The sequence below is a fragment of the Acinetobacter sp. AM genome, assembly GCF_003105055.1.
Classification (GTDB): domain Bacteria; phylum Pseudomonadota; class Gammaproteobacteria; order Pseudomonadales; family Moraxellaceae; genus Acinetobacter; species Acinetobacter tibetensis.
Window position 1 is genome coordinate 1 of sequence record NZ_QETG01000025.1, and the last position, 57,671, is coordinate 57,671.

The 57,671-nt window shown below is 39.2% G+C and carries 50 protein-coding genes, 1 pseudogene and 1 CRISPR repeat array (1 of these 52 running past the window's edge); of the genes and pseudogenes, 25 read left to right on the forward strand and 26 right to left on the reverse strand.

Features of this window, described 5'->3' with window-relative positions; genetic code table 11:
- Positions 1-451, forward strand: a pseudogene (locus DCO44_RS12965) (hypothetical protein); the annotation flags it as partial.
- A 35-nt stretch (positions 452-486) separates the two neighbouring features.
- Here DCO44_RS12965 and DCO44_RS12970 read toward each other — a convergent pair.
- Together DCO44_RS12970 and DCO44_RS12975 are read right to left on the reverse strand one after the other, a co-directional pair.
- Complete coding sequence (locus DCO44_RS12970) at positions 487-1,278, reverse strand: pseudouridine synthase (RefSeq protein ID WP_116762557.1); 792 nt, start codon at positions 1,276-1,278, stop codon at positions 487-489.
- A 691-nt stretch (positions 1,279-1,969) separates the two neighbouring features.
- Positions 1,970-3,106, reverse strand: a complete 1,137-nt coding sequence (locus DCO44_RS12975) for a catalase family protein (protein ID WP_116762559.1) — start codon at positions 3,104-3,106, stop codon at positions 1,970-1,972.
- 748 nt (positions 3,107-3,854) lie between these two features.
- On the opposite strand from DCO44_RS12975, the gene DCO44_RS12980 reads away from it, so the two are divergent.
- Both DCO44_RS12980 and DCO44_RS12985 read left to right on the forward strand, forming a co-directional pair.
- A complete protein-coding gene (locus tag DCO44_RS12980; protein WP_116762561.1) occupies positions 3,855-4,325 on the forward strand; it encodes a hemerythrin domain-containing protein in 471 nt (156 codons plus the stop codon).
- Between the two features lie 377 nt (positions 4,326-4,702).
- Positions 4,703-5,266 (forward strand): M23 family metallopeptidase, encoded by a 564-nt coding sequence (locus DCO44_RS12985; RefSeq protein WP_116762563.1) that lies wholly within the window; start codon positions 4,703-4,705, stop codon positions 5,264-5,266.
- Positions 5,267-5,459: 193 nt separating this feature from the next.
- Here DCO44_RS12985 and DCO44_RS12990 read toward each other — a convergent pair whose 3' ends face one another.
- Both DCO44_RS12990 and DCO44_RS12995 read right to left on the reverse strand, forming a co-directional pair.
- Complete coding sequence (locus tag DCO44_RS12990) at positions 5,460-6,659, reverse strand: YbfB/YjiJ family MFS transporter (RefSeq protein WP_213066320.1); 1,200 nt, start codon at positions 6,657-6,659, stop codon at positions 5,460-5,462.
- A 95-nt stretch (positions 6,660-6,754) separates the two neighbouring features.
- Positions 6,755-7,369: a flavin reductase family protein gene (locus tag DCO44_RS12995; protein WP_116762566.1), complete on the reverse strand. Its 615-nt coding sequence runs from the start codon at positions 7,367-7,369 to the stop codon at positions 6,755-6,757.
- Positions 7,370-7,526: 157 nt separating this feature from the next.
- On the opposite strand from DCO44_RS12995, the gene DCO44_RS13000 reads away from it, so the two are divergent.
- The 4 genes from DCO44_RS13000 (at position 7,527) to DCO44_RS13015 (ending at position 13,265) form a co-directional block, all read left to right on the forward strand.
- Positions 7,527-8,915, forward strand: a complete 1,389-nt coding sequence (locus DCO44_RS13000; RefSeq protein WP_116762568.1) for an L-cystine transporter — start codon at positions 7,527-7,529, stop codon at positions 8,913-8,915.
- 156 nt (positions 8,916-9,071) lie between these two features.
- A complete protein-coding gene (locus DCO44_RS13005) occupies positions 9,072-9,896 on the forward strand; it encodes a PhzF family phenazine biosynthesis protein (RefSeq protein WP_116762570.1) in 825 nt (274 codons plus the stop codon).
- 129 nt (positions 9,897-10,025) lie between these two features.
- Entirely contained in the window at positions 10,026-12,791 is a 2,766-nt protein-coding gene (locus DCO44_RS13010) for a M16 family metallopeptidase (protein ID WP_116762572.1), read from the forward strand.
- Positions 12,792-12,953: 162 nt separating this feature from the next.
- Positions 12,954-13,265, forward strand: a complete 312-nt coding sequence (locus tag DCO44_RS13015) for a hypothetical protein (RefSeq protein ID WP_116762574.1) — start codon at positions 12,954-12,956, stop codon at positions 13,263-13,265.
- A gap of 52 nt (positions 13,266-13,317) precedes the next feature.
- Here DCO44_RS13015 and DCO44_RS13020 read toward each other — a convergent pair whose 3' ends face one another.
- The gene (locus tag DCO44_RS13020) at positions 13,318-13,707 is read right to left on the reverse strand and encodes a DUF3144 domain-containing protein (protein ID WP_116762576.1); all 390 of its coding nucleotides are present in this window, start codon (positions 13,705-13,707) and stop codon (positions 13,318-13,320) included.
- A gap of 109 nt (positions 13,708-13,816) precedes the next feature.
- Between DCO44_RS13020 and DCO44_RS13025 the strand changes: the two genes are divergently transcribed.
- Positions 13,817-14,449, forward strand: a complete 633-nt coding sequence (locus DCO44_RS13025; protein ID WP_116762578.1) for a hypothetical protein — start codon at positions 13,817-13,819, stop codon at positions 14,447-14,449.
- A 7-nt stretch (positions 14,450-14,456) separates the two neighbouring features.
- Here the strand turns inward: DCO44_RS13025 and DCO44_RS13030 are convergent, their stop codons facing one another.
- Together DCO44_RS13030 and DCO44_RS13035 are read right to left on the reverse strand one after the other, a co-directional pair.
- A complete protein-coding gene (locus DCO44_RS13030) occupies positions 14,457-15,917 on the reverse strand; it encodes a CHAD domain-containing protein (RefSeq protein WP_116762580.1) in 1,461 nt (486 codons plus the stop codon).
- 177 nt (positions 15,918-16,094) lie between these two features.
- Complete coding sequence (locus DCO44_RS13035) at positions 16,095-17,558, reverse strand: inorganic triphosphatase (RefSeq protein WP_116762581.1); 1,464 nt, start codon at positions 17,556-17,558, stop codon at positions 16,095-16,097.
- 383 nt (positions 17,559-17,941) lie between these two features.
- On the opposite strand from DCO44_RS13035, the gene DCO44_RS13040 reads away from it, so the two are divergent.
- Entirely contained in the window at positions 17,942-18,325 is a 384-nt protein-coding gene (locus DCO44_RS13040) for a DUF962 domain-containing protein (protein WP_116762583.1), read from the forward strand.
- Positions 18,326-18,833: 508 nt separating this feature from the next.
- Here the strand turns inward: DCO44_RS13040 and gloB are convergent.
- Together gloB and DCO44_RS13050 are read right to left on the reverse strand one after the other, a co-directional pair.
- Positions 18,834-19,565 carry a hydroxyacylglutathione hydrolase gene (gene gloB / locus DCO44_RS13045; RefSeq protein WP_116762585.1) on the reverse strand — a complete coding sequence of 244 codons (732 nt, stop codon included), beginning with the start codon at positions 19,563-19,565 and terminating at the stop codon, positions 18,834-18,836.
- 142 nt (positions 19,566-19,707) lie between these two features.
- The gene (locus tag DCO44_RS13050; protein WP_116762587.1) at positions 19,708-21,138 is read right to left on the reverse strand and encodes a pyridoxal phosphate-dependent aminotransferase; all 1,431 of its coding nucleotides are present in this window, start codon (positions 21,136-21,138) and stop codon (positions 19,708-19,710) included.
- Between the two features lie 229 nt (positions 21,139-21,367).
- On the opposite strand from DCO44_RS13050, the gene msrB reads away from it, so the two are divergent.
- From msrB to DCO44_RS13075, 5 genes are all read left to right on the forward strand, one after another.
- Positions 21,368-21,787, forward strand: a complete 420-nt coding sequence (gene msrB, locus DCO44_RS13055) for a peptide-methionine (R)-S-oxide reductase MsrB (protein ID WP_116762589.1) — start codon at positions 21,368-21,370, stop codon at positions 21,785-21,787.
- Entirely contained in the window at positions 21,784-22,266 is a 483-nt protein-coding gene (locus DCO44_RS13060) for a glutathione peroxidase (protein WP_116762591.1), read from the forward strand. The genes msrB and DCO44_RS13060 overlap by 4 nt, the downstream gene beginning before the upstream one ends.
- A 5-nt stretch (positions 22,267-22,271) precedes the next feature.
- The gene (locus DCO44_RS13065) at positions 22,272-23,156 is read left to right on the forward strand and encodes an AraC family transcriptional regulator (protein ID WP_228157557.1); all 885 of its coding nucleotides are present in this window, start codon (positions 22,272-22,274) and stop codon (positions 23,154-23,156) included.
- Between the two features lie 41 nt (positions 23,157-23,197).
- Positions 23,198-23,812: a LysE family translocator gene (locus tag DCO44_RS13070; protein WP_116762593.1), complete on the forward strand. Its 615-nt coding sequence runs from the start codon at positions 23,198-23,200 to the stop codon at positions 23,810-23,812.
- 457 nt (positions 23,813-24,269) lie between these two features.
- The gene (locus DCO44_RS13075; protein ID WP_116762595.1) at positions 24,270-24,524 is read left to right on the forward strand and encodes a TonB-dependent receptor; all 255 of its coding nucleotides are present in this window, start codon (positions 24,270-24,272) and stop codon (positions 24,522-24,524) included.
- Positions 24,525-24,551: 27 nt separating this feature from the next.
- Here DCO44_RS13075 and dapC read toward each other — a convergent pair whose 3' ends face one another.
- From dapC to DCO44_RS13100, 5 genes are all read right to left on the reverse strand, one after another.
- Positions 24,552-25,721 carry a succinyldiaminopimelate transaminase gene (gene dapC / locus DCO44_RS13080; protein ID WP_116762598.1) on the reverse strand — a complete coding sequence of 390 codons (1,170 nt, stop codon included), beginning with the start codon at positions 25,719-25,721 and terminating at the stop codon, positions 24,552-24,554.
- Between the two features lie 25 nt (positions 25,722-25,746).
- Positions 25,747-28,413: a [protein-PII] uridylyltransferase gene (glnD, locus tag DCO44_RS13085; protein WP_116762600.1), complete on the reverse strand. Its 2,667-nt coding sequence runs from the start codon at positions 28,411-28,413 to the stop codon at positions 25,747-25,749.
- Positions 28,414-28,439: 26 nt separating this feature from the next.
- The gene (gene purT / locus DCO44_RS13090; protein WP_171304983.1) at positions 28,440-29,654 is read right to left on the reverse strand and encodes a formate-dependent phosphoribosylglycinamide formyltransferase; all 1,215 of its coding nucleotides are present in this window, start codon (positions 29,652-29,654) and stop codon (positions 28,440-28,442) included.
- Between the two features lie 239 nt (positions 29,655-29,893).
- On the reverse strand, positions 29,894-30,241 hold the full coding sequence (ygaH, locus tag DCO44_RS13095; protein WP_116762604.1) for an L-valine transporter subunit YgaH: 348 nt from the start codon (positions 30,239-30,241) through the stop codon (positions 29,894-29,896).
- Positions 30,231-30,989, reverse strand: coding sequence for an AzlC family ABC transporter permease (locus DCO44_RS13100; RefSeq protein WP_116762606.1), 759 nt, complete (start codon positions 30,987-30,989; stop codon positions 30,231-30,233). Before DCO44_RS13100 ends, ygaH begins: the two co-directional genes overlap by 11 nt.
- Positions 30,990-31,090: 101 nt before the next feature.
- Between DCO44_RS13100 and DCO44_RS13105 the strand changes: the two genes are divergently transcribed.
- Both DCO44_RS13105 and DCO44_RS16655 read left to right on the forward strand, forming a co-directional pair.
- Positions 31,091-31,576: a hypothetical protein gene (locus DCO44_RS13105; protein WP_116762608.1), complete on the forward strand. Its 486-nt coding sequence runs from the start codon at positions 31,091-31,093 to the stop codon at positions 31,574-31,576.
- A 177-nt stretch (positions 31,577-31,753) separates the two neighbouring features.
- On the forward strand, positions 31,754-31,927 hold the full coding sequence (locus DCO44_RS16655) for a hypothetical protein (protein WP_165815719.1): 174 nt from the start codon (positions 31,754-31,756) through the stop codon (positions 31,925-31,927).
- 90 nt (positions 31,928-32,017) lie between these two features.
- On the opposite strand, the gene DCO44_RS13115 is transcribed toward DCO44_RS16655, so the two are convergent.
- Complete coding sequence (locus DCO44_RS13115; RefSeq protein ID WP_116762612.1) at positions 32,018-32,719, reverse strand: Crp/Fnr family transcriptional regulator; 702 nt, start codon at positions 32,717-32,719, stop codon at positions 32,018-32,020.
- A gap of 94 nt (positions 32,720-32,813) precedes the next feature.
- Between DCO44_RS13115 and DCO44_RS13120 the strand changes: the two genes are divergently transcribed.
- Complete coding sequence (locus tag DCO44_RS13120; RefSeq protein WP_116762614.1) at positions 32,814-33,353, forward strand: DUF962 domain-containing protein; 540 nt, start codon at positions 32,814-32,816, stop codon at positions 33,351-33,353.
- Positions 33,354-33,555: 202 nt separating this feature from the next.
- On the opposite strand, the gene DCO44_RS13125 is transcribed toward DCO44_RS13120, so the two are convergent.
- The 9 genes from DCO44_RS13125 to DCO44_RS13165 all read right to left on the reverse strand — a co-directional run bounded on the left by DCO44_RS13125 (position 33,556) and on the right by DCO44_RS13165 (position 42,979).
- A complete protein-coding gene (locus tag DCO44_RS13125) occupies positions 33,556-34,167 on the reverse strand; it encodes a superoxide dismutase (protein WP_116762615.1) in 612 nt (203 codons plus the stop codon).
- A gap of 307 nt (positions 34,168-34,474) precedes the next feature.
- Complete coding sequence (gene ychF / locus DCO44_RS13130) at positions 34,475-35,566, reverse strand: redox-regulated ATPase YchF (protein ID WP_116762617.1); 1,092 nt, start codon at positions 35,564-35,566, stop codon at positions 34,475-34,477.
- Positions 35,567-35,679: 113 nt separating this feature from the next.
- Positions 35,680-36,339 (reverse strand): methionine ABC transporter permease, encoded by a 660-nt coding sequence (locus DCO44_RS13135; RefSeq protein WP_116762619.1) that lies wholly within the window; start codon positions 36,337-36,339, stop codon positions 35,680-35,682.
- Entirely contained in the window at positions 36,320-37,390 is a 1,071-nt protein-coding gene (locus tag DCO44_RS13140; RefSeq protein ID WP_116762621.1) for a methionine ABC transporter ATP-binding protein, read from the reverse strand. Before DCO44_RS13140 ends, DCO44_RS13135 begins: the two co-directional genes overlap by 20 nt.
- An 11-nt stretch (positions 37,391-37,401) precedes the next feature.
- Positions 37,402-38,244: a MetQ/NlpA family ABC transporter substrate-binding protein gene (locus tag DCO44_RS13145; protein ID WP_116762623.1), complete on the reverse strand. Its 843-nt coding sequence runs from the start codon at positions 38,242-38,244 to the stop codon at positions 37,402-37,404.
- Between the two features lie 9 nt (positions 38,245-38,253).
- The gene (locus tag DCO44_RS13150) at positions 38,254-39,096 is read right to left on the reverse strand and encodes a MetQ/NlpA family ABC transporter substrate-binding protein (protein WP_044739484.1); all 843 of its coding nucleotides are present in this window, start codon (positions 39,094-39,096) and stop codon (positions 38,254-38,256) included.
- 31 nt (positions 39,097-39,127) lie between these two features.
- Positions 39,128-40,543: an LLM class flavin-dependent oxidoreductase gene (locus DCO44_RS13155; RefSeq protein ID WP_116762625.1), complete on the reverse strand. Its 1,416-nt coding sequence runs from the start codon at positions 40,541-40,543 to the stop codon at positions 39,128-39,130.
- On the reverse strand, positions 40,543-41,766 hold the full coding sequence (locus tag DCO44_RS13160) for an SfnB family sulfur acquisition oxidoreductase (RefSeq protein WP_116762627.1): 1,224 nt from the start codon (positions 41,764-41,766) through the stop codon (positions 40,543-40,545). The genes DCO44_RS13155 and DCO44_RS13160 overlap by 1 nt, the downstream gene beginning before the upstream one ends.
- A gap of 10 nt (positions 41,767-41,776) precedes the next feature.
- Complete coding sequence (locus DCO44_RS13165; RefSeq protein ID WP_116762629.1) at positions 41,777-42,979, reverse strand: SfnB family sulfur acquisition oxidoreductase; 1,203 nt, start codon at positions 42,977-42,979, stop codon at positions 41,777-41,779.
- A 371-nt stretch (positions 42,980-43,350) separates the two neighbouring features.
- On the opposite strand from DCO44_RS13165, the gene DCO44_RS13170 reads away from it, so the two are divergent.
- Both DCO44_RS13170 and DCO44_RS13175 read left to right on the forward strand, forming a co-directional pair.
- Complete coding sequence (locus DCO44_RS13170; protein WP_116762631.1) at positions 43,351-44,121, forward strand: glutathione S-transferase family protein; 771 nt, start codon at positions 43,351-43,353, stop codon at positions 44,119-44,121.
- Positions 44,122-44,379: 258 nt separating this feature from the next.
- Positions 44,380-44,850: an Lrp/AsnC family transcriptional regulator gene (locus tag DCO44_RS13175; RefSeq protein ID WP_116762633.1), complete on the forward strand. Its 471-nt coding sequence runs from the start codon at positions 44,380-44,382 to the stop codon at positions 44,848-44,850.
- 107 nt (positions 44,851-44,957) lie between these two features.
- Here DCO44_RS13175 and DCO44_RS13180 read toward each other — a convergent pair whose 3' ends face one another.
- Together DCO44_RS13180 and DCO44_RS13185 are read right to left on the reverse strand one after the other, a co-directional pair.
- Positions 44,958-45,707: a YebC/PmpR family DNA-binding transcriptional regulator gene (locus DCO44_RS13180; RefSeq protein WP_016167535.1), complete on the reverse strand. Its 750-nt coding sequence runs from the start codon at positions 45,705-45,707 to the stop codon at positions 44,958-44,960.
- Positions 45,708-45,823: 116 nt separating this feature from the next.
- A complete protein-coding gene (locus DCO44_RS13185; protein ID WP_116762635.1) occupies positions 45,824-46,384 on the reverse strand; it encodes a 1-acyl-sn-glycerol-3-phosphate acyltransferase in 561 nt (186 codons plus the stop codon).
- Positions 46,385-47,042: 658 nt separating this feature from the next.
- On the opposite strand from DCO44_RS13185, the gene cas1f reads away from it, so the two are divergent.
- The 6 genes from cas1f to cas6f are packed head-to-tail and all read left to right on the forward strand — an operon-like array spanning position 47,043 to position 55,198.
- Positions 47,043-48,002 carry a type I-F CRISPR-associated endonuclease Cas1f gene (gene cas1f, locus DCO44_RS13190; RefSeq protein WP_116762637.1) on the forward strand — a complete coding sequence of 320 codons (960 nt, stop codon included), beginning with the start codon at positions 47,043-47,045 and terminating at the stop codon, positions 48,000-48,002.
- Entirely contained in the window at positions 47,999-51,388 is a 3,390-nt protein-coding gene (cas3f, locus tag DCO44_RS13195; RefSeq protein WP_116762639.1) for a type I-F CRISPR-associated helicase Cas3f, read from the forward strand. Before cas1f ends, cas3f begins: the two co-directional genes overlap by 4 nt.
- An 18-nt stretch (positions 51,389-51,406) precedes the next feature.
- A complete protein-coding gene (gene csy1, locus DCO44_RS13200) occupies positions 51,407-52,675 on the forward strand; it encodes a type I-F CRISPR-associated protein Csy1 (RefSeq protein ID WP_116762640.1) in 1,269 nt (422 codons plus the stop codon).
- On the forward strand, positions 52,675-53,562 hold the full coding sequence (gene csy2, locus DCO44_RS13205; RefSeq protein WP_116762642.1) for a type I-F CRISPR-associated protein Csy2: 888 nt from the start codon (positions 52,675-52,677) through the stop codon (positions 53,560-53,562). The genes csy1 and csy2 overlap by 1 nt, the downstream gene beginning before the upstream one ends.
- Positions 53,563-53,588: 26 nt before the next feature.
- Positions 53,589-54,602, forward strand: a complete 1,014-nt coding sequence (csy3, locus tag DCO44_RS13210) for a type I-F CRISPR-associated protein Csy3 (protein ID WP_116762644.1) — start codon at positions 53,589-53,591, stop codon at positions 54,600-54,602.
- A 2-nt stretch (positions 54,603-54,604) separates the two neighbouring features.
- Positions 54,605-55,198, forward strand: coding sequence for a type I-F CRISPR-associated endoribonuclease Cas6/Csy4 (cas6f, locus tag DCO44_RS13215; protein ID WP_116762646.1), 594 nt, complete (start codon positions 54,605-54,607; stop codon positions 55,196-55,198).
- A gap of 131 nt (positions 55,199-55,329) precedes the next feature.
- A CRISPR array of direct repeats spans positions 55,330-57,671; the repeat unit is 28 nt; unit sequence GTTCACTGCCATGTAGGCAGCTTAGAAA; it runs 1,050 nt beyond the window's last position.

The window sequence follows — 57,671 nt, forward strand, 5'->3', positions numbered from 1 at the left end:
TAAGGGAAAAAATAAAGATTCTATTGAAAATATGAATATGATTGAAAACCTTGCAAATTTAGAAAAACATCGATTAGCAAAAATTAGGAATCATTTAGAGCACAGGTCATTTAGAATTATTGATGATTTTGGGTATGAGTTAAGTACAAAATTCGATTCTTATCCAGAAATAAAGTACCAAGAATTATTAAAGAGAAAGGAGTATTTAGAATACCATAACCTTCAAAACTCAGAGCAGTATTTAGAGGTTTTGGATCAAATAAATGAGAAAGAGATTAAATCTAAATATATATTCGAAATGCCTATTTCAGAATTTGAGCTTTCTTTAATGAATTTGGCGAGAAATGTTAGAAATTCACTAATGTATTTATCCTTGGCGGTACATTATGAAGAGAGGAAAAAGCCAATTGATAGTGAGTTAGTTATAACGAAAGTGGTACCAATCAAATAAAAGCCCACTTACGTGGGCTTTAAAGCAATCAACTTTTAACGACCACTACGTCCGCGACCACGTGGTGCTTTGGTATTTGGGCGTGTTGTACCATTGGTTTTACGCTTTGGTTTCTCACTTTCATCCATTTGCCAGATACGTTTAGTACCTGAAGTCTTTTTCACTGAACCATCTTTGTTCTTACGAACCATAGGTTTACCACCAGTACCGCCCGGTTTTTTCACATAAGAGCGTGAACGGTAAGGTTCTTCAGCAGGAATGTTTTGAAAGTCAGGGTATAAAAGTGGCTCAATTTCTTTAGTTTCACCTGGTTGTAAACCCATTTGAACCAAATCAATTGCACCAATTTTAGTACGAATTAAACGTAAAGTTGGAAAACCTACAGCAGCAGTCATACGACGGACTTGACGGTTACGACCTTCGCAAATTGAAATTTCGGCCCAAGATGTAGGAACAGATGCACGGAAACGTACAGGAGGATCACGATCCCATAACCACTCAGGTTGTTCAACCTTAGATGCTTTGGCAGGTAAGGTCATGCCATCTTTTAATTCAACACCTTTGCGAAGTTGCTCTAATGCTTCTTCGGTTACATCGCCATCAAGCTGTACTAAATAAGTTTTGTACTTTTTGTTTGCAGGGTTGGTAATGTATTGATTTAAACCACCGTGGTCAGTTAAAAAAACTAAGCCTTCAGAGTCCATATCAAGACGACCAGCTAAACGCAAAGTCGAATCGTCTATAAAATCAGACATCGTCATGTGTGCTTCGTCTTTACGAAACTGCGACAGCACATCATAAGGCTTGTTAAGAATGACTATTTTCACTTTAACCTACTAGAAAATTTAAAAAATTTGTTTGGACTTGTTTGAATTACCCGTTTGGTTACCCGTATAAGTGGGAGTAGGTCGGGAAGGGTAAAGAAAAAGCCCACGATATTGGGGCTACTATATCAGATTTCGGCTTGTGCTCCTCAATTTTATTCTTTACATATGATGTGTAACTCTCTTTGCTTTGAACCCTGCAAGTATTCATTGAATATCTGATTTCATGCGCTCGTCAGTAGATTAAGGTATGGATCTAATTCAGCACGATGTTTATGTCTGAGCTTGAATAAACTCATCGCATGCTGAAATATCGCTCTCAAGAGTATTCAATGAGTGAGATTTATCTCCTTTCAAATATGAACGGATAGGGAGACAGACATCTGCAAAAGTCAAACCACTTGCTACCTATACAGCCAGTAATCGCGGAAAACACAGTGCAATACACATCAAAGACCGGGTTGATGATTTCTTCCATCATTGCAATGGCAATGTGTGCTGGGTAGGTGATTACGTTGCACTGATCAACATGCGGTGGATGCTTAGTTGCATACATCCTTAATACAGTTTCTGATACGGTAACTGAATATGTTGTGGAAGAAGTTCCGTGCCCATACGGACATCTTCTTTAGACACAGATATTCACTGACCATTGAGTTAAAGCATAGGGCTCCTTCATTTATTTTCATTACTATCAGGGTTCGAATCTTTCAGTCGAATTCATTTCATGTCGGACGCGACTAATCTGGTCATAGATGACTTTGCGCATTCGGTTTATAGCGCCAAGTGGTTTGTGTTCGGCTAAAGCATGCCATGGCGTAAAGGAGAGGTTTTCACAAAATTTATTTTGCTCAGGGGTATCAAATACTTGCTGAGGAATACGAATCGTTGCCACCTTGTAAAAAGGGGCTTGGTCTTCTTTCCATTCAGTCATAGAGTCTTCGACGGACATTGAGCTGGATGTTCGAGGTTGGACTAAAAACTCCATGCATGCATCACTTTCTTGCAAACTCGTACGGAGCGCATCTCTTAAGAAGTTCTGCTGAGGTTTAGCTGGAATAGGGCTGACAACGGTCGAACACGCTCGTGCAGAATATTTTACCGCTTGACGATTGGTACCTAATCCCAATTGATAGGGCACCATAGACCAGTATCTAGTTTGCAATGGATTTGAAATTTTATTTCTAGTGTTTAAGGCAATCCAAGTCCCTTTAACTCCTAATGCAAAAGGGATATGCAGTTTTTTTAGAAATTTATCACTATTGATATCTTGCATGAATGACAGATAACGAGCGGGATCATTGGCAAAAAAGACAGGATGATTGATCATGATGAAATCTTGCGTGGAAGTGGCCTCATCTGAAAGATTTTTCCCTTGCACGGCTAAAAGTTTGATTGCCATGCCACGTGCATCTTTTTTAATATCTGCTTGTTTAGCATTACTCGATCCATTGGAAAAACGAATCCATGCTTGATAGGTTTTGCCTGGAATAAAAGCACCTTGAATCAGGTTTTGAGGCAATGTTTCATTTATTTTGAATTCTGCACGTACGCAACCATGCGCTTTAGGGTGTGCATCACGTAGTGCGATATCTGCGGCATATTGTTTTCGGATTGACAGTTCAATGATGTCTGCAATTTGCTTGGCCGTGGCTGCCTCATTTGGATAAAGACTTTCACTTAAACTGGGATCTATATTGGGGTAAATAAGTGCTTTAGGGGTATTTAGTACTACAGGCGGGGTGTTTGCAGACGCAATAGTGGTAACACTTATGAATAATACAGTGGGAAAAAGTAAACCTAAGAGCTGAGGTCTTTTGAAAATAGGCATTGATTGCCTCCTTGCTTAAAGTTGTTATTTTTAATTCTTGGATTTTTAGCCAGATGATGGAAAATGATCTAGATTTATTCAATATATAGGATAATAAAAATATCTGTGGTTTTTATTTATCGCTTCTTTTTTAGAAAACTGAATGATGGTTTTTAAAAAAATGATGAAGATTTGAAAGTGTTCGGTGATGACATTACGTACCTGAATATGTAGCGATAATAAATGTGTGAGCTAATCAGAAAAAAGTAAATTGCTGAGTCAATTGTAAATTTTTCATTAAAAAATCTGAATGTTATGCGCTTTAAAATTGGATAATATCCATTCTATTGGGTAGTGAAGATTATTTTATTCAGCTAAGGCTGTAGCTCTAAAGTTATGGGGAAGTTTTTTGATTTAGTTTGTACAACTAGCATTTTATACGCTGTAGTTTTAGGGATTGATCATGCAGCTCTTCTTTGAGAAGGGTGCGAAATCTTCTTATGCAATCGCTTTAAATACAGGGTGAGCGGCTTATTCTTTTTAAATTTTTTGTCTGCAACAAAGTCTTAACATTTAGCAGATTGAGCTGTGGTTGCAGCTAGGATTATTGGATTCTTTTCCATTAACAATGAATGGCAGTAAAAACACAATTTGAAAAAAATGGTAATGCATTACGCTTAAAAATAAAACAGTTTGTGAACAGAGCATATTTTGTGAAATGTTCATAGTAGGTGCATATCCATAAAATGAGTTTTGAGGATTAACCCCAATGACAAATACAACAATTTTTGAAGCATTAAGACAAAGTCACGACAAGCAAAGAATGTTATCTGAACAATTAATTCAGACTTCGGGAGACACTGAAGAAAGACATGAATTATTCAATGAATTAAAAAATGAATTATTTGCACATTCAGTCGCAGAAGATAGATATCTTTATATTCCACTGATGATGACCGATTCAGGTCTTAATATCACCCGTCATGCATTAGCAGAACATCACGAGATGGATGAGTTGTTAGAGCAATTGAGCGAAACTGAGTTTAGCCATCCGAGTTGGTTGGTAATTGCAAAAAAATTATCTGAAAAAGTCCACCATCATTTAAAAGAAGAGGAACATGGCTTTTTTCAACAAGCAGGAAAAATTTTAGCTGAACAGCAAAAAACTCAATTGGCTGAGCAGTATTTGAAAGAATATAATAAATATCTGAGCAAGGAAAAAGATAGTCTAACCAGTTGATGTGGGAGTGGATGTATATAAATTGGCTCTACATGAAAATTGTTTAAAAAAAAGGATCTTTTAACAAATATTTTAAATATATCTTTAACCAAAGTATTGTAAATAGTTCTCAGTTTTGGCAGTATTAGCACAAGATTTAAAGCTGATAGTTCCCTGACTTGTTTTAAATTTTTAAAAGCCTACATGACTCATTTGTAGGCTTTTTTTTGCTTAAAAATTATATTGCATAAATTGAGGTTGCAGTTTTATCTAATGAAGAAATTGCTTTGTTTTCTGTTTTGAAGTGGTGGGGGATTTTGCAAGATACCAAAACACTATTGGGAATTGTAGGGCTCATCGTTAGAATTGAGTCAATTTAAAAAGCTCACATTATTAGAATGAAACCTCAATACCGAAGCATTAAAATTATAGCTGTATTATTACCTCTTAGTTGCATGTTGCTGGCATGTCAACCGCCTGTTTCAGGTGAGTCTACAGGTTGGAAATATCCTGTCTTGCAGTTTCAATTGGCTCGTCAAAATCTCTCGACACAATTACCTATGCCTGTTAAAGGCATTACCTCGAAGCAAATAAATGATACATGGGGTGCTGCAAGAGGTCAGAATCGTAAACATGAAGGCATCGATATCTTTGCGAAACGAGGCACTGAAGTACTGAGTACAACGCAAGGAATCGTTGCTAAGGTGGGTTTAGATAGCTTAGGTGGCAAAGTTGTGTGGGTGATTGGCCCAGATTTAAGTCGACATTATTATGCGCATTTAGAGTCTTATGCTCCACATTTAGAAGAGGGTGATTGGGTGGAGCAAGGCTCAGTACTGGGTTATGTGGGAAATACGGGCAATGCGAAAAATACACCACCACATTTACATTATGGTATTTATTTTACTGGGCAAGGAGCTGTGAATCCTTATCCATTTTTAAGCCATAAGCAGGGTTTATAAAGGCATATTCTTCGTGTGTCAGGTCAGCAAGATGATTGTTCAGATCGGATTACATGAAAGACAAGAACAGGTTTTAGGGCATGTTGAAAAAAACAACATTGCCCTATTTTTGATGATTATCCAATTTCTTGAGAATATCCAATTCTTCTCAATACGACCAATTTTGAAGGCCTAGAATAAAATATCTGCCCACCTAATCTGTTATTTGTTTACTGTTTTGGCTGGTTTTTGCATGCGGGCGAGTAAACCAAAACAGTTGCAAAGTGCCGAGCAATAGTACCGCAGAGGCAATGCTAAATTGTTGATGATAAGACACACCAAAATGCTGCAAAGTGCTAAAACTAATCCCACCGAGCAACTGAATAGTGGCAAAGCTGAGCGTTGCCATACTCCATAATTTTTTATATGCCAGACCGTACAGTTGCAAAATGGTATAGGAGGTTAGGAAAACTACGGCAGGGTTAAGTAAACCTGTGAGGAATGAAGATATAAAGGTAAAAATAGGCGAAAAACTCAGTACTGCAATTAAAACAGCAAAGATGTAGATGCTATATAACACTTTCAGTGCGGCAAAATTCCCAAGTCTACGCGCCAAGGCGTATGCACTATACGCCCCTAAAGCACTACCCAGACCATATAGAATCCAATTGAAATTAATCCAGAACAAATTCAAAACCAATACATGGCTCAAGTAGTCAATCCAGAATAAAGAATGGGGAATATAGGCAAAGGCACTACAGGCATATGCAATCAACAAGCTGTAGTAAATGAAACCGACTTGATCTGATTGGGACTGTGTTGCTGGAATAGCTTGTAGTTGGGCTTGAAATGGACGTACCAGAAACCAGAGCAATGCACTCATGCCAAAGGCGAAGGCACACAAGATTAGCCACGCAGTAGAAATCTCAATTCTGTCGAGATAAGGCATAAATAACGTGGCACATAAAACGCCTAAACCGATACCACTAAAACCAATAAAGTTAATTTTAAAGCGATGCTGCAAATCGCTACATTGCGCGACCACACTTGGAGACAGAATCATCAGTAAGCCACCACTGATACCTGAAATAAAGCGCCACGTTAAATACCAAATTTCTGAAAAACTGGAAAAGGCGCAAGCAAACAGACTGATTGAACCCAGAAAAGCAGCGCTAATGATATAGATGGGCATTTTGGGATTTTGTGGGATTTTCATTGCCCAGTAGGCACCGACTAAATAGCCCAAAAGGTTGGCACTGCCTAAAATACTGGCAAAGTTATGACTCCATTCATAGGCTTCGCGTGTTGAAGGCAGTAAAGCGGTATAGGAAAAGCGCAAAATGCCGATGCCCAAGCACATACTCAAACAAAGAAATGCGCTGAGTTTGATGGTATTTGAGAACGTCCTGTTCATATAATTTGACTAATTGTTTAAAAAATATACTTGAACTATAAGGTGAAAAATCTAGAAAAACAATCACTGACGTTTCACCTTTAGTCGAGCATCATTCAAGGTTCGGGAAGATTAAAGTCTTCACTTTTGTTGGCATCAACAGCATCCCCAATGGTGTAGTAATGACCACCCGCAACATGATGTACACTTTTCCAAGCTGGATCAGCTTCATGGTAATACCAATGTCCATCGCGGAACACGCGATCATCTGCATAGGCAGCAATGACTTTACCAATAAATAAATCATGTGCTTGCTGATTGTGTGGTTCGGGTATAAGTTCACAAATAAGCCAAGCAGCACAGCCTTCCACCACAGGTAAGTCAAAACCGTCAAAGTGAAAGAGTGGAGTATGACAATGCTCAAGTTTAGCTGGATCATCAAACTGGCTGATTGAACCTAAGGCTTGTACCAACTCAATTTGCTTTAAGGTGGGAACTTGTAGTGCAAAATAACCTGAACCTTCAATTAATTTTCGGGTTTTGGTGCTTTTATCCAGTACGACAGATACTTTGGCTGGAACTAACTCTAGAGCACATGCCCAAGCAGCCGTCATGACATTTGCTTCTTGCTCATGTTGTGCAGACACTAAGACGGTTGGGCCATGATTGAGTAAACGATACGCCTTTGCCAGTTCGACAGGTTGAATGTGTGGATTTAACAGCTCAGCCATATTTAGATTCAATAAGATTATTTTCTCGGACATATCATAACTCTGATCGTTGCAGGAGTAGTCTAAATTTGAACACTTGGTGAGTCTGTACAGGTAAAGCCAAAAGTCGAATTGAATTTTGATTTATAATAGGGGTTACATTATTTAGGGAAAAAACATGAATATGCCCTTAATCATCAATGTCATCCTCTTTGTGGCATTGCTGTTCTTATTAAGTCGGACACGTCATACCAATTGGAGCCTTGCCAAAAAGGTGCTTGCTGGTCTCTGCTTGGGGGTGGTGTTCGGTTTGCTCTTGCACGTGGTGTATGGCACAGGTTCAACGGTGCTGCAAGAGTCGGTGCAATGGTTTAACTTGGTCGGTAAAGGCTACGTCAAACTACTGCAAATGGTGGTCATGCCTCTGGTCTTCGTTTCCATTTTAGGCGCAGTGATTAAGTTGCATGATGCAGGTTCACTCGGCAAAATCAGTTTTATTAGTATCGGTACCTTATTGGCCACAACAGCGATTGCGGCTTTTGTCGGTGTGGTGGTGACCAATGCTTTTGGACTCACCGCGGCAGGTTTGGTTCAGGGGGCACAAGAAACTGAACGTCTGAATGCTATTCAGACTGACTATGTGGGGCAAGTGACAGGTTTACAAGTTCCAGATCTGTTTCTATCTTTTATTCCGACCAATCCTTTTGCTGAACTCACTGGCGCTCACCCGACTTCAATTATTAGTGTGGTGATTTTTGCCGTATTCCTTGGTATGGCTGGCTTAAACTTAATTAAGTCAGATGCAGAGAAAGGGCAAAAACTGCTTGCTGCGATTGAAATTATGCAAGCATGGGTGATGAAATTAGTCCGCTTAATTATGACCCTTACGCCGTATGGTGTATTTGCCTTAATGACCAATATTGTGGCGAATTCAAAATTGGCAGACATTCTAAATTTGGGTGGCTTCCTTGTCGCATCTTATATAGGTCTGGGCATTATGTTTGCTGTGCATGCACTCATTTTGTTGTTTACAGGTGTCAATCCAGTTCAATTCTTTAAAAAGGTTTGGCCTGTACTGACTTTTGCATTTACCAGTCGTTCTAGTGCAGCCAGTATTCCACTCAATATTGAGGCACAAACGCGCCGTCTGGGCGTACCTGAGTCGATTGCCAGTTTCTCAGCCTCTTTTGGCACAACCATTGGTCAAAACGGTTGTGCAGGTTTATATCCTGCCATGTTGGCGGTGATGGTAGCACCAACGGTTGGGATTAACCCATTAGATCCAATCTGGATTCTGACTTTAGTTTGTGTCGTAACGCTCAGTTCTGTTGGTGTTGCAGGTGTGGGTGGTGGTGCAACCTTTGCTGCCTTAATTGTGTTGCCGATGTTGGGCTTACCCGTGACTTTAGTGGCGCTACTGATTTCGATTGAACCTTTGATTGATATGGGACGTACAGCATTGAATGTGAATGGTTCTATGACTGCCGGGATGGTCACCAGTCAAGTCTTGGGGCAAACTGATCAAACTATTTTTAAACAAGAAAATGTTGATTTAACCGAGAATTAATTTCGCTGTTACATCATAAATAGGAAAGTCAGTATTTTGGATATTGGCTTTCTTTTTTTGTGTCATGCAACAACTGTATCCATAAATCAAATAAATTTGTATCTGTTATTGTTTGACTGTAACGGCATAATCATAATGAAACAATGGAGATAAATCATGAAAATGTATCAAGTCGATGCTTTTAGCAATGCATTATTTAAGGGGAATCCTGCGGCAGTAATTGTGACTGAACAATGGTTAGATGAAGCACTGATGCAAAATATTGCTTTGGAAAATAACCTGTCTGAAACTGCATTTGTAAGAAAGATTGATGCCGAGCATTTTGAAATTCGTTGGTTTACACCTACAGCAGAAGTTGATTTTTGTGGGCATGCAACTTTAGCCAGTAGCTTTGTACTATTTAAAGATTTTACTCCAGCCAAAACCATTCATTTTCATGTGAAAAAATTGGGTGTTTTTGTTGTGAGTCAGGCGGAAGATGGCAAAATCTGTATGAATTTCCCAATCCGCCGTGCAGAAAAAGTAGAAGATTATCCTGAACTTTTAACTCAGGCACTCAGCAAGCCATTTAAAAATGTTTATCTGAATCAACAAGCTTACATTGTAGAGTATGAAAACGTACAAGATGTTTTGGATGAGCAGCCAAACTTAGAATTGTTAAAGCAATTGGGTTCTTTACGTACTGCTATTACGGCACATAGTTCAAGTGTAGATGTTGCCATTACTGCTTCAAATGCAGAGTATGATTGTGTGTCACGTTATTTTGCCCCTGCAATAGGCATCAATGAAGACCCTGTCACAGGTTCTATTCACACTGCCATAGCGCCATTGTGGGCAGAACGATTAAACAAAACAGAGTTGATTGCATATCAAGCCTCTACGCGAGGTGGCGAATTGTATTGCAAAATTGTTGATCAGGAACGCATTGAAATTTCAGGTTATGGCAAACTCTATATGCAGGCAGAGTTGTTCTTAGATTAATCATATTTGAACAAAGCAACACTCAAAACTGAGGGTTGCTTTGCAAAACTTCACTATAAATACCATTTTCGATTCCGTAAGATAGTCAGCCTATAAGATATTTATATAACTGAATATATTGGAATTAACATGTTAATGCGGTTGAAAAAACTTACTTTCTCTCTGTTTTTTGTTGGTTTAAGTTCGGCTGCTTGGGCACAGCCTGTTTTGGTCAAATCAGATCATCAAATTGAAGAATATAAATTAGATAATGGTTTTCGGGTGATTTTGGCACCCAACGATAAAGAAAATAAAGTCTATATGAACACCATATATCTAACAGGCTCATTGAATGATCCGCAAGGTAAAGGAGGGCTAGCACATTTATTAGAGCACCTTGCCTTTAAGGGAACACAAAATGTCAAAGGTGAAGAATTCCAGCGCAGATTGGATCAATACACTTTAATGACCAATGCCAGTACCGACTATTATTCGACCCGCTATATTAACGTAGTTCGTCCAGAACAAACCGCTTTGAATGAAATCTTGCATTTAGAAGCAGAGCGTATGGATAAATTGGTCCTGCAAGAGAAGTTTGTTCCTTCTGAAATTGCCATTGTGAAACGTGAGCGGGAAGTACGTCTGGATCAACCTTTTGCAGTGTTGATGGATCAGATGTGGAAATCGGCTTATGGAAACCAGTATTTAGGACGTTTACCAATTGGCGATTTAAAAGAATTGCAGTCCATCAAAATGAATGAACTGAATCAGTTCTACCGTACGTGGTATGCACCGAATAATGCTGCCATGGTGATTGCAGGTAAATTTGATAAGGCGCAAGTCCTTAAGCAGATTGATCAACAGTTTAGCTCAATTCCTGCACGGCAGACTCCTGCTCAGGTTCAAGTGCCACAGCTTGATGCAAGTAAAATTAAACAGCGTGAATTTAAAGTGGCGAAGGGCAGTGATTTAGCCAAGTTCAATATTTATCTGAATGGGAAAAATGAACAGATCAAACCCGCTTTAGCTTTGTCACCACTGTTGTATACCATGCAGCCAAGCGGGCATTTATATCAAAGTATGGTAGAAACAGGCACCAGTACCATGGTGCAGGCAACCACATGGCTAGATCGTGATTTTAATTTGGTCTTTATGGGGGCAATGTATGCACCGAATCATAATGCCGAACAAGTCGATCAAGCGCTCGATCAAGGAGTTGAAAAAAACCAAGCTTTTAATGAAACTGAATTAAAGCGCGTGAAAAGTCTCATTCAAAATCAGGCCGACAGTATTCAAAGTAACTCTGCGGCATTGGGTTCACGTCTGGCGGATTATTTCGTAGCAAGTCAGGGACGTTGGGATCAATATTATTTGGATTTAAATAATATTCAGAACCTCAGTTTGAATGAGGTGAATCAGACCTTAAAACAATTTTTAGTCAAAGAGCATCGTATTTCTGGGGATATTGAGCCTACTCCAGAAGATCAGAAAAAAGCCATGCAACAGCAGCAGGCAAAAGCACCAAGTAAAACTTTAGACCATCAGGTTCAAGCACCAGAGCCGCTAAAAGATGTGAGCGTGTATCAACAAGAAGTGGCGCAATACGTTGCAAGCTCTCAGCAATATTTGGAAAAGAATGAGAAGAATATTCAACGTGGTGAATTTAAAAATGGGATGAAATACGCGCTTTATCCTGTTGCGACCCGTGACAATAAAACCTATGCCACCATTAATGTTGAGTTTGGTACAGCCCAAGCTTTAATGAACAAAAGTGAAATTATTGATTTCACCTCTTATTTATTGCTCCGTGCTTCGGATAAATACAGTCTGCAAGACATTGCCGATAAATCCATTGATGCAGGTGGTTCTGCAACAGCATCATCGAATGGTAATGGTATGACCATTCAAATTGTGGCGAAAAAAGAAAAATTTGAAGACTTCTTTAATTATATTGTCGAAGTCATGAAGAACCCGAAGTTTGAGCAGTCACAGTTCGATTTAATCAAGTCGCAAACGTTGTCGAGCTTAAACCGTCCCTACACGGAGCCTGAAACCGTTGCAGCGCTAACCATTGCACGTTTAATTGAAATCTATCCGCAAGGAGATTTGCGCTATCACTTCGAACCTGAATATGCCAAGAAGCAATATCAAGCTTCTAGCAATGCGCAGGTGAAGCAACTGTATCAGCAGTTCTTTGCCATGAATCATGCGCAAATCGCCATTACAGGCGAGTTCAATGCCAAGAAAATGTTGCGTACGGTAAAACAACAGTTTGGGAACTGGAACGGTACTCAAGCTTATGCGCAACTGACGTCTGAATATACGCCGTATAAAGCACAGAAGCAGCATGTGCTATCCGAGCAACGTGAATTTGGCAGTTATCAAAGCTTACTGACTTTCCCACTAGGTGAGGATCATCCAGATGCACCAGCCATGTTGGTGTTTAGTTACATTCTCGGAGATTCTCAACTGTCTTCACGTTTAGCTCAGGAATTGCGTGAGAAAAATGCTTTAGTGTATGGCTTTGGCAGTGAAATTCAGTTAGATGATTGGGTGAACTCAGGTGCACTGAGTATTAGTGCTAATTACACCGCAGGTAAAGCTGAGCAAGTGTCTCAATCAGTGCATAAAGTTTTACAAGAATTGCTAGATCATGGTGTCACAGAACAAGAGTTAGAAGCGGCTAAAGCCGATATTCTAAAAAACCGAGTAACAGCTTTGGAAGATGAACGCAATATTCATCAAATGCTGACTTCGCAATTAGAACGAAACCGCGATTTATTGTTCCGTAAAAAACGTGATCAAGCGATTGCCAACTTGACCAAAGCAGATGTGGACCAAGCCATCAAAAAATACATTCATCTCGATCAATTGGTTGAAGTCATGGCAGACCAATATGGGCAGGCTAAGCCTTAGTTTTTCTGAGTTCTAAGCATCTTGAATGTTTTAATAAAAAGTCACAATTTTGTGGCTTTTTATTTTATAACTTGCAGTTAAATTAAACGGATGGTAAAAAATAAACAAAATTTTATATTACTTCTTAATAACGAAAACATCATTTTGATTGAGTCTATCTATATGAAGAAAATTCTAAAAATTTCTGGTTATTTGCTTTTTGTATTTGCAATCGGTACTTCTTACGCTACAGCAGCGACTGAAACGCGTACCATCCGTACTGAAAATGGGCAATTGGTATCGCTTGGCGATAGCTATATTCAGTTGGTGCAAAATATGCAGCAATCGCCAATGTCGGTGCGGAATTACGAGTGGAAAGAAGGCAGGAAGCAGCTTACTGCATCAGACTATGTGTATTTGGTGGGGAATACCTATTACACCGTCACCATTGTCGATAACGTAATAAAAAAGATCGTTTGGGATCGTAAAGTTTAAGCAATAAAAAAGCCCTGAGTCTAAGCTGAGGGCTTTTTTATTTTGCCATTAATTAATGGTCATGATCATGCTTGTTGGCATGGAATTCCTCGTTATGGCGGAAACGTAAATAGTTCTCGAACTGTTCACAGTATTCGTCATAGTTATCTTCTAACATCATTTGGAATTGTTGCATGACATAAGACATCACTTGTTCTTTGGCGTCACGCATTTCATTGCCATCTTTAAAATTATTCGCTGCGACCCAAGTATTGAAACGTGCTGTTGCAAACAGCATAGAAGCACTTACTTGACCACGAATTTCATTGGGTTTGACTTGCTGTCCTTTGGCTGGGCGACAAAATTCATTGGCATGTTTAATAAATTCATCTGCACGTTCAAAAAAAGCAGCATTCAAAGCTTCTTCTTCGGTGACATCGGTAGCGTCAATCTTTTGAACCATGACTGTTCCTAGCTAAAATTTCATTCTGCATTATAGGCAAAGCCTTGCAGAAACAAAACCTTTGACTTAATCTAAAAATAGCCTAAGCATTATAAAAATGGAACGCGTTATGTCAGATGCTATTGCAATTCAAAATCTTAAACATGATATTTCACTGTTGCGCCAACAAATTTGGCCGCCACAAACTTTGGCAAATGTAGAAGGACTACCCATTTATTATGGTTCGGCAGAAGATGTCGCACACTATTATCAACAATGGCAAGATTTAATTGAGCGGGCGCAACTGTTGAGTCAACCTTTTTTAAGCGATGAAGTGGTCGATGCCATTCATTTACCCAGTCATCTTAATTTACCGTTGTTTTATTTCCATGTAGACCGAATTCGAATTAATAAAACACGGGCTAAAGAATCCAAAACTTTTAGGGGAATTGCCAGTTTATTAGATAAATGCGGTGAATTTTCTGCCGAGCAAGTAGCTGTAATGCAAGCTTGGCTAAATAGTGATGAACAGGCAGCATTGGTCGCACACCGTGAGTTTATTGATCTTAGAACCTATGTGTTTCAGCATGGGCAAAGTGAATATACCCGAACCCGATTTTATGTGAATGGTATTGTGTTAAGCACCGAAGAACACTTTAAACTGGTCGATGCACGGGATAAGCCACGTAAGCAACGCAGCGATAGTTATAGCGACCCGCTTGCAGACAATGAGGTGTGGAAGGTTTTTGGGAAATATCGCTAAGTTAGTTTTATGCCCAAAACGGTTTAATTTTCCTAAATGCTTTCAGTTGTTTATCGACGTGTTTGAGTTGTTGTTTTTCCTGTTGTTTAAGCCAGTGTATGGCACATGTTACCTCTTCATTTTCGGGTAATTCATGAAAGAATTGCTCGGCAACCAAGAGGTCATTATATTGTCCTAAAAGCTCTTGAATGGGTTTAATGGCTGTTAAATAGTGTTTCACGGCTTTTTTACGGTATAAGCTACGCACAAATTCAATGTTGTAACGTAAATGTTTAAAGCGTTTACGTAGCATGTGTTTCTCTTCATCTTCTAGCTGAGAAAAATGACCAATATCATCCGCAATCTGCTGATGGGTTTTCTTTAAGATTTTCTCAGCATATTTTATAAATGGTTTTTCCTTTTTATTTTTAAGGTTCGGTTCAGAAGTCATGTAGTCCATCAATTCTAATATTAATTGATTGGTTTCTACGGATTGAAAAATCCACATGATTTGATTGTGATAATTCTCAGCATTTGGAATGTCTAAATGTGAGCAACCTGCTTGTTGCAATTGTGGTAATAGGGTTTCACGAATGGCATCGGTATCTCGTGCATGACCTAAAGACTGAAAGATGATACGGAGCTGTGCTGCCCAGTATGGTGGGATATTATGCACCAAGTGGGCATAACTTTTTAAAGCACTCCGCATGCGCCGTATTGCGACACGTGCTTGATGTACATGTTCGCTATTATATGAGCCGCTAGCGAGGGCAGTGGCATTGGGCAAAAAATGTTTAAAGGTGTTATTTAAGATGATCTGTACAGCACTATTGGTTGTCATTGCCTGATCTAAAAGAATCGGTTCAGCATACTGTGGTAATAACATATCCTGTTGTTGTAGATGCAAATCTCCCCGTTGCGATTTACTTCGTGTGTCTAGCCAGAGTTGATATTTATTCATCCATGGTTCTATGCAGCGAATTAAGTCATGAATGGAGCCTTGTACCAGTTCAAATTCAATTTCAAATATTCTTAATTTTTCATTTTGGAAAACCAAATGACCAATGTCCAGACAAACTTCAATTTCAGATTGATTAAACAATAGTATTTTGGAAATGCGCTTTACATCGGTAGAAAATTTAATTTGAAATTTTTGAGCAGCATCAGGAGTGGTTAATAAGGTGGGAAGTTCATCTAAGTGGTCTTGATACACGCCTAAATTAAGTTTGGGCTGCTTTTTTTTGCCCAAGTCAGATTCAAACTCAAAACGTTCAATCTGGCGTGCAGTTTTATATTTTAGGGTCTGAATCCAGTGACTTTGCTCTAAACGTAATCGGAGTGCAATAGATTGCTGTGCCAATTGAAAATCTTCGGTATCGTAATAATGGGCGAGCAAACGCTGCTTATAGACTTTGGAGGCGCAGAAATCTTGATAAATCATGTCCTGAAAAGCTTCTGGAATTTGAAATTTGAGTTCAATTTCTGACATGTTCTAGCCCTCGCACTGGAGTTTTTAAAATTATTTTAATCGCGCTAAATTTATATCTTGGCTAAAGTGACTGAAGAAGTCCAGTAAAAATGTAATTTGTCTATTTCTAGATGTAGCAATGAAGTACATCCACAAACTGAATTTGTGGATGTAGATGTATTGGGGGTATCAAGTAGCTTAGAATTTAAGGAATTTACGACTCACCATAAATTGTTCAGTCGCATCTAAAAGTGCTTGAGCATACACTTCTTGTTTTGCAGTCAACCAACCCAAAACAAACCAGTCACTTGCTTCTAATTCGGTTTGCTGAATATAGGCGGCAGATGAACTGAGCGTTAAGTATTCTTCGGCAGCCTGATGCGCTTCATTTAATGCCTTGCTGTATTTTTGCAGATTTTTCACATCGTAAATTGAGGTGAGTATGGGGAAGCTAAACTTGAGTTCGCGAATACGTTGTGAAAGTTGCTCAAGGCTTTCAAATTTTGTGACTTCAGTTTCTAAAAGCTGCTCGTGTATCTGTTTATATTGTTGTTGTAGGGTGTTTTGCGCATAAGCTTTTAAGTCCAACTCTTGCGTAGCAGTGCTGCTTTGTAAGCTAAACATTAAAAGCTCTAAAAAGTGATGGACATTGAGTGTTGATCGCACCAAATTATTCAGCTTTTCTTGTGCATATAAAATATCTTGGGTTAGGCTGGCTACAGTTGTTGGATTTTGAAGTAATGCGCCCAAAGTACTTTGCATGTGCTCAAGCTGCTGTAAATTTTCAAAATGATGTTTAAAAGCCGCCAACTGATATGCCCATTTATCTGAAACGTCTTTGCTCCACGTTTTAAATAAGGCAGAAGTTAAATAGAGATGATCCAAAGCCAAATAAGCTTGTTCAAGATGCTCTTTTTCGGCAACGCCTGCGGAGATGGCTGCAATATTTGGAAGTAGGTGCTGTAACTGTTGCGCGATGAGCGAGCGGACATTACTGTCAGCACTGTCTTTTTTGACTAATTGAAAAGTTTTGCTCTGTTGGGCAGGGCTAACGTGTTGCTGAATAGAGAGTAGATGTCCCATTTCGGCTTTACTGCGCACATCTAACCAAAGTTGATATTTTTTAACCCATTCAAAACTAAAGGCAAGTAAAGACTGAATAGAACCTTGTTTGAGTTCAAATTCAACTTCATGGACTTCTCTTTCTTCAGTTTCAGTGGCTAAGCGACCAATATCGAGGCTGACTTCAATTTCAGCATCTTCGAAGTGAATCACACGATAAGTACGCTGAATATCAGATTCAAACTGTAATTTTAATGAAGCAAGCTCATCACCCAAAGCGTGTTGCAAAATAGCTCGTGCTTCAGGTTCATGTTCATAAATCGTTAAATCTAAAGCAGGAGCATGTTCAGAAATACCGAAATCATGATTATGCTCGAAACGGTGCAAATGGCTTTTTCCAGCCGCTTTTAAGGTTTGAACCCAATGCTCACCCTCAAGGCGCAAGCGTAGGGCAACGCCATGTTGTGAAAGTCGTTTATCTGGCGTGTCGAAGTATTTTGCTTGCAGCTGAATCAGATTTGATTTTTTTGGGTCTAAGGCTTTAAGGAGCGTTGTTCTTTTTGCTGTAGGAATTTGAAATTTTAATTCAACTTCAATCATAAATTTGCCTTAGATTATGGTTCAAAAAGGGGAGGTTTTGTTCAGCTTGTGCTAAAAACTGATGTGACGCTTTAATATTAAATTCTAGCTGAAAAATTCTATGCTGTACGCGCTGATGAGTGAAATTATCGGCAGTTAATGCATTCTAAATTTTGAGTGCTGATGAAATGCTTCTAGTATAAACCTATAGGTGGTTTCTTTTGCAATGCGAGACCTAATCTGAAGTTTCAGATTGATCATTGAATCGTAAGAATAAACATTATTTTTGCCAATTTAAAAGCTCGAACGTAAGCAAAAATGTAATTGACCCATTTAAAGCAAAGCACAATGATATGGGGGCAAAATCAAAAGTTATACTTTCAAACAATCAGGATGATTTAAATATGAATGCAACTATTCAAACCACTGAAAATTTGGAGCATGTTCAAGCGCCACAATTACCCATTCGAAATTATAATGAATTTTATCGTTTTTATTTGACTGAGCACCGTAATATTACGAGTCGGCGTCTACATGTTTTAGGCACTACTATTGGTGCATATTGGATAGCGAAAGCCATTCGCCATCGTAAACCTAAATATGTGTTGTATGGTTTAATCCCAGGTTATGCTTGCGCATGGGCCGGACATTTTCTGTATGAAAAGAATAAGCCAGCATCTTTTAAACAGCCCCTCTACAGCTTTATTTCGGATTGGCGTATGTTGTCTGATATTGTCCGCGGTAACCTGAGTTTAAAATGCCGTTCATTGGATAAAATTCCAAGTTAACTTTTATCCAAATTAAAGTACATTTGTCTAGTAATATTGGGTCATAACGCTTATATATGTATTTGTTATACATGATTTTTAATTGTGCAATAAAGTGTAATCTTCAAATATATTCATGAAAATGGCTAGGATGTTCAATCCTTCTGATGTAGTATAAGTTTCAGAATTTTAGATGATCTTGTGTTTACTCAAGATACAGCAAGTTTCCAATGCCTAGAGTGACCTTTCTCTGGGCTTTTTTTATTTGAGATGTAAATAAACAAATACCTATAATTAAAAAATTGGGATGATGAATTGAAAGACTCCCTAATTTTTTGCCCACATTGCCCGTGTGGTTAGTGCAAAAATTAGAGAGTCATGTTTATTTTCAGTTGTTATTATAATTATTGAAAATAAACGAAATCTTTCAGTTTTATCGTTGTATTTTATTGCTTTTGTGTCTTTATTAAACCGTGATTTTGCTACTTGCTCTATCCCCAGAACTAGGGATTTTTGTTAAATGCAAAAATTAAAAGTTATCTTTTAATTCACGTAATTTTTTAAATTCTTCGACACTCTCTGCTCTTAAAAAAGGATTGGTTTCTAGTTCAATCGCAATATTACTAGGGAGTGTTGGCTGACCCAGCATTCGTAAAGCCTCTACGTGCTCAAAGCGTTGCTGAATTTTAAGATTATCAGGTTCTACATGTAGCGCAAATTTGGCATTGGAAAGGGTGTATTCATGGGTGCAATATACTTGGGTTCGGGGGGGTAATGCCGCCAAACGGTTCAAGGAATGATACATCTGTTCAAAAGTCCCTTCAAATACCCGACCACAGCCCATGGCAAATAACGTATCCCCACAAAAAACCAGATCAAGCGCATCACTAAAATAGACAATATGACCTAAGGTGTGTCCAGGAACGGCAATCACATCTATATGAATATCATGAAAATTAAAATGGTCACCATCCGCGAGTGGGTGGGTAATAAACGGAATTTTACTCAGTTCATCGCGAGGGCCATAAACAGGGATATTGCGATTGACCAAGAGTTCTTGTACACCACCTATATGGTCTTTATGCCAATGTGTAAGCCAAATTTGCTTCAGGTGCAGTTGATGTTCTTGACAATAATCTTCAACCAACTGTGCTTCGGTTGGGTCTACGGCAATTACTTCATGGGTTTCGGTGTGTTCGAGTAACCAAATATAGTTTTGTAATTGATTTTTTACATCAATGATATGTACTTGATAAGTCATATTATTCGCTCGTTATCTATTGTTATCAAGTTTAGCATTGAATGCCTTAGGCTCACTATTTCAACGTTGTAATTAATAAGTCATGGGGATGAGATAAATGCAAAAAAGCCGCATCAAAATGCGGCTTTTTCAAATATTAGAATTAACGTAATTTTGCCAAGAAACGACCCACTCGGGTAATGGCTTCACGCAGTTCATTTTCTGCTGGCAAGAACACGACACGGAAATGGTCTGGTGTCGGCCAGTTAAAACCAGTCCCTTGAACCAATAAGACTTTCTCTGCACGGAGTAAATCGAGCATGAGTTTCTCATCATCCTGAATTGGGTACACGTCTGGATCAAGTTTAGGGAAGCAATACATTGCACCTTCAGGTTTGACACACGACACACCCGGAATGTCATTCAGCATTTGCCATGCGATATTACGTTGCTCATACAAACGACCACCTGGGCGGATTAAATCATTAATCGACTGGTAGCCACCTAATGCAGTTTGAATCGCATATTGTGCTTGATGATTGGCACACAGACGCATAGACGCAAGCATGTCTAGCCCTTCGATGTAATCCATTGCACGTGATTTATCACCAGTAATGGCCATCCAACCTGAACGATAACCCGCAATACGATAAGCTTTTGATAAACCATTGAATGAGATACACAGTTGATCACCTGCTAACGCAGCAACGGAAACATGTTCGATACCGTCATAAATAATTTTGTCGTAGATTTCATCTGCAAATAAAATCAGGTCGTACTTTTTCGCTAAAGCGACAATTTGTTCTAATACATGGCGTGGATAAACAGCACCAGTTGGGTTGTTCGGGTTAATAATCACGATACCACGGGTATTTGGCGTGATTTTACTTTCCATGTCGGCGATGTCTGGGTACCAGAAATTTTCTTCATCGCATTTATAGTGAATTGCAGTACCACCCGATAAGTTTACTGCCGCAGTCCACAGTGGATAATCTGGCATTGGCACCAGCATTTCATCGCCATCATCCAATAAACCTTGCATCGCCATAACAATGAGTTCAGATACGCCATTGCCGATATACACATCATTCACATGCATATCGAAAATGCCTTTTTGCTGGTAATACTGGCAAATGGCTTTACGTGCAGGGAAAATTCCTTTTGAGTCGGTATAACCTACAGCATTGGGTAAGTTTAATGCGACATCATTAATAATTTCTTGTGGGGCTTCAAAGCCGAAGGGAGCGGGGTTGCCAATATTCAGTTTAATAATTTTATGGCCAGCTTCTTCCATCTCGATGGCCGCTCGTAACACTGGTCCACGGATGTCGTAGCATACATGCTCGAGCTTAGACGATTTTTTTATTTCGCGTGGGGTTTGGGTGGTGTTCGGCATTTTGATGTTCTCGGAAAGAGTGGAGGTCACTTTTGCATAACGATATAAATAACTTTTAAATGTTTCAGTTGTTACCAAATCGAGATCATGTTCATCTCGGAGTAAAGCAACAATTTTTTCATGCGTAAATCCCGCCTGTTGATATTCTTTAATCACAGGCAGTAGATGTTTAAAAATAACGCTCTTTTTCTGCGACATTTTTTAATCCTGAATAAGCATGATCACAAGAATAGCACCAATTTTGCTCACAAAAAAGCATTGGATTAATAAAAATGCTTACTATATTTTGAGTGTTTGCTTACTTTTTGCTTTTACTGGATGTATAAGTCTTTTGTAAATTGTTAAGTAAAGACTAGAAATTTTAAGATGAATCACGTAAATATAAGATTATCTTATTTGAAACAGCAAGATAGAAAGGGAAATAATCATGGGAAAACTCAGTAAAACAGACCGAGAATGGCAAAGAGAGTTATCACCAGAAGAATTCCGTATAACTCGACAAAAAGGAACAGAACCTGCTTTTACGGGGAAATATTGGAATACCAAGCAAGAAGGAACTTATGTGTGTCGTTGCTGTGGTACACCGTTATTTTCGTCTACGACGAAATTTGACAGTGGTTGTGGCTGGCCAAGTTTTTTTAAGCCAATTGTTGGAGGAGCAATTGATGAATTACAAGATAGCTCACATGGTATGGAAAGAACTGAAATAGTTTGTCATCATTGTGACGCTCATTTAGGGCATGTTTTTGAGGATGGCCCGCAGCCGACAGGATTGCGCTATTGCGTAAATTCGGCTTCATTAGAACTACAATCACAAGAAAAAAATGACGAGGAAACCTATCCATGACCAACATTTATCAGTTTGAAGCTGAGTTGCTAGATGGAAAAAATAAAGCTTTTGCCGATTATGAGGGTAAAGTTTTATTAATTGTAAATACAGCAAGTAAGTGTGGTTTCACACCGCAGTTTGCTGGTTTAGAAAAATTATATGAAAAATATAAGCCGCAGGGGTTAGAGGTGCTTGGCTTTCCATGTAATCAATTTGGTGGACAAGACCCAGGTTCAAACGACCAAATTGGAGCCTTTTGTCAGAAAAATTACGGGGTCACTTTTCCAATGTTTGCCAAGGTCGATGTAAAAGGACCAGAAGCCCACGCCATTTTTCGTTATTTAACCAATAACAGCAAAGGTATTTTAGGCAGTGGTATTAAATGGAATTTTACTAAATTCTTAATTGGTAAAGATGGAACGGTTTTAAACCGTTTTGCCCCAACAACTAAACCTGAAGCCTTAGAAGAAGAGATTGAAAAGGCATTACAACAATAATTGTAATGTTAAATGGATTAATGCCGCAGCAAAGTTCTTCTGAAATTCAGGTTGAATTTTGGAGTAATCCCAATATGCCTTATGTGGAAACACGTAGGGCATGTGACAGTCGTGCTTGTTATAAAGCACATAGCCATCCGACCTTTTCTATTGGTGCGGTAGATGTTGGTCGAAGTATTTTTAATAGTCATTTTGTGGGGACACAGCCCATAGAATCGGGAACCCTTGTTCTTATCCCAGCGCATGTTGAGCATTCCTGTAATCCTGAACCCAATCAGGCGTGGAGTTATCAAATGATGCATCTGGATATGCTCTGGTTACAACAGTTGCTGCATGAAACTAAACAGGATTTCCGTTGTAATGCAGTTCCGCAATATCAGCCTAAACTCTATCAATCTGAGCAACTTTACCGAAATTTTTCTTACTTAAATAGAAACTTATTCGAGCACTCAATGTCGTATTTGCAAAAAGAGCAATTACTGATTCAAACGCTGACTGAGTTATTATTTCCGAATTTGCACTTAGAGTTACTAGCAATAAGTAGTTATGCGCAACAGGAGTTTCAACAACTCCTTTGGGAAATAAGTACAAGTGAAGAATTACTCTCCTTACAAGATTTATCTGAGCGAAGTGGGTTAAGTCGTTACGCCATCATTCGTTTGTTTAAGACGAATTTGGGGTTAACACCTCATGCCTATCAGCTCAATTTAAAAATTAATCAAGCGAGAAAGCTCTTAAAGCAGGGGAAGGATATTGCCGAGATGAGTTATCAATTGGGTTTTAGTGATCAAAGTCATTTTCAACGTGTGTTTAAGCAGTTGACAGGGACTACGCCGAAGTTCTATCAAAAGCAGCACCGCCGCGCAATTTTATACAAGAATTCAATTTAAGTAAGTTCTAGGCTTATCTCAGTTTTTAGCTGAGCTGAGTTATGGAATTATTCTTTTTTATTGCAGTTACGCATTTTATTGCTTTACTTTCTCCGGGACCTGATTTTTTCCTTATCTTAATGCATTCAATGAAATATGGTTCAAAATTAGCACGTTATACCGTATTGGGAATTGCGATTGGAAATGCACTGATTTTGTTGTTGATCTTTATATTGTTGTGGGGTTTAGGTCAAATTCATCCCATTCTATTACAACTCCTACGCTGTTTAGGGGTGGCTTATTTACTTTATTTGGCGTTGCAATGTTTTCGTTATCGTGATGATGAAAATAAGCATTTAACAGATCATGATGAAATCCAAATAAAGACATCAAGCGCTTTGTGTTTCGCTCAAGGTTTACAATCTAGTGTGCTTAATCCGAAAAACGTGATGTTTTATAGTAGTCTGATTTTATTGGTCTACAGTCAATTTAGTGTTAAACAACTCTCTTTGATTTGCTTTTGGATGGTAAGTGTCGTTCTATTTTGGAATTTATTTCTGCTCAAATTGTTTAATTTTAAGAGTTGGCATCAGTTTTTAAAAAGGAATACGAAGATATTGTATAGGCTTACAGGTTGTTGTTTTTTAGGATTTGCTATGGTTTTGATAATGCTTTAATCAATGCCTCTACAGATCTATTTTATTTTATGATGAATAATTATTTTACATGGCAGACTTTTGTGAAAAGGCGGAGTCATCAAATGGACTGCTTTGGATACCAGTGTGCATCTAAACCTTTTGTAGGTGAACAATACAAGATTGAGATGAAATATGAATCTGAATGCTTTGATTACGCAGGCATCCTTTGATTTGACTGAAAAAATGCATAGTTACAGACAGTTCAAATATACAAGTGCAAACGGACATATAAAGGGGCGGAATTACAAGAAAATCTGAGTTTTACAGGTCATTTGTCTACACAATTTGCCTATACGCATAATGATTTTGAACAAGAGTTAAGTGTGAAAAATATGATTCGGATACCTACAACGCTGAATAATCAGGTTTCAGTATGTTGTCAATTCAGCAATGAAAACCTGTTAAACGAGCTACATTTGCGTGTTGGGGGCGTTATGTGGGTAGCACCAATGAGGAACAGTATTATCCAGAATATAAAGTTGATTCATATACTTTGATGGATGCTATTGCGAGTAAATTGTTAAATGGGCAATTAGATATTCAAGTCAATATGACTAATTTAACCAATGAAAAACATTTAAGTACTTGTTCTTTCTATTGTTACTCAGGTACAGAAAGAGCCGTAGATTTATGTGTAAGCTATAAATGCTCATTTGAAATATTTTTAGTGATTAAGCCAAGGGGCATTTGAGAATGCCCTTTGGTTTTTTTAGATTAATTATAAAATGGCTTTTAACCGCGCGATTACTTGCTCACATTGTGCAAGGTCCGCAACTAGAGCGAGACGGACATGGTTTTCACCAGGGTTACCCGTCGCGGTATCACGCGATAAATAGCGACCTGGGAGGACTTTTACGTGGGCCTTTTCCATCAGCATTTTGGCAAATGATTCATCATTATCCACTTTAAGCCAATAATAAAAGCCCGCATCAGGTTTCTGAAGGGGTAAAAGATGTCCCAATTCATTTTGAAATAAATCAAACTTGGCACGGTACTGCACGCGATTTTCTTCTACGTGTGCTTCATCATCCCATGCTGCAATAGAGGCCAACTGATGTTGAACAGGCATTGCTGCACCGTGATAAGTACGATATTGCAAATATGGTTTTAATAAGGCTGCATCACCCGCAACAAAACCAGAACGCATACCCGGTAAGTTTGAACGTTTTGATAATGAATGGAACACGACACAGTTTTTGTAGTCATCGCGTCCAATTTCAGCACAAACTTCTAAAAGTCCTGTTGGGGCTTGATCAAACCAAAGCTCTGAATAGCATTCATCTGATGCAATCACAAAACCGTATTGATCGGATAGCGCAATTAGCTTTTTAAATTGTTCTTTAGACAGTACCGCGCCTGTTGGGTTGCCCGGTGTACAAACAAACAAGAGTGCTGTTTTTTCCCAGACTTCAGCAGGTACAGCATCAAAATCACCTAAATAGCCATTTTCTTCAGTACAATTGATGAAGTAAGGCTCTGCACCTGCGAGTAGAGTTGCCCCTTCATAAATTTGATAGAAGGGGTTTGGCATAACTACATAGGGTTTTTCGTCACGATTAATCAGCGCTTGTACGAATGAAAAAATCGCTTCACGTGTACCTGAAACAGGCAAAATTTCCTGTTCAGGGTTAATCTGATTGAGATGAAAACGTCGCGTTAACCAGTTGGCAATACTGAGGCGTAATTCAGGTAAACCTTTACTGTTTGGGTAGGTCGATAGATGTTGGAAATTATCAATAATCGCCTGTTTCACAAACTCTGGTGCAGGATGCTTTGGTTCTCCAATTGACAGGGGAATCAAAGGTAAATCTGCGGGTTGTACATCCTTAAAAAGCTTATTTAACTTTTCAAATGGATAAGGATGTAATAGGGATAAACTAGAGTTCATGAAACGGATACCCGAACGTTAAAAATTAATGTTGACCACAGACCTGATTAGAGGCTTCATCCAATGCGAGCTTCAGTTGATTGGCAAATAATACCGTTTCTTCTTCCGTCATTGGTGAGCCATCTTTTTTGGTCACAAAGAAGATATCTTCGGCGCGTTCGCCTAAAGTGGCAATTTTAGCAGAATGAATGTCTAAACCTTGCATCATAAACAGACCACCAATTTTCGCAAGTAATCCTGGATGGTCAAGTGTAGAAATTTCAACCATATTTTGCTGTAACGCTTCATTCAAGGTTACATCTACAGTATTTTCAATATCAAAATGGCGAAGTTGGCGTGGAATACGGCGCTGCATTAATCCAGGATATTTATCGGATTGGCTGAGTGCTGAGGTGAGCGAGTGAATAACCGTAGCCTCACGTTCAGGATCAGTTAATAAGGTGCCGAAACGGTCTAGAACCAAATAGGTATCCAAACTAAATGCTGTAGTCGCAGTAATAATTCGCGCATCTTGAACATCCAGATTCATTCGATCTAAAATGGCTACAGTGGTTGCGAATAAGTTGGGTTGATCGCGCGTATAAATAAAGATCTGCACCGCATCTTGTGCTGATTTACGATGTGCTCGCATTAATACCAGAGGCGCTGGATTTTCACCGTGTTCTAATATTGCGCGGGTATGCCAAGCAATTTCATCAGCCGATTCTTTAATGAAATATTCATCGCCGAGTTCTTGCCAGACTTTTTCTACATCAGTCAAAGAGAAATCGTTCACTAACATTTCACTGGCTGCAAATTTGGTGTCTTCAATCAGCATTTGATAGTCGACAGGACGACCAAGACCGGTACGAATAATGTCGCGAGCATGCGTGTAGAGTTGGCGCATGAGTGATGCGCGCCATGAGTTCCAAAGTTTTGGGTTAGTCGCATTAATATCGGCAACAGTGAGGGTATAGAGGTAATCTAAATGCTCCATATCCCCCAGTTTTTCTGCGAAATCTTTCACCACATCGGGGTCAGAAATATCTTTTTTCTGTGCCGTCAGTGACATGAGCAGATGATTGTGAATTAGCCACGCCACCAGTTTACATTCGCGCTCAGTAAATCCGTGTACCCGACAGAATTCAATCGCATCTTCTGCACCGAGTTCACTGTGGTCACCGCCACGTCCTTTGGCTATGTCATGGAATAGGGCAGCTAAGAATACGATGTCACGTCGCGCTAAACGTTGGAATACTGAACTGACGACAGGGAAATCTTTGGCAAATTCAGGTTCTTTAAAGCGATTTAAGTTACGCAATAACAAGAGAGTGTGTGCATCGACCGTATAAATATGGAACAAATCATATTGCATGAGTCCCATAATTTGTCCGAAAGCAGGAATATAATTGCCTAAAACGCCGTAACGCTTCATTGCGACCATGGTGTCATATAAGCGGTAAGGCGAACGAATAATTGCCATGAACAAGGCTTGGTGTTCAGGATTATCCCGATAAGCCTGATCAATGCGTTTAGCGGCTAAAATCAATAAACGTAATGTACGCGCACGAATACCTTCAATTTCTGGACGGTTCGCGAGTAAATAGAATAATTCTAAAATTGCGCTAGGCTTTTCAGCAAAAATTTTATGGTGTTGAACTGCTAACTTACCATCGACCAGTTTGAAATTATCATTAATTTCCACAATTTGACGTTCATATTGTGGCAGTCGAGGGGTAATGACGGATTCACTAAAATACGCCAACAACATTTCATTTAGGGTCGAAACTTGTTGTGCAGTACGGTAGTACCGTTTCATGAATTGTTCAATGGGGTAGTTAGGGGACTTATCTTCTTCACGTACATAACCAAACATGCCAGCAATGTCACGCTGATAGTCAAATAATAAACGGTTCTCGTCACGTTTGGTTAGGCGGTGTAAATGATGGCGAATTTCCCATAAGAAACTTTCGGCTTCTTCCAAGACACCGAGTTCAAACTCAGAAATAAAGCCCAAATGGACCAAGTCATAAATACGGTTGACTCGGAAGTGGCGTTTAGCAATCCAGCCAATCTGGTTAATATCCCGGATACCGCCCGGAGCGTTTTTAATGTCGGGTTCTAAGTTACTTTCAGTATTGTTGTGCTGTGCGTAACGGCGGTGTTGCTCTTCCATTTTTGCATCATAGAAAGTTTTATCGGTCCAAGTTTGTGAAACGATACGACGAGGCCAACGTGCGAGATGTTCATAGCCGATAATTAGACGTGCTTCAATGAGGGTGGTGGCAACAGTGAGATCATTGGTGGCTTCTTCGACACATTGGCGAATGCTGCGCACACTGATGCCAGGTTTAAAATTCCCTACATCCCAAAGTGAAGAAATAAAAGTGGAAATCAGTTTCTCTTGATCTGCGGTAATTTCATCTTCCGACAAAATCATAATGTCGACATCTGAATATGGCAGCATTTCATGGCGACCGTAGCCCCCGACCGCAAACAGACCGAGATTGGTTTGATCTAATTCAGCATGTTGCCAGAGAAATTGCAGCGCTTCATCAATCAGATTAGAGCGCGCTAAAATGATTTCACGAATGGGCTGTCCATGTTCAAAACTTTCCTGTAATTGCTTTTCTACATCGGTACGCCATTGGTTAATCGCTTGAATATCATGGTTACTTTTGACGTAATTCAACAATGGTGAAGTATTGATCATGAACAGTGGTCCGTAATATGTATAAGTTAGTTCTGATTCACAATGACTTGATCCGCAGCGTGTTGTGCCAGTTCACGTGCTTGATCGGTAGTTTCCGCACGTGCAGTAGCAACACCCATACGGCGGCGTTTAAAACCTTCAGGTTTTCCGAACAGACGTAAATCAGTATTTGGATTTGCCAAAGCAAGATTTAAGCCAGAGAAGGAAAGATTGGTATCATCTACACCTGCATAAATGACAGCACTTGCAGCAACACTGTGGCGAGTGGTATTGACAGGCAAGCCTAAAATGGCGCGCGCATGCAATTCGAATTCGCTTTGATATTGGGAAGCTAAAGTCACAAGGCCTGTATCGTGTGGACGAGGTGAAACCTCACTAAACCACACTTTGTCACCTTTGACAAACAATTCCACACCAAAAATACCGCAACCTCCTAAGGCTGTAGTGACTTTGTGAGAAATTCGTTTAGCTTCTTCCAAAGCCACTGCTGTCATGGGTTGTGGCTGCCAGCTTTCTACATAATCACCAGAATCTTGACGATGACCAATTGGGTCGCAGTATTGGGTTTCAATTTCACCTGTTTCAGCATTTTTCGCGCGAACAGTGAGTAAGGTAATTTCAAAATCAAAATCAATTTGAGATTCAACAATCACTTTACCTTGATTGACGCGACCACCTGTTTGCGCATATTCCCAAGCCGCATCGACTTCGGCAAAGCTTTTTACGCGTGATTGACCTTTGCCCGAAGAGGACATTACAGGTTTCACAAAGTTTGGATAACCAATGTCATCGCAAGCAGCACGGAAAGATTCAAGAGAATCGGCAAAACGGTAAGCAGAGGTGGGTAAGCCGAGTTCTTCCGCAGCTAAACGACGGATACCTTCACGGTTCATGGTGAGGTTCACGGCTTTTGCAGAAGGAATGATTGTTGCGGGTTGTCTTTCTTCAATTTCAACCAGAACTTCAGTAGCAATCGCTTCAATTTCAGGAACAATAAGATGAGGCTTTACTTTGGCAATCAGTTGTTTTAATTCTTCAGGATTTGCCATATTCAAGGTGTATTGATAATGCGCAACTTGCATGGCAGGAGCATGGTCGTATCGGTCAGCAGCGTGTACTTCGACACCTAAACGTTGCAGTGAAATCACCACTTCTTTTCCGAGTTCACCAGACCCTAATAGTAGAACTTTAAATGCAGAAGATTGAAGGGGAGTACCAATAGTCACGCTCATGTGATTCATCCTTGCGTAAATGGGGTTTTAGCATAGCAGAACTCAGGGCCGTGTTCAGGTCGCTTTCACATAAAATAATCAGATTGTCGAACAATTTTTTGAGCAATTTATTCTGACAGGATCATTTATGGTTTTCATAAAAATTCTTTTAACTTTCGTAAAGTAAGTTTATTTCATATTTTTAGTTAATCACCTGAAAATTGCTCTCAAGTGATTAATTGTGTTGTGAATCATTCGTTCAAAATAAATTAAAAATGAAAAGGGATGTAGGTATAAACCAGACCATAGGTTAAAGCAGCAGTTAAAGTTGCGGGTACAATTTTCTTAAACTTAAAATATAAACCTGTAAGTACCAAGAACCCAATGAGCATTGCCAAACTTTTATTGGGTGTTTCTAACAGTGGAGGAAGAGTCGCAACGACCAACATGGAGCTAATAGCAGAAATACCAATTGAGCCCAAGGCGATTTTTAACCACAATGCACCACGCTTTTGTGAATTTTGCTGAAATTTCTGAATGACAAAAAATGGACCAAAACGTGAGACAAAATTGGCAATACCGACCACAACTCCCACCAATATAATTTCAAGATTCATGTGGTGCTCCTGTGTGCTCGGCATCATGTTGTTTGAGGATGTAGTGCTTAAATAAACCTGCAAATATACCTGATGAAATACCAATAAAAATTGCCGCAGAGAGATCAATGAAATAACAGGCAATCGCAGACACTAAAATGGTCACGCTCACCACAAAAATATGTTTCTTCTCAAAGGCAGCCAGCAAGAAACTGAGGAATAACGCGGGCAACAAGAAATCCAGTGCAGCCTGTAAAAACTGGGGTAAATGAGTTACCTGATCGGCAAATAGCCCACCCAAAAAGGAGCCTGTCGCCCAAGACAACCAGCTAAATAAACTGAGTCCTAACATCCATGATTCAGACCATTCTTGGCGTCTTTGAGAGAGTTTGATCATGCCTGAAGCAAAGACTTCATCAGTCAGTCCCCACGCCCAAATCGCGGTTTTTTTTAGGTTTAATCGGTCTTGAATTAGGTTTTGTAAGGCTGGACCGTACAGTAAATGACGAATATCCAAGGCAATGACCGTCAGTGCCGTCATCCAAATAGACGTCCCACTGCCTAAAAGTGCAACCACCAAAAATTGGCTAGCACCCGCGTACATGGTACAAGAGAGAAATAAGGCTTCCCAAGCACTAAAGCCAAACTGTGTTGCTGAAACCCCAAATGCAAAAGATACAGGTAAATAAGTAAAGATAATTGCTTGGCTATCTTTGGCACCTTGCCAAAAGCCCGCCGTTTGCGTGGGTGTTAATTTGTGTTGTGACACGACACACCTTGTTAGAGTTAAACGATAGGTCAAATAAGATTGTGTATTGTAGCCGAATTTACTAGCATAGTGCTTACTCGATTGTTGCGGTGATTCCCTAAATGCGAATACTTAGAGCGCCTGTGCTTGTTGTTTCTGTAATAAGTAGTGCTTTGTTTTTACAAGGTTGTGGTCAATCTTCAGATCATGCTGAAAAGAAAGCAGAAATTAAAGCTGCGCCTAAATTGACCAATGATGCGACCACTTATGCACATGAAGCATGGCGATTCATGAACGAGGCAGATCCTTATGTATATCGTAAGCAACGGAATTTAATTGAAGAAAAGGTGCGTAAACCTGCACGAAAACTGAGTACAGAATGGCGTATAAACGTCAAAATGACGGACTCGGTCACTGAAGGCAAATATGCGTTGTGTCGAAAAGCATTGACCAGTTTAGATGTTTGGGCGCGTGAAACCATGGAGAACTCAGCGACAGTATCGCAGAAAAAAGCGGATTACGAACGAGACAAAGCACAATGTAAAGATGCACTAGAGCATCCAGAATTAGGCAATACAGACCCGAAGAAAAAGGCATTTAGTTCATAAAATTTGCATGTTTAAAGCTGCATTGTGGTTTATAAAATTACAATGCAGATGCGAAAACAGCCACGACGATAATAGAAAATAACACTGTCTTGATTAATTCAATGCATTATCCTAATGCGATAAAAAGTGTATAATTTACGTGAAAAGTCACATTTATTATCACGAGGTTATCGTTCTATGTTGAAAACATCTATGCTTGCTTTTAGTCTTTTATGCGTATTTAGTTCAACTGTGAATGCTCAGATTGAACAGCCGAAAGTACATGTTGCTTTACATTTTTCTGTTGCACAAGAAGTTGCACCTTGCACCAATGGCTTTGATGAGGTCAATGTCTGTCAATTAACCTCTTAAATTAATGTTGCTTTTTGGTGCCTTTAATATTTAATGCACATTTATGGTGAAAACTTTTGCACCATAAAATGACAGTTGATGTTGATGAACTCAACTCTGTCGAGTATGTGCCAAGCGATGTAATTGCTCTTGATCTATAATTTCAATTTTTTTAAATGCCAGATTTAACACACCAAGTTTTTCTAAAGCCTGCAATTCCTGATTCACCGTTTGCCGTGAGCAAGTTAGCATCTGCGCAAGTTGTTCTTGACTGAGTTGAATGACATTTTTTTCAATCAGGACATGATTGCCATAGCCTTGTAAAATCAGCATTAATCGTAGAGCAAGCCGTTGCCTGATGGTCTGAGTTTGAATTGAAATTAGCTCTAAAAAGGCAATACGTAATTTCTGGCTGGTGAGTTGAGCAATATGAAACCAGAACTGAGGCTGGGTGGTGAGTAAAGTGTGAATGGCAACACTGGGAATCTGTAAAATTCGTGTTTTTTGAATCGCAATGGCATCGTGGGAGCGCGGTTGCTGATCAATTAAAGAGATTTCACCGAACCACATGATGGGTTCTGCAATTGCAGCAATAGATTCTGTACCTTCAATATCGACATAACCTAAGCGTACTGCACCATCGAGCACCGCATAGATTCCATCAAAAGCATTTCCAGAATAAAAAATAGCTTGTTCTTTCTGATAATGCTGTATAAGCGCATGTTCCTGAATAAACTGCTGAAAAGGAACTGGTAGCTCAGAATACCAACGGTTATTGGCAAGATGTTGAAGATCATCCATTTGCAGTGTCATAGACATCCTTATATTTTGAATTGTCGGCTAGGTGACAACTATAAAAATGATTTTTTTATATAGTGAGTTGATGCATCTTACAAGGACGATCCCAATGAGTAAATTAGAACAACTTTTAAGCCAGTATGCGGCTTATCATCTTGATCATAAAAATATTTTAACGCACTTTGTCGGGATTCCGCTGATTGTGTTTTCCATTATGTGTTTGACTGCACGGGCAGGGTTTCACTTTTCAGGATTTGAAATCACCTTAGCATTGGTCTTGATTATAGTGAGTTGTGCGTATTATTTGAAATTAGATCTCTGGTTTGGCTGTATCATGTTATTGCTATTTTCTGCGGTCTATCCTTTGGCATTAAAGATTGCTGGTTTAGGTTTTGCGGTGTGGTTAATGCTGAGCATTGGTATTTTTGTGGTGGGCTGGGTATTTCAGTTTGTTGGGCATTTTTATGAAAAGAAAAAACCTGCCTTTGTCGATGATTTAATTGGTTTGATTATTGGCCCTTTATTTGTATTAGCCGAAGCGATATTTATGATGGGCTTTAGAAAAGAATTGCAACAACACATTCTTGAACAAGCCAGAAAACAAAGAGCTGCAATGGATGCAAAAACTGTGAATGTTACGACATCTTAATATTATTTAAATCTTTATATATTTTAATCCAATGCTCTGCGATATGGAGCATTGGATACAGTTTCTCAAAAGTTAAAATATATATAGGGATGTAGCCACTTTATAAATGCAAAGTAATGCACCACTTAGCAAAATAAGAACGCCCAATATAAAGCGTAGTTGATGAAGTGCTGTCATAGGTAGGTCAGTGGCTGCGTACATATTACTGAATTGCCTGTTCATAACGACGGTTGACTTCCTGCCAGTCGACAACATTAAAAAATGCGGCAATATATTCAGGACGACGGTTTTGATATTGAAGATAATAAGCATGTTCCCACACATCGAGTGCTAAAACGGGCGTGTGACCTTGCATGAGTGGCGAGTCCTGATTGGCACTGCTCTCTACCAATAATTTTTGATCTGGGGTAACTGTTAACCAAGCCCATCCACTACCAAAGCGGGTAAGTGCCGCTTTGGTAAAAGCCTCTTTAAATTTGTCAAATCCACCCAGCTCAGTCTCTATTGCTACCGCAATTTTACCTATAGGTTTTCCACCGCCTTGAGGACTCATAACAGTCCAGAATAAGCTGTGATTGGCATGTCCACCTGCGTTGTTAATGACATTGTTTTTGAGTTCTGTTGGAACATCATTTACCTGAGTGACTAATTGCTCCACAGTTAAGTTTTCCCACGGTGTCCCTTCAATGCCTGCATTAATATTATTGATGTAAGTCTGATGATGCTTACTATGATGAATCTGCATGGTTTTCGCATCAATATGCGGTTCGAGTGCATCATAGGCATAAGGTAAATGGGGAAGGGTATAAGCCATAGCATCATCCTTTCAATCTAAGTTTTTAGTTATGAATAGGAGTGTAGGCGATGTTGGATTTAATGTAAATATAATGATAATTATTATCATTATATTTATCATATGTTGGGTGCATTATCTATGTCCAGTTTGATTCTGTTCTAATGGAGGATGGATCAAGAGGTGGGTAAAAAGCAGAAGATTAAAGCATAGGACATAATGCCCTTATGTAGATGGTGCAAAAAATACACTAATGAAGGCGTTCTTGTTGAATATCAGCAATAAAAAAGCCAGTGTAATCACTGGCTTTTTAAAACATCTAAGTTAATTAGACGTTGAAACGGAAGTGTAAAACGTCGCCATCTTGTACCACGTAAGTTTTACCTTCTAAACGCCATTTACCAGCTTCTTTGGCACCCGCTTCGCCGTTGTATTGAATGAAGTCATCATAAGCAATACATTCAGCACGGATAAAGCCTTTTTCGAAGTCAGTGTGAATCACACCCGCAGCTTGTGGTGCAGTTGCACCAACTTTTACAGTCCAAGCACGAACTTCTTGTACGCCTGCCGTGAAGTAAGTTTGTAAGCCAAGTAATGCATAACCCGCGCGGATCACCACGTTAAGACCAGGTTCTTCCATACCCAGAGCTTCAAGGAATTCAGCACGGTCTTCATCTTCAAGTAATGAAATTTCGGCTTCGATTTGGTTGCACAGTGGAACTACAATCGCATTTTCTTCAGCAGCAAGTTTTTTAACTGCTTCTAAATGTGGGTTGTTTTCGAAACCATCTTCAGCCACGTTGGCGATGTACATGGTTGGTTTTAAAGTCATTAAACCAAAACCACGCACCAATTTACGCTCATCGTCATCAAGCGTAGCAGCACGAGCTGGTTTGCCTTCATCTAATAAAGGTAGAATTTTGTCTAGAACTGCTTTCGTTGCAATGGCTTCTTTGTCGCCACTTTTCGCTGATTTTGCTAAACGTGTAACGGCTTTGGTTACAGTTTCTAAGTCAGCAAGTGCAAGTTCAGTATTGATGGTAGCAATATCATCTAAGGGGTCAATTTTACCATTCACGTGAATGACGTTTTCATCTTCAAAACAACGAACAACGTGTGCAATGGCATCAGTTTCACGAATGTTGGCAAGGAATTGGTTACCAAGACCTTCACCTTTAGATGCGCCTGCAACCAAACCCGCGATATCTACAAATTCCATCGTGGTTGGAATCACACGTTGTGGTTTTACGATTGCAGTTAATTTGTCTAAACGTAAATCTGGAACAGGAACAATCCCTGTGTTTGGTTCAATGGTACAGAACGGGAAGTTTTCTGCCGCAATTGCTGCTTTAGTTAACGCATTGAAAAGGGTAGATTTACCAACGTTCGGCAAGCCGACAATACCGCAATTAAAACCCATGAAATGACTCACAACGTATTATTTAAAAATTGGCGCTGATTTTACATGAAAGCCATGACAAAGTCAGGTCATGGCTCGTATCTTTCTTTTCGACACCTTCAAGTGCATGATTGTTAAACTTTTCGTTTGTCTAGTTGTTGTGCAAGTGCATCTCCTGTTGCTTGTATCAACATAACCAGAACTACTAAAACTACAATGACCGCGAGCATGATTTGCATATCGAAACGTTGATAACCATAACGGTAGGCAATATCACCTAATCCACCTGCACCAATGGCACCTGCAATCGCTGAAGAATTAATCATGGTGACAATGGTGACGGTAAAGCCTGCCACAATTCCAGGTAATGCTTCAGGCAGTAATACATGCCAAATAATTTGTTTACGATTACAACCAATGGCTTGTGCGGCTTCAATTAAGCCCTGATCGACTTCACGTAGACTGACTTCGGCAATCCGTGCAAAAAATGGCGTTGCAGCTAAGGTCAGAGGCACAACGGCAGCCCAAACGCCGTAACTGGTGCCGACAATAAAGCGTGTTAAAGGAATCAAGGCTACCATTAAAATGAGAAAAGGCACTGAACGGGTGATATTCACCACCCAGCCCAAAGCTTGGTTAATCGGTTTTGAGGGATAAATGCCGTGTTCACTGGTATTCACCAGTATGACTGCCATAGGTAAGCCAATCAGGAAAGCTAAAATCGCCGATACACCGACCATAATCAGCGTATCAACAGTTCCTGTGAGCAAAAGGTCAATGAGTTGGTCGTGCATAGCCCAATACCTCAATTTTGGCAAACTGGTGTTGCAGTTGTTGTTTAAGCTGATTGAGATCCAGATCATGGTGTGGCACAGCCACCACGAATTTTCCAATCAAATGTTCCTGAATCGAATCAATATGACTTTGATACAAATGAACAGGGCGATTGATTGCCGAGAATATCGAATTTAGATCGGGTGCATGTTGCAGGGGCGAGGCATAGCTTAATCGCAAAATCACATGACTTGATTCTGCTATAGGTTGCTCGTGTAACTGAAATGGCAAATCCAATTGTTCTAAATTGAGCAACTCTTGGGTAATTTGCTGCTGAGGATTGGAAAATACCGACCAGACTTGTCCAGACTCCACAATTTCCCCGTGTTCAATCACCACCACTTGATCGCAAATTTCACGGATCACTTGCATTTCATGAGTAATCAGGACAATGGTAATACCGAGGGTTTGATTGATTTCTTTGAGCAGCGATAACACCACTGAGGTACTTTCTGGATCAAGTGCCGAAGTTGCTTCATCACATAACAATATTTCAGGATGATGTACCAACGCTCGGGCAATGCCGACCCGTTGTTTTTGCCCACCTGAGAGTTGGGCAGGATAGTGTTGCGCTTTATTGCTTAAGCCAACCAGTTCTAGCACTTCGCTGACGCGTTGCTCAATTTCAGCAGCGCTGTAATGGGCAATTTTAAGCGGTAGCGCGACATTGTCCCACACAGTTTTGGCAGACATTAAATTGAAGTGCTGAAAGATCATACCAATGCGTTGACGTAATTGGATGAGTTCTGCATGATTGAGTTCCGCCAAATTCTGTTGGTGGATGTGAATGCTGCCTTCATTGACTTTTTCTAGGCCATTGAGTGTACGCAATAGGGAAGATTTCCCCGCACCACTTTTACCAATAATGCCGAAAATCTTACCTTCAGGAATATCCAAATCGATATTTTTTAGTGCATGGACGTGTTGATTTTGTACTGCATAATATTTGTTCAAATTACGGATTTTGATGTGTGGAAGGGAAAAATCCACATGAGAACCAAAACTCACCATTTTCTTTCTCCTTATTTCCAGCCTTCAAACCACATTTTGCTGCCAAAATCTCGGTCTAAAATCTCTTGAACTTTTTTAGAGTTTTGGAAAGCTTTAACGAAAGTGGCTAATTTTTGATTGTGATCGCTATAGTCTTTACGTGTGACGAACAAAATTGCGTATTTCTTATCGATAGGGTCGAGAAACAGAGCGCTATGCGGATCGGTTACTTTCGCCATTTTTAAGTAATGCGGAAAACCAAAGATGAGGTCGGCATCGTTATATGCATGTGCAGTTTGTGGCCCTTCAACTTCAATAAATTGCAGTTGTTTTGGATTTTGAACGATGTCCTGCACAGTCGAAAGTTCGTTATTGATATCTTTCAATTGAATTAAACCTGCGCGGTGCAGCAAAATCAGCGCGCGGGCAGAGTTCACAGGATCATTCGGAATGACCACGCGGGCTTTGTTTGGGAGTTCCTGTAAAGACTTATATTTCTTTGAATATAGTCCAACATGGCTACCTGTACCCGTGGCAAAGGCATGTAAGTCATATTGAGTTTCACGAATTGCATTGCGTAAAAAGACGCTTTGCTGGAAAAAGTTGGCATCAATATCGCCGTTTTGTACTGCGACATTTGGTGCATGCCAGTCGGAAAATTCGACCAGTTTGACCTGAATCCCTTGTTTTTTCACTTCATCAGCGACGCTTTGCAGCAGTTCGGCATAGGGTGGGCTAATGCCAATGGTGAGAACATCTTGTTGGGCTTGGCTTTTGCCGTAACGGTAAACCGCTACAGCAGCAATCAAGATCACCACAGTCAATCCAATCAACCATGTTTTACGATTTTTAGAAATAGAAACTGAATTTGTCATCGCTCAATCTCACTTCCAGCCCGGGAACCAAAGTTTTGAGCCAATTTCATCATTCAAAGTTTGTTTAACTTTGGCAGACGTTTGATAAATTTTGATAAATTTTTCTAATTGTGCGGCTTTCTCTGGGTGTTGCTGTTGGTAGTCATCGCGCACCACAAATAAAATGGAATAACGGGTATTGGTATTGTCATCTAAAATCAGCGCATCATTCGGGTCAATGGTTTTGGCAAGACGTAGATAATGTGGGTAGCTGAAAACTAAGTCGGCATCATCCACTGCACGTGCCGTTTGCGGACCTTCAACTTCAATAAATTGCAGCTTTTTAGGATTGGCAGCAATGTCTTGTAAGTTAGATAAATGATTCTCTGGATTTTTTAAAGTAATCAGTTTGGCTTGTTGTAACAGCAACAATGCACGACCTTGATTCACAGGATCATTTGGAATGACCACGCGGGCTTGATCTGGTAGTTCATCCAGTGAATGATATTTCTTGGAGTATAGGCCGACATGAGTTGTGACGCCTTTATCCAATGCTTTCAGTTTGAATTGAGTTTCTTTGATGGCATTGTCCAAGAAGGGTTGATGCTGGAAATAATTGGCATCAATATCACCATGATTCAAAGTAATATTCGGCGTATTCCAGTCGGAAAATTCCACCAGTTTGACATTGATCCCTTGTTGTTTCGCCTCTTCGACGGCAACCTTTAATGGGTTAGCAAAGGGTGGGCTAATACCAATGACCAATTCAGTATTACTGGTCTTTTTATGGTAGCTCCATGCCACAAGTCCGATCACCAGTGCAGCGACAAGTACCCCTAAAAAGGTAAATTTATTTTTTGCAGTTAAAGCCATGTTATCTCTCGTATTTTTAAATTTACAGCAGTTAAGCTGTCTGTTTTTCTGAATGTGTGGTTAAGTCTGGAGCCGAATTTGAGCTTAAACATCGGAACTGCTGTACAGGATGATGGTTGGCAAGATGGTCGCCTTGTTGAAACAGTTTGTGTCTTAAACTGCCTTCGCTGTAGCTTGTTTTGTAGCGCCCACGTTGTTGTAATTCAGGAATGACATAACGAATAAAGTCTTGATGTGATTCTGGGGCAACCGTGCGGGTCAGATTAAAACCATCAATGCCTGTTTCATCGATCCACTGAATCAGTTGTTCTGCCACAGCCGCACCACTTCCAATAATGAGTGGATAACGTCCACCCAAGACATGCTGTGCTTTTAAGTCATTGCGTGTAATGGTTTGTTCTTTAAACTTTTGATTGACCGAGGCAATGCTATTGGTTTTTTGATAAGGAATCGCTTCATCATCAGCAAATTTGGATAAATCGATACCGACTGAACTGGAGTAATGTGCTAAACCCGCTTCAGGGCTGGCATAACGGATATATTCAGCCAATTTTTCTTGAGCCAGAGCATCCGTTTCTGCGGTCACAACCGTAATGCCTACAAAAATTTTTACCGTATTGGCATCTCGACCTTGAGCAACCGCGAGGGCACGAATTTTATCCACTTGTTGTTTGATTTTTTCAGGTCGATCTCCACCAATAAAAATACCTTCTGCATGTTGAGTCGCAAATGCTAAACCACGCGGAGAAGCCCCAGCCTGATATAAAACAGGGGTGCGTTGTGGTGAGGGAGAGACTTGAAACACCCCCTGACTTTGATAAAACTGTCCCTGATGCTGAATGGCATGTACTTTAGCGGGATCGGTAAAAATACGCTGTGCTTTATTTTTCAGTACCGCGTCATTTTCCCAAGAGCCTTCCCAAAACTTATAGCAAAGCTCAAGAAATTCTTCGGCTTGGGCATAACGCAGGTCATGTTCTTTTAGGCCTTTTTGTCCCACCAATCGTTCTGCGCTATCCAAATAGCCAGTCACAATATTCCAACCGATACGACCTTGGGTTAAATGGTCTAAACTTGCAAAACGACGGGCAAATTGATATGGATTTTCATAGCTTAAATTAACCGTAACACCAAAACCCAAATGTTGCGTTGTAGCAGCCATAGCTGAAACCAAGGTACTTGGATCATGACTAGGCAACTGAATCGATTCTTTCAGGGTTAAATCAATGCCATTCTGATAGACATCATAAACACCCGTAATGTCGGCAATAAATAGGCCGTCAAATAAGCCTTTTTCTAGTGTTTGTGCCAATTCAGTCCAATAACTGAGTTCATTGAAACGGTGCGATTGATCTCGCGGATGTGTCCATAAACCATGATTGATATGTCCAACCGAATTCATATCAAAAGCATTTAAAATAATCTTTTTCGGCGTTTGTTGTGTCATTACAAAGTCCCCCGACGAGGAGGGCGAATGCCATTGAGGGTGAAATTGGCAATGAAGTAATACTTCCAGCGCGCCGCATCGTGCAGGGTATGTACGCGGGCGTTACGCCAAAAACGGTCTAAACCATCTGCACGCTGGCTACCTCGGCTACCAGCCAGTTCAATCAGTTTGGACGATGCTTTAAGTGCTGTTTCACTGCTATGCGCACGTACTTTGGCAACATCTAAAGAGGCTTGAGTAATGTTATTTTCGGTGGGTTGCGGTTTGGCGGCATCGATAGAGCGAGCGGCTTGTTTTAATAACACTTCGCTAGCGCGAACATCTGCCACGACACGACCTAATTCTAATAAGGTGAGTGGGTCTTGGGTTGCAGCATCGACACCTGAATCAATCCAAGGACGGGCTTGACGAACGCGAATCAAGGTTTCTTCAAAAGCAGCACGGGCGATGCCTGTTTCAATCGCCGCATGCATAATTTGGGCAAAAGGTCCAACCAAGGTGGGCTGTTGAAAGGCTTGATCGAAAGGAATCACATCTTCTGTAGCAACAAAGACTTGGTGGAATTTGACCGTACCACTGCCTGTAGTGCGTTGTCCAAATCCCGACCAATCATCAATCAGCTCTAAGCCTTCACTGTTACGCGGAATAAAGGCCAAAAATTCACGGTCATGTTCATCTTTGACCAAGGTTGGAATACGATGTGCAAATAAACTACCCGTGCAATAGAATTTTTCACCATTGACGATAAAACCATTCGCTGTCGGAGAAATTGCGGTTTGCTTTTGTGCAGCATTCTTGGTTTTAAATTCTGCAAGGGCATTACCAAAGCGCGCACCTTGCAATACTTCCTGATACAGTTTTTGTTTTTGTTGCTCAGTACCTGTATTTCGCAGCACTTCAAGCGCGTAGAAATGGTTTTGTGGGATCTGCCCGATTGAACCATCCACACCACTCATGAGGGCAATAATCTGCGCCACGGTATAGCTTGAAACTTCAGCGCCCCCATATTGTTTAGGCACCGTAATGGCCCAAAGTCCAGACTGGCTATAAGCCTCAATTTCATCAAAAGGCAAAATGCGCTCAGCATCGCGCAGAATCGCATTGTGCTTGAATTGTTCTGCCAAGGTATGCGCAATTTCTAAGGCTTCGGCATCGGATTGAATAATATGGGCAGGGGTAAGTTGCGCTGCCTGTGCAGGGGAAATGCTTTGAAATGACGTCATGTTATTCTCCTTAAATCCATGCATGGCGGGCAGGTAATTGATGATTCAGGTAATAATCACCTAGCGCATGCAGTTTCCAACGCACAGGATCATGTAAGGTGTGTACACGTGCGTTACGCCAGTGCTGATCTAAATTGAATTGACTTAAACTCGAACGACTACCCCCGAGTTCGAGCAGCTTTTCGGAAATATTCAGGGCCGCATCATTGGCATAAATTTTGGCTTCAGCGACGAGAATCGAGGCACGTGCTGCTTGCTCATCGGTTACACTCTCAAGCTGATCTAACTCATCTAAATACTCTGCGGCTTCATCGAGCAGTAAAATAGCGGCTTCAAGTTGAATTTGCAGTTTGCCTACTTCTTGTAAGGTGTAATGCTCAAAGCTGGCTTTTTCCACTTGAGCATCGACAATGGGACGCGCTTTTTTGACGGTTGCCAGCGTATCTTCAAAGGCAGCCTCAGCAATGCCGACATCAATCGCGACTTGTAAAAGTTGTGAATAAGCCCCGCGATAGGTTGGTGCTGCTGTTAAGAGGCGTTCATCAAAGATCAGGAAAGGATCAATTTCCACATGGTTCAGACGGACTGAGCCACTCGATGTGGTACGTTGTCCAAAACCATCCCAATCATCAATGACCTCAATGCCTTGAGCTTCACGATCTACAATGACCAGTACCACATGACCTTCAGGATGAATGGCTTTAATGGCTAACCAGTGGGCGAAGCTACTGCCCGTTGAATAGAATTTTTCACCTTGAAGATAGTAGTGACCATTCTCCAAACTTAATGTGGTATTGAGTGTTTTAGAGTCTTTGGTATGGCGCTCAGGGCCACCATTGGCAAGGCGTTTACCTGCTAAAATTTCTTGAAAGATAAACTGTTTTTGCGCTTCGGTGCCCATCAAGTCAATGAGATAGAGCAAGCTAATTTGATTTTGAGGGATTTGCCCGATGCTCGAATCGGCTTTATTCAAAATACGGAATACGCGTGCCAGTGTTTTATTGGACACATAAGCACCGCCATATTGTTTGGGAATTCTTAAACCACCTAAGCCTTTTTGGCTAAATTGTTCAACTTCTGCAAAAGGTAATGCTCGGTTTTGATCGCGAGCATTGCGACCTTCAAGGGCAAAGTCCGCAACTTGGTAAGCGGCATTTATTGCATCCTGATCATTTTCGATGATCTGTATGTTTTTAGAATTGATATAAGCCATGATGACACCTTTGAAACAATGTCAAAACGTTAATCGGTCTGTTATAAAAAATTAACTGACTGATTTCTATGTACTTATGAAAAACAATGTTTAAAACTTAAAGTGGTAAAGTTTGAATAAATTTAGATAAGTTAAATGACTGATTTTAATTAATAATTATAATTTTAAGGTTTTTAGGTTGTTCTAAAAATGGAAGGTTATCTTGTTTAAAGATATTCAAGACAGAAAATTGTATAACCATATAAGGTTAAGACGTATTTATTTTGGGATAAAAAGGACATTGTGTTTCTGGCTTTGACTGACTAAAGTAACAGACTGAAAGCGTTGGTTTTCTGAATAAATCAATGTTCCTCTCATCTTTTGGAGTGTTTATGCGAATTTTATACCAGTTTCCTTTATCTCATTATTGTGAGAAAGCTCGCTGGTTACTCGATTATAAACAACTCGATTTTGTTGCACAGAATTTAATACCAGGTGTACATCGTGCTTTTGCACAACTCAAAACAGGGCAGAATAAACTACCAATTTTACGAGACAATGAGTATTGGGTTGCAGATTCAACCCAAATTGCATTGTATTTAGATCAGACTTATCCAGAACATACTTTATTACGTGCAGATTCACATTTAAGAGAAGTTGCATTAGAAATTAATGCTTTGGCATCAGAGCTTGGCTTACATGTACGCCGTTGGGGCTTGGCGCAAAGTTTATCGGAAAGTGATGAAACTTTAGACATTATGATTGGTGAAAAAGGCTATCTACGCCAATTTGAGAAATTTTCTAAACCCATATTAAAAACACTGGTGTCTAAGAGTTATCAGCTTGATACTGAAAAAGTTGAATATTCTAAGCATCAGATGGAACAACTGATTACTGTATTGAATCAGAAATTATTAGAAAATGATGGGCGTTATTTTGTGGGTGAGCGTTTGGGACTTGCCGATATTTCAGTCTGTTCCATGCTTGCACCTTTATTAGAAATAGCTGGAACCCCTTGGGAGCGTGAAGAAGACTACATTTCGGGCAGTTCTGAAGAGTTTTATGCATTTAAGCATCAACTTTTAGATTTACCTTTGGGACAATATGTACAGCGTATTTATTATACCGAACGCAATGCACGTGTAGACTGGCGCGGCATGTAATCTTTTAAGAACCACTCAAGCAAAAAAAGATAGTTAAATACTACCTAAGAATGACATTTAATTTATATTCAAGGGTATTTATTGCATTGAATTTCTGTAAATCTATGAATTGGTAAAAATAAGTAGCATACGCGACTTTATTTTTAGTGGAATAAACGAAATAATCGTTCTCGGATGTTGAGCACGTATCTTGCATAATTCAAATAACTCATACGTGGTTTTTATTTACACCTTATTATTTCATTTTTGGAGCCAGTGATGGAATTAGACCGCTTTGACAAACAAATTCTGGAAATATTAACCCATGAAGATGTGAATCTGAATGAACTGTCAGAGCGAATTAATCTTTCGGTCAGCTCGGTTCATCGTCGTATTAAACATTTAATTGATACCAATGTCATGACCAATGTACGCCGCGACATTAATTATCAAAAACTCGGCTTTAGCTTACATGTATTACTGCAAGTTTCTTTAAGTAAGCATGATAGCGATACTTTTTCCAAATTTTTAGAAGAATTAGAAAGTATTCCAGAAGTCATTAATGCTTTTTTAGTGACAGGGCAGTCGGCAGATTTTATTGTGGAAGTGATTGCACGTGATATGGAAAATTACAGTCAAATTCTTCTCAATCGAATTGGTAAAATTGAGCATGTGGTTGCATTACATTCGAGTTTCGTCATTAAGGAATATAATGTATTCAACTGCCGCGGTTTATTGAATAAGGTTTAAACTTTCAAAATTTTTAATATCAGTTTAATCACTGATATAAGCAATACCGTATGTATTCATCAATAAAAAAACGCGCTCATAGGCGCGTTTTTTTGTTTTTTGAAAGATTACTCATCTAGCTGAGCTAAAACTTCTTCTGTAAATTCAACGTTGGTATAAACGTTTTGCACATCATCTAAATCTTCAAACATATCAATCATTTTCACGATTTTTTTCGCTTGATCGATATCGGAAATCAATGCTTTCGTTGAAGGGTTCATCACGACTTCAGCATTGTCAGATTTTAAGCCTGCAGCAGTCAACGCATCCTGTACATCACCAAATGATTCAGGTGTAGTAATGACCAGAATTTCGTCTTCAGTCACTTCGATATCTTCCGCACCTGCTTCTAAAGCGACATCCATAATTTTGTCTTCTAAAGAAACATCTTCAAAAGTAATTTCGCCACGCTTAGTAAACAAGAATGCCACTGAACCATTGGTACCTAGGTTGCCATCGGTTTTAGAAAAACAGTGACGAACATCTGGCACAGTACGGTTTAAGTTGTCAGTCATTGTTTCTACAATTACCGCAACACCACCCACGCCATAACCTTCGTAAGTGACCTCTTTTAAATCAGCATTTTCTTCACCGCCAACACCGCGCTGGATTGCACGGTTGATCGTATCACGTGTCATATTTGCGACTAATGCTTTCTCAACGACAGCACGTAAACGTGGGTTAGATGCAACATCACCACCGCCTAAACGTGCGGCTGTAACGATTTCACGAATGAATTTTGTGAATACTTTAGCGCGGCTCGCATCTTGTTTTGCTTTACGATGCTTAGTATTAGCCCACTTGGAATGACCCGCCATGCGAAATATGCTCCTTGTAGATTGGCCTTATGCCAAATCAAATTGAGCAGATTCTACCATAAGCCCTTTTTTTAGAGAAAGGGCTTAAGTTTGAGTTTTTAAACAATTGAACGGTGCTATTTGGGTTCAGGAATAATAATGTCCAATCCCACATTTTCTTTATACAACTTTTGCATAAGTGCTAGGTCGTGATGAAGTTCAGTGGGATAAATTTTGCCAAAAATACCACCTTGCTTGGTTTGTGAGTTGGCATACATCAAAACAATAGGCACATTGGCAGCTTTGGCAATATGCCAAAATCCTGTGCGGATAGGTTTGCGGACTTCACCATCTTTTGCACGAGTTGCCTCTGGTGCAATGACCAAATTAAATTTTTCGTGAGAGGCAAAAAGGTCGACCATTTGTCCTACAATATCTTGATTAGATTTACGGTCAACTGGAATTCCGCCAATAGCTTCTAGCAATGGTTTCAACGGGCCCTTAAACAATTCTTTTTTGATGAGGGTATGAATTTTAATATCGTAAATTTGGAACAAGGCAAGAGATAAAACAGCATCCATCATTGAGGTGTGCTCAAAACCCACAATTACTTGTTTGTTTTCGAGGGTATTGAGTTCTACGTGATATTGCCAGCCCGCAAGTTTAAATGCGGATTCGCCAATCATTTTTTTTAACATAGCGGATCTTAATGTTATGGGGTTAATCAAGCTTGCTAATGTCTGCTTATTTCAAAATAAGGTCAATAGCTGGAATGATGTAATTGCATATATAAAATACAAGTGTATATTTGGTTTTTTGTTTTGTTGTAACGTCTCGGTTATACCAACAAATTGTCATATTTATTCGTTTTATTGATCAACTCATTGAAAAAAAGTCTTAATTTATTGGAAAAATCACTATTCATTGCACTTAAACCATATTAGACTTTTGTCTTAGATGAAATGGAACTTCATTGAATATCTGTCGTTTTACTAAAGCTAGTTTAGGATTGAACAATATGATGTATTTTTCCGCTTTTCTGTTGGTCTTTTTGTTTTTTTTATTGGTCGTGATTTGGTCTTTAATCGAATTCTATTTAGATTTTCGAAAAAATAAATCAGTTAAATCATAATGAATGAGACAATTTACTGTATTTTTTGTTGATCTATTGAGTTTAATTTTTATATACAAAGCATGAGCTTTACGACCAATGCTTTAAGTTGAAAAATAAGAATTCTGTTTAAACTTAAGGGTGAAATAAACGTCAAAGTATGTCGTTTTAAATTCAAGCTTTATATATTTTTCTAATAATTTTTTTATACTCATTTTAATTATTACATTTATAGTTTTATAAAAATGGAACAACTGAATCCATCTGACTTAAAAGCAATTCTTCATTCAAAACGCGCCAATGTCTATTACCTTGAACATGCTCGTGTCATGCAAAAAGATGGTCGGGTGCTTTACCTCACCGAAGCCAAAAATGAAAACCAATACTGGAATATCCCAATTGCCAATACCACAGTGATTTTACTCGGCACAGGTACGTCGATTACTCAGGCAGCGATGCGAATGCTCGCCAGTGCAGGGGTATTGGTTGGTTTTTGTGGTGGAGGTGGAACGCCACTTTTTATGGGCAGTGAAATTGAGTGGATGACACCGCAAAGTGAATACCGACCAACAGAATATATGCAGGGCTGGATGCAATTTTGGTTCGAAGATGACAAGCGTCTAGCGGTGGCAAAACAATTTCAACATGCACGTATCGATTTTATACGGAAAGTTTGGGACAAAGACCGTGATTTAAAAGAATACGGTTTTTATTTGGATGATCGGGATATTCAAACTGCACTGGATGGTTTTGAAAAGAAGATTCCTAACACCACAAAAGTTGGTGATTTGCTTTTGCATGAAGCGGCCATGACCAAACAACTTTATAAAATTGCGGCAACACGCAACAAAATGAGTTTTGAGCGCAATCGTGAACAGGGTGATTTAGCCAATGATTTTCTCAACCACGGCAATTATTTAGCCTATGGATTGGCAGCGACGACACTTTGGGTTTTAGGCATTCCACATGGTTTTGCTGTGATGCATGGCAAAACCCGCCGCGGGGCTTTGGTCTTTGATGTGGCGGATTTAATTAAGGATGCTGTAGTACTTCCTTATGCCTTTATTTGTGCAAAAGAAAAAATGACTGAGCAAGAGTTTCGTCAACAGATACTTCAGAAATTTACGGAGCATAAATGTTTGGATTGGATGTTTGATCAAGTGAAGGAAGCCGCTTTATCTTCTAAAAGTGGAGATGAAGCATGATTGTGACCTTTGTTAGCCAGTGTGAAAAGAAAGCTTTAGCTCGGACGCGCCGTGTATTGGATGCTTTTGCTGACCGTATTGGCGATAACACATGGCAAACGGTCATTACCGAAGATGGTCTAATTGCCGTTAAAAAATTATTACGTAAAACTGTCACGAAAAGCACTGCGGTAAGCTGTCACTGGATTCGGGGCAGACGTAGAAGTGAATTGCTGTGGATTGTGGGAAACCGCAATAAATTTAATGCACAGGGCATTGTGCCTGTAAATACAACAAAGAAAAAATTAGATCAAAATAAATGGGAAAATGATTGGCATTATTTACCTTTAATCAAAGCATTAGTGGCTATTTCTGCTTTATTGCATGACTGGGGCAAAGCAACAGTTTTATTCCAAGAAAAACTACAACCAAAGAGTAAGAATAGTAAAAAGGGTGATCCACTGCGACACGAATGGATTTCATGTTTATTACTTAATGCCTTAGTACAACATTCGGGCAATGTTAAACATGATGAAGCATGGCTGAATTTATTACTTCAACACAGTTGGAGTGAAGATGCATTAAAACAAACCATTACACAAAATTTAGATCAGTCCAAAGCTTTAGATCAACTGCCACCTATGGCGCAACTGGTTGCATGGTTGATTGTTTCCCACCATCGTTTGCCTGACTTAAAAGAAGAAGATCGTCGAAAGGCTTATGCATCTACCCCAAAAGAAACACTTCCAAGTTTATTAAAAAGTATTGGTGCAGATTGGGGGTATCAGAATAAATTTGATGAAAATGATTATAAGTCACGTTTAAAACAGTGTTTTGAGTTTGAACAAGGTTTACTCAGTCAATCTACAGAATGGACGAAACAAATCAAAAAATGGTCAGGACGTTTATTACAAGAATTAAGTCATACTGAACAAATATTTGCGGATGGTAGTTGGCGGGTGATTGTGCATCATGCGCGTTTATGTTTGATGCTAGGTGATCATTATTATTCATCTTGTGATGCAGATAAAACGTGGAAAACCAAGCTGACATTAATTGCTAACACGGATCAAAAAACCAAACAGCCAAAACAGTTTTTAGATGAGCATTTGGTCAATGTGAGTAAAAATGCTTTATTGGTGAGTCAATCTTTAAGCCGTTTGGCGGAAGAAATGGAACCTGCTTATGACATTCAAAAATTAAAAAAGAAAAGTCCAGGTGGATTTGAATGGCAAGATCAGGCGGTCAAAGGTATTCAGCAATTTATTCAAAAGAATGAAGGTTCTGAAAAGCAGGGTTGGTTTATTGTCAATATGGCAAGTACAGGCAAAGGTAAAACTATTGCCAATGCCAAAATTATGCAGGCACTTTCACCGAATGCCGATTCATTGCGTTATATCCTTGCCTTAGGTTTAAGGACTTTAACCCTACAAACAGGGGATTCTTATCGTCATGATATTGGTTTGGGCAATGATGAGCTTGCAGTTCTGATTGGTTCTAAAGCGGTTCAGGAGCTGCATCATAAAAACACGCAAAAGAAAGATGAAATAGAAAACGATCTTGGCGAGATTGGTTCTGAATCTTTAGAACAACTATTAGATAATGAACTTGATTATGAGTCGATGCCACAAGCCGATTTTATGAATGCATTATTTCCACAAAATCAGGCAGAACGAAATAAAGCATTTTTATATAAGCCTGTTTTGGCTTGTACCATTGATCATATTATGTCTGCTACCGAAACCAAACGCGGTGGAAAATATATTTTGCCATGTTTAAGGTTGTTGTCTTCAGATTTAGTCATTGATGAAGTGGATGATTTTAATGGGCAAGATTTAATTGCGATTGCTCGATTAGTCCATTTAACAGGAATGTTGGGACGTAAGGTGATGATTTCATCTGCAACCATTCCACCTGCACTGGCAGAAGGATTTTTCAATGCCTATCAGCAAGGTTGGCAACTATATTGTGCTTTTAAAAAGTTAAAAAGCACGGATGTAGTCAGCATGTGGGTCGATGAGTTCAAAGCACAAATACAAACAGTTCCGTTAGCGAATAACCACAATATTGTTTTGGATTATGAAAAGTCACATGAAAAATTTGTACAAATCCGTGCCAAATCTTTATTAGAACAAGTGGTGAAACATAAGGCATATCTGATTGATTGTGCCGATTTAGTGGTAGAAAAAAACACGCAACAATTAGATGAAAGTGTGCAGACAGAATATTTTAGACGTATTCAACAGCATGTAGAAAAATTACATCATGATCATCATACGATTGATGAAAAGACGGGTAAGCACGTTTCCTTTGGGGTGATTCGAGTTGCTAATGTTTCACCTTGTGTCGCATTGACCCAGTATTTATTGAATGCAGAATGGTCGCCTGCTGTGGCTGCTCGTACCATGGCATATCATAGCCGACAAGTCTTATTACTGCGCAGTGAGCAGGAACATCATTTAGATGAAGTGCTAAAACGTAAAGAAAAAATGGGTGAACAGCCCAAAGCATTTTCCAACCCTATGATTCGGCAACATTTAGATACGACCCAAGCAGACAACGTCATTTTTATTTTAGTGGCGACGCCTGTTGAAGAAGTCGGGCGAGATCATGATTTTGATTGGGCAATTGTGGAGCCATCTTCATATCGTTCGATTATTCAATTGACAGGGCGGGTACTTCGGCATCGTAAATTAGAACAGAATATTGAAAAGCCAAATATTGCTTTGCTGCAATATAACTTAAAAGGTTTAAGGAAAGCTGATGTTGCTTTTGAAAAGCCCGGTTTTGAAATTAATTCTGCGAAAGGGAATTTTAAATTAGACAGCAAGAATCTTGCTGAACTTGTAGATATCCAGAATATTGAATTAGGCATTAATGCAATTCCTCGCATACAACGTAATTGTCCATTGCAACCGACTAAAAAATTAGCTGATTTAGAACATGCTGTCATGGCAGATGCTTTAACGGCTTATGCAAAAGTTGGGGCACAACCGTTAAATGGTTGGCTCACGCAAAAATGGTTTTTAACCGCGCTGCCACAACGTTTTAATGCCTTTAGACAAAGTTCACCCAATATTCAACTGTTTGCCGTTTGGAAAAATGACAAGCTTATATTTTGTGAGAAAGATGATTTAGGTGAGTATATTGAGCGGACAGGTTTTTATCATATTTCTTGTGTTGAACTCAATGATTTAGAGAAAGAAAAACTTTGGCTCAATCGAAATTATGGCGACATTTTGTGTCGTATGGCAGTTGAAAAAGATTCAGAAAATGAAGATATTAAGAGTGAAGTAGAAAAATTATCAAAGCGTTACGGAGAAATAATGCTTCCTGAATATGACAGTAACAAAAAGCTGACTTATTCAGAGCAATTGGGTTTAGTGGTTTTGAATAAAGATAAATAATAGGGGGATGAATAGATAATGACAGCAAGTATTGAGGCATTTTTAAATGAACGAAAAGAGCTGTGGCTCAAAGATCGGTTAAAGAAAGCAGAAAATGAAACGGTAATTGCTGAATTACAGCAGCAAGCCAATGAACGGTTTAGTTTACAAGAATGGTTGCCTGATGCGGCTAAGCGAGTCAGTCAACTTTCGATGGTGAGCCATCCAAGTAAATTTAGTCATCCTAGTGCGAAAACATCCAGTGTAATTGTTCAGGCAAAGCATGCAGTTGATGGATATTTACGTAGTGGCAATGTGGATTATCCATTAGATGTTTTTGGTAATGCTGCGGCAATGGATGTCTTCAAATTTTTGTCAGTTAATTTGGATAATGGGCAAACTGTTTTAGATGCCTTTGAAAAACAGGATGAAGATTTAAAGCAATTCATTCAACGTTCTTCTTTGGACTTTGATGTTTTACGCTTAGCTTTTCTCGTGATCAAAGACAATGATACATCAGTAAAAACAGATCATTTAGTCAAGCAGGTTTATTTTCCAATTGGTGAAAAAAACTACCATTTACTTTCGTTGCTTACACCATCGGGATTAATCACCAAGTTAAAGCAAAGTATTGATGCAATACGGTTTTCAGAGGCAACAAAACTGGCAAAAGATCGACGTAAAAAAAATGAACTTGATGATGTTGGTTATGCCGATATTTATGATTTAACAGTGACGGCTTATGGTGGTACACAACCACAAAATGTCAGTGTATTAAATAGTCAAAATGCAGGACGGGCATATTTATTATCTAGTGCTCCACCTCAGTTTGAAAAACGTAAGGTGAACTTACCAACTAAAGATTTTTTTGTGCAGTGTCTTTATTGGAAAAAATTTAATCATGAATTTTCAATATTACAAAAGTATGTTCGTTCTGATTTAAAAGAAACGGAGCAAGTTGTAAGCAATAGGCATATACGAAAAAAGATCAGACAAACAATCCAACAAATTATTTATGAAATTTTGTTTATAGCATTTTGTATCCGTAGAAATCAGTCAGGATGGTCAAATAAGGAGTATTACCAATATTTGCCATTGGATCAAAGAATTTGGTTAGATGAAGTACATTTGGAACAAAGAGAACATCAAGAAGAATGGCGTGATGAAATTTCAAGACGCACAGCAAAATGGATATTAAACAGTTATGAAAAGTTTATGAGCCATTCAAACATGTTTAGCGATGTAGAAATTAAAGTAGTCAAAATAGTGGTCTTAGAAATACTAGAACAAGATAAGGAGTTTTTCTAATGCGTAACTTCTTACTTATTCCACATTTAAAAATTCAAAATGCCAATGCCATGAGTAGTCCATATACCATTGGCTTTCCTGCGATGACAGCATGGCTTGGTGCGGTACATGCCTTGCAACGAAAGTTACAAGCTCAAGGTTACACAAATATTGTTTTAGATAAAGTTGCAGTAAGTTGTCATCACTTTGATTTACAAACGTATAAGGGGCGAGGGGATTTTGTTCATTCCATTGTAGGAACAGCCAATCCGCTTGATAAAGATGGTAATCGACCTGCTTTTATTGAAGAAGCACGTTGCCACCTTGAAGTTTCACTGTTAATTGAATGTCAAAATTTAGACCCTGATGAAGAAAAACAGTTATTGGCAGATGTGCAGAAATTAATTTTGAGTATGAAATTTGCCAGTGGCGATGTATTGGCAGTGAAAAATTGTAGCTTGCAATATTTTGATGAAGATGGAGACCAAAATCAGCAACTCAAACCTCTTTTAAATAAATTAATGCTCGGTCATGTGCTGATTGAACGCCGTGATTTGGTTATTGAAAGTATGAATGAAGGTAAAGATGCCTTAGATGCTGTACTGGATTATTTAAAAGTTACACATAGTTCCATACAAGATGAAAATGGCAAAGTCACATGGTCATCGAAACGTAAAACCACGGGTTGGCTTGTTCCAATTGCAGTTGGTTTTCAGGGGATTTCAGAATTAGGGCAAGCAAAAAATCAGCGTGATGCCCATACACCACATCGTTTTGCAGAAAGTGTGATTACGTTGGGTGAATTTATTATGCCTTATCGAATAGAAAGTATTGATCAACTATTATGGAAATATCATGTTGATTTAGAAAATAATTTATACCTTTGTCAAAACCAAACTACAACTTAATTTTATATTGAAAAAAGGAAAAACTCATGGCTAAAAATGAAAAAGCAGTTGCAAGTGTCTTAGCATTTGAAAAGAAATTAGTCCCATCTGATGGATATTTTTATGGGACAAATTGGGATAATCGTGCTCAACAAACAGCATTAAAGTTAATAGAAAAATCTGTGCGAGGAACTGTGTCTCATCGCTTAAAGAAAACAACTGATCAAGATTTACTTAAGTTGAATATGGATATTGCAAATCCAAATCCTCAAAAAGTAGATGCTTGCTCACTTGGTGAAAATCAGGACACATTAAAAGTTTCATTTAGCTTAAAAGTGTTGGGTGGCGTAGAAAAACCATCTGCTTGTAATAACGAAACGTTCTTTAAGTCTTATGAAACTGTGGTAAAAGACTATATTCAGCAATATGGTTTTACTGAGCTTGCAAAACGCTATGCATTGAATATTGCGAATGGTCGCTTTTTGTGGCGTAACCGTGTTGGGGCTGAAAAAGTTGAAGTGGTTGTAACAGCCAATGATCAACCATCAATGACATTTAATGCATTTGAATATTCACTTCATGATTTTGATACGGTTGATAGTCAAGTTCAGGCGTTAGCTGACCAAATCGCTGCTGCTTTAAAGGGTGAATTGCCGTATTTACTGTTAAAGGTTGAAGCGTATGCTCTGGTGGGTAAAGCACAGGAAGTTTATCCAAGTGAAGAACTTGTATTAGATAAAGGTAAAGGCGATAAAAGTAAGATTTTATATCAAGTAAATGATGTCGCGGCAATGCACTCTCAAAAAGTTGGAAATGCACTACGTACTATTGATACGTGGTATCCAGAATTTGAAGATAAACAAATGGCTATTGCAATTGAACCCTATGGTGCAGTAACGAATTTAGGCAAAGCGTACCGTACTCCAAAAGAGAAAAAAGACTTTTTTACACTCTTTGATAAATATGCTTTGGGTGAAAAGTTAGAAAATGCTGAACAGGAACACTATGTTATGGCTGTTCTAGTCCGTGGTGGTGTATTCGGTCAAAGTGCTAAGGACTAAATATGAAATATTACCAAGAAATCACGCTGATTGATCAAGCCGAGATTTCATCGTATTTCATTTGGTCAAAGTTCTATACGCAGTTGCATATTGCTTTGGCTGAAATAAAAGATACAAATAATAAGGTGAATATTGGTGTGTCTTTTCCTCAATATCTCTTTGAGAAAAATGATAAAAATTCAAAAGTAAACTTAGGTAAAAAGCTGCGAATTTTTGCTCAAAATGAAGCTGATTTGAAAGAACTTGATCTTAAAAAATGGTTAGATCGATTAACTGATTATGTTCATATCACTTCTATTCGAGAAGTCCCAGAGAATATAAAAGGTTATGCCATTTATAAACGTAAACAGGTAAAAACCAATGCCGAACGTTTGGCGCGCCATCGCGTAAAACGCGGTGATATTGGTTTTGATGAAGCTTTGGCTCGTTATAGCAATGTTGTTACAACAACGGATCTGCCATTTGTCCAAATGAAAAGTTTAACTTCAGATCAAATGTTTAAACTTTTTATAGAAAAGAAAAATGCTGAACAATCTGAAAGTCAGGTTTTTAGTACCTATGGTTTAAGTTCACAGAGTTCTGTACCTGAATTTTAACCCAATATTTTTTCATTCTTTAACAGCTTAATAAAATCAATAGGTTATAAACGTGAGTTAAAACTTGGGTCTTTTATGGATTTTTAGTATTAACTCACTGTTATAACTTTATTTTTTGCTATAAAATTACTGTTCACTGCCATGTAGGCAGCTTAGAAACGCCCAATGAGTGAAAGGCGGGTGTTAAACCAGTTCACTGCCATGTAGGCAGCTTAGAAACATTTACTTCTGGCAAGCTGACCTATTTTGAAGTTCACTGCCATGTAGGCAGCTTAGAAATTTATCTTGAGCAGTCTTTCTTAGCATCTGCAGTTCACTGCCATGTAGGCAGCTTAGAAACAGGGAAAGTCACAAGCTTTAATTCTTTAACTGTTCACTGCCATGTAGGCAGCTTAGAAAAGCAGCATTTTGAGCAGCGTTACCAGCAAGTTGTTCACTGCCATGTAGGCAGCTTAGAAATTTTCTCTTTTAGCCTTGGCTCTTAATCTATTGTTCACTGCCATGTAGGCAGCTTAGAAATGTCGATGGGAAAGGTTGGAAGTCTTATTTTCGTTCACTGCCATGTAGGCAGCTTAGAAAGTAACAATGTGGATAATTAGAAATATTTAAACGTTCACTGCCATGTAGGCAGCTTAGAAATGTGACAATACCCACGTTTTGACCATTAATGTGTTCACTGCCATGTAGGCAGCTTAGAAATTTCGGTAATACAAATGTAGTCGATTCACCTAGTTCACTGCCATGTAGGCAGCTTAGAAAAACAAGCGCAACAGCTAAATATGCAGGCGCGTGTTCACTGCCATGTAGGCAGCTTAGAAATTCTTTAGTTTTACCGACAACAAAAGCAACGTGTTCACTGCCATGTAGGCAGCTTAGAAATAACATCCATTCACCGTTTCTGAACTCCATTCGTTCACTGCCATGTAGGCAGCTTAGAAATGCCAGAACTACGCGACATGGTTGTTTTGAAGGTTCACTGCCATGTAGGCAGCTTAGAAAGCACAATGTGAAAAGCGTAACTTTTTTAATAAGTTCACTGCCATGTAGGCAGCTTAGAAAGCATTAAAAAAGAAAAACCCCAGCCTATAACTGTTCACTGCCATGTAGGCAGCTTAGAAAAGTGAATAGGCCAGCACTGTCTGGCTTATTTTGTTCACTGCCATGTAGGCAGCTTAGAAATTGATCGAGTTGATAAATTTAATCAATAGCTCGTTCACTGCCATGTAGGCAGCTTAGAAATATATAATTATAATTGCAAGTCCTTTTGCAACGTTCACTGCCATGTAGGCAGCTTAGAAACAAAGCATTCATAAATGGAAGTAGGGTAGTATGTTCACTGCCATGTAGGCAGCTTAGAAAGCCCTGAAAGACGAGGTTTTACGGCTATATGGGTTCACTGCCATGTAGGCAGCTTAGAAACATTAGTAAATGAATCTCAGAGGCTCTAAAAAGTTCACTGCCATGTAGGCAGCTTAGAAATAGCTCTGTCACTGGTAGATATTGGCTAGATGGTTCACTGCCATGTAGGCAGCTTAGAAATGTTGAATTTGAGTACGCAGACGTTGAATCTTGTTCACTGCCATGTAGGCAGCTTAGAAATTAAGAGAAGTTGTAGAGTTCCTAGAATTAGGGTTCACTGCCATGTAGGCAGCTTAGAAAGTTCCAGAAGCTAGTAACGTGAGCAACACTAAGTTCACTGCCATGTAGGCAGCTTAGAAAAGTTTGCGTTGTTGTATTCCAATCACCTTTTGCGTTCACTGCCATGTAGGCAGCTTAGAAAACTCAAACCCTTTATCTGTTAACCTAGCCATTGTTCACTGCCATGTAGGCAGCTTAGAAATGAGCATGTTATTCCTGTGATTGAGTTTGTTAGTTCACTGCCATGTAGGCAGCTTAGAAATTCAGCTTGATCTGGATCAAAAGAGGTGTACAGTTCACTGCCATGTAGGCAGCTTAGAAATCATGAGATAGAAAACTGGAAGCAATATGTTCGTTCACTGCCATGTAGGCAGCTTAGAAATGCCAATTCCAATTTGCGGTGTTACCAACTACGTTCACTGCCATGTAGGCAGCTTAGAAATTTGCGCCCCAGCCCCTGTAATTACAACAATTGTTCACTGCCATGTAGGCAGCTTAGAAATAGTGGAGCAATGTAATGTATGACTTCGATTGGTTCACTGCCATGTAGGCAGCTTAGAAAATAATCTATTAATCCATTGAGATGATCTGGATGTTCACTGCCATGTAGGCAGCTTAGAAATGATACATAAACCAAGCTCCATTCACAAACTCGTTCACTGCCATGTAGGCAGCTTAGAAAATGGATGGATTCAATTTAATATTGAAGTGCATGTTCACTGCCATGTAGGCAGCTTAGAAATGCATATAAATTCTTTTCTGTCAACCCCTGCATGTTCACTGCCATGTAGGCAGCTTAGAAACTGCGGCTATGTACCATTTATACTTAATAATA

Bases quoted from the DNA above. Each gene is read 5' to 3' on its own strand.
- DCO44_RS12975 (WP_116762559.1), bottom strand. From the start codon at position 3,106: ATGCCTATTTTCAAAAGACCTCAGCTCTTAGGTTTACTTTTTCCCACT.
- DCO44_RS12980 (WP_116762561.1), top strand. From the start codon at position 3,855: ATGACAAATACAACAATTTTTGAAGCATTAAGACAAAGTCACGACAAG.
- DCO44_RS12985 (WP_116762563.1), top strand. From the start codon at position 4,703: ATGAAACCTCAATACCGAAGCATTAAAATTATAGCTGTATTATTACCT.
- DCO44_RS12990 (WP_213066320.1), bottom strand. From the start codon at position 6,659: ATGAACAGGACGTTCTCAAATACCATCAAACTCAGCGCATTTCTTTGT.
- DCO44_RS12995 (WP_116762566.1), bottom strand. From the start codon at position 7,369: ATGGCTGAGCTGTTAAATCCACACATTCAACCTGTCGAACTGGCAAAG.
- DCO44_RS13000 (WP_116762568.1), top strand. From the start codon at position 7,527: ATGAATATGCCCTTAATCATCAATGTCATCCTCTTTGTGGCATTGCTG.
- DCO44_RS13005 (WP_116762570.1), top strand. From the start codon at position 9,072: ATGAAAATGTATCAAGTCGATGCTTTTAGCAATGCATTATTTAAGGGG.
- DCO44_RS13010 (WP_116762572.1), top strand. From the start codon at position 10,026: ATGTTAATGCGGTTGAAAAAACTTACTTTCTCTCTGTTTTTTGTTGGT.
- DCO44_RS13015 (WP_116762574.1), top strand. From the start codon at position 12,954: ATGAAGAAAATTCTAAAAATTTCTGGTTATTTGCTTTTTGTATTTGCA.
- DCO44_RS13020 (WP_116762576.1), bottom strand. From the start codon at position 13,707: ATGGTTCAAAAGATTGACGCTACCGATGTCACCGAAGAAGAAGCTTTG.
- DCO44_RS13025 (WP_116762578.1), top strand. From the start codon at position 13,817: ATGTCAGATGCTATTGCAATTCAAAATCTTAAACATGATATTTCACTG.
- DCO44_RS13030 (WP_116762580.1), bottom strand. From the start codon at position 15,917: ATGTCAGAAATTGAACTCAAATTTCAAATTCCAGAAGCTTTTCAGGAC.
- DCO44_RS13035 (WP_116762581.1), bottom strand. From the start codon at position 17,558: ATGATTGAAGTTGAATTAAAATTTCAAATTCCTACAGCAAAAAGAACA.
- DCO44_RS13040 (WP_116762583.1), top strand. From the start codon at position 17,942: ATGAATGCAACTATTCAAACCACTGAAAATTTGGAGCATGTTCAAGCG.
- gloB (WP_116762585.1), bottom strand. From the start codon at position 19,565: ATGACTTATCAAGTACATATCATTGATGTAAAAAATCAATTACAAAAC.
- DCO44_RS13050 (WP_116762587.1), bottom strand. From the start codon at position 21,138: ATGTCGCAGAAAAAGAGCGTTATTTTTAAACATCTACTGCCTGTGATT.
- msrB (WP_116762589.1), top strand. From the start codon at position 21,368: ATGGGAAAACTCAGTAAAACAGACCGAGAATGGCAAAGAGAGTTATCA.
- DCO44_RS13060 (WP_116762591.1), top strand. From the start codon at position 21,784: ATGACCAACATTTATCAGTTTGAAGCTGAGTTGCTAGATGGAAAAAAT.
- DCO44_RS13065 (WP_228157557.1), top strand. From the start codon at position 22,272: ATGTTAAATGGATTAATGCCGCAGCAAAGTTCTTCTGAAATTCAGGTT.
- DCO44_RS13070 (WP_116762593.1), top strand. From the start codon at position 23,198: ATGGAATTATTCTTTTTTATTGCAGTTACGCATTTTATTGCTTTACTT.
- dapC (WP_116762598.1), bottom strand. From the start codon at position 25,721: ATGAACTCTAGTTTATCCCTATTACATCCTTATCCATTTGAAAAGTTA.
- glnD (WP_116762600.1), bottom strand. From the start codon at position 28,413: ATGATCAATACTTCACCATTGTTGAATTACGTCAAAAGTAACCATGAT.
- purT (WP_171304983.1), bottom strand. From the start codon at position 29,654: ATGAATCACATGAGCGTGACTATTGGTACTCCCCTTCAATCTTCTGCA.
- ygaH (WP_116762604.1), bottom strand. From the start codon at position 30,241: ATGAATCTTGAAATTATATTGGTGGGAGTTGTGGTCGGTATTGCCAAT.
- DCO44_RS13105 (WP_116762608.1), top strand. From the start codon at position 31,091: ATGCGAATACTTAGAGCGCCTGTGCTTGTTGTTTCTGTAATAAGTAGT.
- DCO44_RS16655 (WP_165815719.1), top strand. From the start codon at position 31,754: ATGTTGAAAACATCTATGCTTGCTTTTAGTCTTTTATGCGTATTTAGT.
- DCO44_RS13115 (WP_116762612.1), bottom strand. From the start codon at position 32,719: ATGACACTGCAAATGGATGATCTTCAACATCTTGCCAATAACCGTTGG.
- DCO44_RS13120 (WP_116762614.1), top strand. From the start codon at position 32,814: ATGAGTAAATTAGAACAACTTTTAAGCCAGTATGCGGCTTATCATCTT.
- DCO44_RS13125 (WP_116762615.1), bottom strand. From the start codon at position 34,167: ATGGCTTATACCCTTCCCCATTTACCTTATGCCTATGATGCACTCGAA.
- ychF (WP_116762617.1), bottom strand. From the start codon at position 35,566: ATGGGTTTTAATTGCGGTATTGTCGGCTTGCCGAACGTTGGTAAATCT.
- DCO44_RS13135 (WP_116762619.1), bottom strand. From the start codon at position 36,339: ATGCACGACCAACTCATTGACCTTTTGCTCACAGGAACTGTTGATACG.
- DCO44_RS13140 (WP_116762621.1), bottom strand. From the start codon at position 37,390: ATGGTGAGTTTTGGTTCTCATGTGGATTTTTCCCTTCCACACATCAAA.
- DCO44_RS13145 (WP_116762623.1), bottom strand. From the start codon at position 38,244: ATGACAAATTCAGTTTCTATTTCTAAAAATCGTAAAACATGGTTGATT.
- DCO44_RS13150 (WP_044739484.1), bottom strand. From the start codon at position 39,096: ATGGCTTTAACTGCAAAAAATAAATTTACCTTTTTAGGGGTACTTGTC.
- DCO44_RS13155 (WP_116762625.1), bottom strand. From the start codon at position 40,543: ATGACACAACAAACGCCGAAAAAGATTATTTTAAATGCTTTTGATATG.
- DCO44_RS13160 (WP_116762627.1), bottom strand. From the start codon at position 41,766: ATGACGTCATTTCAAAGCATTTCCCCTGCACAGGCAGCGCAACTTACC.
- DCO44_RS13165 (WP_116762629.1), bottom strand. From the start codon at position 42,979: ATGGCTTATATCAATTCTAAAAACATACAGATCATCGAAAATGATCAG.
- DCO44_RS13170 (WP_116762631.1), top strand. From the start codon at position 43,351: ATGCGAATTTTATACCAGTTTCCTTTATCTCATTATTGTGAGAAAGCT.
- DCO44_RS13175 (WP_116762633.1), top strand. From the start codon at position 44,380: ATGGAATTAGACCGCTTTGACAAACAAATTCTGGAAATATTAACCCAT.
- DCO44_RS13180 (WP_016167535.1), bottom strand. From the start codon at position 45,707: ATGGCGGGTCATTCCAAGTGGGCTAATACTAAGCATCGTAAAGCAAAA.
- DCO44_RS13185 (WP_116762635.1), bottom strand. From the start codon at position 46,384: ATGTTAAAAAAAATGATTGGCGAATCCGCATTTAAACTTGCGGGCTGG.
- cas1f (WP_116762637.1), top strand. From the start codon at position 47,043: ATGGAACAACTGAATCCATCTGACTTAAAAGCAATTCTTCATTCAAAA.
- cas3f (WP_116762639.1), top strand. From the start codon at position 47,999: ATGATTGTGACCTTTGTTAGCCAGTGTGAAAAGAAAGCTTTAGCTCGG.
- csy1 (WP_116762640.1), top strand. From the start codon at position 51,407: ATGACAGCAAGTATTGAGGCATTTTTAAATGAACGAAAAGAGCTGTGG.
- csy2 (WP_116762642.1), top strand. From the start codon at position 52,675: ATGCGTAACTTCTTACTTATTCCACATTTAAAAATTCAAAATGCCAAT.
- csy3 (WP_116762644.1), top strand. From the start codon at position 53,589: ATGGCTAAAAATGAAAAAGCAGTTGCAAGTGTCTTAGCATTTGAAAAG.
- cas6f (WP_116762646.1), top strand. From the start codon at position 54,605: ATGAAATATTACCAAGAAATCACGCTGATTGATCAAGCCGAGATTTCA.